General features: G+C 70.2%; 44 protein-coding genes (1 of these 44 cut by a window edge). 22 read left to right on the top strand and 22 right to left on the bottom strand.

Annotation, left to right across the window (positions count from 1 at the left end; translation table 11 throughout):
- Positions 1-1,050: 1,050 nt before the first annotated feature.
- From qcrB to ctaE, 4 genes are all read right to left on the bottom strand, one after another.
- A complete protein-coding gene (qcrB, locus tag INT49_RS08705) occupies positions 1,051-2,736 on the bottom strand; it encodes a cytochrome bc1 complex cytochrome b subunit (RefSeq protein WP_193117335.1) in 1,686 nt (561 codons plus the stop codon).
- Between the two features lie 4 nt (positions 2,737-2,740).
- Positions 2,741-3,805, bottom strand: coding sequence for a cytochrome bc1 complex Rieske iron-sulfur subunit (qcrA, locus tag INT49_RS08700; protein ID WP_193117334.1), 1,065 nt, complete (start codon positions 3,803-3,805; stop codon positions 2,741-2,743).
- 8 nt (positions 3,806-3,813) lie between these two features.
- A complete protein-coding gene (qcrC, locus tag INT49_RS08695; RefSeq protein WP_193117333.1) occupies positions 3,814-4,614 on the bottom strand; it encodes a cytochrome bc1 complex diheme cytochrome c subunit in 801 nt (266 codons plus the stop codon).
- Positions 4,615-4,705: 91 nt separating this feature from the next.
- Positions 4,706-5,437 (bottom strand): aa3-type cytochrome oxidase subunit III, encoded by a 732-nt coding sequence (gene ctaE, locus INT49_RS08690; protein WP_193117332.1) that lies wholly within the window; start codon positions 5,435-5,437, stop codon positions 4,706-4,708.
- Positions 5,438-5,672: 235 nt separating this feature from the next.
- Here ctaE and trpD point away from each other — a divergent pair, with 235 nt between their 5' ends.
- Complete coding sequence (trpD, locus tag INT49_RS08685) at positions 5,673-6,755, top strand: anthranilate phosphoribosyltransferase (protein WP_193117331.1); 1,083 nt, start codon at positions 5,673-5,675, stop codon at positions 6,753-6,755.
- A gap of 87 nt (positions 6,756-6,842) precedes the next feature.
- Here the strand turns inward: trpD and INT49_RS08680 are convergent, their stop codons facing one another.
- The 3 genes from INT49_RS08680 to INT49_RS08670 form a co-directional block, all read right to left on the bottom strand.
- On the bottom strand, positions 6,843-7,124 hold the full coding sequence (locus INT49_RS08680; RefSeq protein WP_193117330.1) for an Lrp/AsnC family transcriptional regulator: 282 nt from the start codon (positions 7,122-7,124) through the stop codon (positions 6,843-6,845).
- Positions 7,125-7,174: 50 nt separating this feature from the next.
- On the bottom strand, positions 7,175-8,836 hold the full coding sequence (locus tag INT49_RS08675; RefSeq protein WP_193117329.1) for a DEDD exonuclease domain-containing protein: 1,662 nt from the start codon (positions 8,834-8,836) through the stop codon (positions 7,175-7,177).
- Positions 8,837-8,992: 156 nt separating this feature from the next.
- Positions 8,993-10,801: an AMP-dependent synthetase/ligase gene (locus tag INT49_RS08670; RefSeq protein ID WP_193117328.1), complete on the bottom strand. Its 1,809-nt coding sequence runs from the start codon at positions 10,799-10,801 to the stop codon at positions 8,993-8,995.
- 170 nt (positions 10,802-10,971) lie between these two features.
- On the opposite strand from INT49_RS08670, the gene INT49_RS08665 reads away from it, so the two are divergent.
- Positions 10,972-11,907: an ROK family glucokinase gene (locus tag INT49_RS08665; protein WP_193117327.1), complete on the top strand. Its 936-nt coding sequence runs from the start codon at positions 10,972-10,974 to the stop codon at positions 11,905-11,907.
- Positions 11,908-11,968: 61 nt separating this feature from the next.
- Here INT49_RS08665 and INT49_RS08660 read toward each other — a convergent pair whose 3' ends face one another.
- Positions 11,969-12,568: a hypothetical protein gene (locus INT49_RS08660; RefSeq protein WP_193117326.1), complete on the bottom strand. Its 600-nt coding sequence runs from the start codon at positions 12,566-12,568 to the stop codon at positions 11,969-11,971.
- The gene (locus INT49_RS08655) at positions 12,565-13,341 is read right to left on the bottom strand and encodes an alpha/beta hydrolase (protein WP_193117325.1); all 777 of its coding nucleotides are present in this window, start codon (positions 13,339-13,341) and stop codon (positions 12,565-12,567) included. Before INT49_RS08655 ends, INT49_RS08660 begins: the two co-directional genes overlap by 4 nt.
- A gap of 97 nt (positions 13,342-13,438) precedes the next feature.
- On the opposite strand from INT49_RS08655, the gene INT49_RS08650 reads away from it, so the two are divergent.
- Positions 13,439-14,173 (top strand): lysophospholipid acyltransferase family protein, encoded by a 735-nt coding sequence (locus tag INT49_RS08650; RefSeq protein WP_193117324.1) that lies wholly within the window; start codon positions 13,439-13,441, stop codon positions 14,171-14,173.
- Positions 14,174-14,351: 178 nt separating this feature from the next.
- The gene (locus INT49_RS08645) at positions 14,352-15,746 is read left to right on the top strand and encodes a class II 3-deoxy-7-phosphoheptulonate synthase (RefSeq protein ID WP_193117323.1); all 1,395 of its coding nucleotides are present in this window, start codon (positions 14,352-14,354) and stop codon (positions 15,744-15,746) included.
- Positions 15,747-16,089: 343 nt separating this feature from the next.
- On the opposite strand, the gene INT49_RS08640 is transcribed toward INT49_RS08645, so the two are convergent.
- Positions 16,090-18,267, bottom strand: a complete 2,178-nt coding sequence (locus tag INT49_RS08640) for a Stk1 family PASTA domain-containing Ser/Thr kinase (RefSeq protein WP_193117322.1) — start codon at positions 18,265-18,267, stop codon at positions 16,090-16,092.
- A 147-nt stretch (positions 18,268-18,414) separates the two neighbouring features.
- On the opposite strand from INT49_RS08640, the gene INT49_RS08635 reads away from it, so the two are divergent.
- Entirely contained in the window at positions 18,415-18,768 is a 354-nt protein-coding gene (locus tag INT49_RS08635; protein ID WP_319021559.1) for an Rv2175c family DNA-binding protein, read from the top strand.
- Between the two features lie 26 nt (positions 18,769-18,794).
- On the opposite strand, the gene INT49_RS08630 is transcribed toward INT49_RS08635, so the two are convergent.
- Positions 18,795-19,928, bottom strand: a complete 1,134-nt coding sequence (locus INT49_RS08630) for a polyprenyl synthetase family protein (protein ID WP_193117320.1) — start codon at positions 19,926-19,928, stop codon at positions 18,795-18,797.
- A gap of 151 nt (positions 19,929-20,079) precedes the next feature.
- Here INT49_RS08630 and INT49_RS08625 point away from each other — a divergent pair, with 151 nt between their 5' ends.
- The 4 genes from INT49_RS08625 (at position 20,080) to INT49_RS08610 (ending at position 24,678) form a co-directional block, all read left to right on the top strand.
- On the top strand, positions 20,080-21,240 hold the full coding sequence (locus INT49_RS08625) for a hypothetical protein (protein ID WP_193117319.1): 1,161 nt from the start codon (positions 20,080-20,082) through the stop codon (positions 21,238-21,240).
- Positions 21,241-21,293: 53 nt separating this feature from the next.
- Entirely contained in the window at positions 21,294-22,532 is a 1,239-nt protein-coding gene (gene metX / locus INT49_RS08620; RefSeq protein WP_193117318.1) for a homoserine O-acetyltransferase MetX, read from the top strand.
- 88 nt (positions 22,533-22,620) lie between these two features.
- Complete coding sequence (locus INT49_RS08615) at positions 22,621-23,046, top strand: universal stress protein (RefSeq protein WP_193117317.1); 426 nt, start codon at positions 22,621-22,623, stop codon at positions 23,044-23,046.
- 216 nt (positions 23,047-23,262) lie between these two features.
- The gene (locus tag INT49_RS08610) at positions 23,263-24,678 is read left to right on the top strand and encodes an RNA polymerase sigma factor (protein ID WP_193117316.1); all 1,416 of its coding nucleotides are present in this window, start codon (positions 23,263-23,265) and stop codon (positions 24,676-24,678) included.
- Between the two features lie 242 nt (positions 24,679-24,920).
- Here the strand turns inward: INT49_RS08610 and INT49_RS08605 are convergent, their stop codons facing one another.
- Positions 24,921-25,139 carry a DUF7455 domain-containing protein gene (locus INT49_RS08605; protein ID WP_193117315.1) on the bottom strand — a complete coding sequence of 73 codons (219 nt, stop codon included), beginning with the start codon at positions 25,137-25,139 and terminating at the stop codon, positions 24,921-24,923.
- A 129-nt stretch (positions 25,140-25,268) separates the two neighbouring features.
- On the opposite strand from INT49_RS08605, the gene INT49_RS08600 reads away from it, so the two are divergent.
- Together INT49_RS08600 and hisF are read left to right on the top strand one after the other, a co-directional pair.
- Positions 25,269-27,386 carry a DNA gyrase/topoisomerase IV subunit B gene (locus INT49_RS08600; RefSeq protein WP_193117314.1) on the top strand — a complete coding sequence of 706 codons (2,118 nt, stop codon included), beginning with the start codon at positions 25,269-25,271 and terminating at the stop codon, positions 27,384-27,386.
- A complete protein-coding gene (gene hisF, locus INT49_RS08595) occupies positions 27,383-28,168 on the top strand; it encodes an imidazole glycerol phosphate synthase subunit HisF (RefSeq protein WP_193117313.1) in 786 nt (261 codons plus the stop codon). The genes INT49_RS08600 and hisF overlap by 4 nt, the downstream gene beginning before the upstream one ends.
- A 124-nt stretch (positions 28,169-28,292) precedes the next feature.
- On the opposite strand, the gene INT49_RS08590 is transcribed toward hisF, so the two are convergent.
- The 4 genes from INT49_RS08590 to INT49_RS08575 all read right to left on the bottom strand — a co-directional run bounded on the left by INT49_RS08590 (position 28,293) and on the right by INT49_RS08575 (position 32,841).
- On the bottom strand, positions 28,293-28,586 hold the full coding sequence (locus INT49_RS08590) for a hypothetical protein (protein ID WP_193117312.1): 294 nt from the start codon (positions 28,584-28,586) through the stop codon (positions 28,293-28,295).
- Between the two features lie 561 nt (positions 28,587-29,147).
- A complete protein-coding gene (locus INT49_RS08585; RefSeq protein ID WP_226849972.1) occupies positions 29,148-30,017 on the bottom strand; it encodes a D-hexose-6-phosphate mutarotase in 870 nt (289 codons plus the stop codon).
- Positions 30,018-30,061: 44 nt separating this feature from the next.
- Positions 30,062-30,361: a hypothetical protein gene (locus tag INT49_RS08580; RefSeq protein ID WP_193117310.1), complete on the bottom strand. Its 300-nt coding sequence runs from the start codon at positions 30,359-30,361 to the stop codon at positions 30,062-30,064.
- Between the two features lie 23 nt (positions 30,362-30,384).
- The gene (locus INT49_RS08575) at positions 30,385-32,841 is read right to left on the bottom strand and encodes a DNA gyrase/topoisomerase IV subunit A (protein ID WP_193117309.1); all 2,457 of its coding nucleotides are present in this window, start codon (positions 32,839-32,841) and stop codon (positions 30,385-30,387) included.
- A gap of 102 nt (positions 32,842-32,943) precedes the next feature.
- Here INT49_RS08575 and INT49_RS08570 point away from each other — a divergent pair, with 102 nt between their 5' ends.
- From INT49_RS08570 to INT49_RS08560, 3 genes are read left to right on the top strand one after another with little or no spacing between them, the layout of a single operon-like run.
- The gene (locus tag INT49_RS08570; RefSeq protein ID WP_193117308.1) at positions 32,944-35,673 is read left to right on the top strand and encodes a GNAT family N-acetyltransferase; all 2,730 of its coding nucleotides are present in this window, start codon (positions 32,944-32,946) and stop codon (positions 35,671-35,673) included.
- Positions 35,674-35,699: 26 nt separating this feature from the next.
- Positions 35,700-36,275 (top strand): DUF5998 family protein, encoded by a 576-nt coding sequence (locus INT49_RS08565; protein ID WP_193117307.1) that lies wholly within the window; start codon positions 35,700-35,702, stop codon positions 36,273-36,275.
- Between the two features lie 10 nt (positions 36,276-36,285).
- Positions 36,286-37,467, top strand: coding sequence for an alkaline phosphatase family protein (locus tag INT49_RS08560; protein ID WP_193117306.1), 1,182 nt, complete (start codon positions 36,286-36,288; stop codon positions 37,465-37,467).
- Positions 37,468-37,539: 72 nt separating this feature from the next.
- Here the strand turns inward: INT49_RS08560 and sepH are convergent, their stop codons facing one another.
- Positions 37,540-38,994 (bottom strand): septation protein SepH, encoded by a 1,455-nt coding sequence (gene sepH, locus INT49_RS08555; protein WP_193117305.1) that lies wholly within the window; start codon positions 38,992-38,994, stop codon positions 37,540-37,542.
- Between the two features lie 295 nt (positions 38,995-39,289).
- Here sepH and INT49_RS08550 point away from each other — a divergent pair, with 295 nt between their 5' ends.
- Positions 39,290-39,592 (top strand): DUF4193 domain-containing protein, encoded by a 303-nt coding sequence (locus INT49_RS08550; RefSeq protein ID WP_193117304.1) that lies wholly within the window; start codon positions 39,290-39,292, stop codon positions 39,590-39,592.
- Between the two features lie 124 nt (positions 39,593-39,716).
- On the opposite strand, the gene INT49_RS08545 is transcribed toward INT49_RS08550, so the two are convergent.
- On the bottom strand, positions 39,717-40,244 hold the full coding sequence (locus tag INT49_RS08545) for a DUF3093 domain-containing protein (protein ID WP_193117303.1): 528 nt from the start codon (positions 40,242-40,244) through the stop codon (positions 39,717-39,719).
- Between the two features lie 60 nt (positions 40,245-40,304).
- Here INT49_RS08545 and dut point away from each other — a divergent pair, with 60 nt between their 5' ends.
- The 7 genes from dut to INT49_RS08510 all read left to right on the top strand — a co-directional run bounded on the left by dut (position 40,305) and on the right by INT49_RS08510 (position 51,018).
- Complete coding sequence (dut, locus tag INT49_RS08540) at positions 40,305-40,838, top strand: dUTP diphosphatase (protein WP_193117302.1); 534 nt, start codon at positions 40,305-40,307, stop codon at positions 40,836-40,838.
- A 3-nt stretch (positions 40,839-40,841) separates the two neighbouring features.
- Entirely contained in the window at positions 40,842-41,783 is a 942-nt protein-coding gene (locus INT49_RS08535; protein ID WP_226849971.1) for a DUF3710 domain-containing protein, read from the top strand.
- On the top strand, positions 41,780-42,535 hold the full coding sequence (locus INT49_RS08530; RefSeq protein ID WP_193117301.1) for a DUF3159 domain-containing protein: 756 nt from the start codon (positions 41,780-41,782) through the stop codon (positions 42,533-42,535). Before INT49_RS08535 ends, INT49_RS08530 begins: the two co-directional genes overlap by 4 nt.
- A 162-nt stretch (positions 42,536-42,697) precedes the next feature.
- Positions 42,698-44,014 carry a class I SAM-dependent RNA methyltransferase gene (locus INT49_RS08525; RefSeq protein WP_193117300.1) on the top strand — a complete coding sequence of 439 codons (1,317 nt, stop codon included), beginning with the start codon at positions 42,698-42,700 and terminating at the stop codon, positions 44,012-44,014.
- A 225-nt stretch (positions 44,015-44,239) separates the two neighbouring features.
- Positions 44,240-47,032, top strand: a complete 2,793-nt coding sequence (acnA, locus tag INT49_RS08520) for an aconitate hydratase AcnA (protein ID WP_193117299.1) — start codon at positions 44,240-44,242, stop codon at positions 47,030-47,032.
- Positions 47,033-47,256: 224 nt separating this feature from the next.
- Positions 47,257-48,870: an outer membrane protein assembly factor BamB family protein gene (locus tag INT49_RS08515; RefSeq protein WP_193117298.1), complete on the top strand. Its 1,614-nt coding sequence runs from the start codon at positions 47,257-47,259 to the stop codon at positions 48,868-48,870.
- 258 nt (positions 48,871-49,128) lie between these two features.
- Positions 49,129-51,018 (top strand): 1-deoxy-D-xylulose-5-phosphate synthase, encoded by a 1,890-nt coding sequence (locus INT49_RS08510; RefSeq protein WP_319021558.1) that lies wholly within the window; start codon positions 49,129-49,131, stop codon positions 51,016-51,018.
- Positions 51,019-51,022: 4 nt separating this feature from the next.
- On the opposite strand, the gene map is transcribed toward INT49_RS08510, so the two are convergent.
- The 4 genes from map to INT49_RS08490 form a co-directional block, all read right to left on the bottom strand.
- Positions 51,023-51,844, bottom strand: coding sequence for a type I methionyl aminopeptidase (gene map, locus INT49_RS08505; RefSeq protein ID WP_193117297.1), 822 nt, complete (start codon positions 51,842-51,844; stop codon positions 51,023-51,025).
- Positions 51,841-52,920, bottom strand: a complete 1,080-nt coding sequence (locus INT49_RS08500) for a COX15/CtaA family protein (protein WP_193117296.1) — start codon at positions 52,918-52,920, stop codon at positions 51,841-51,843. Before INT49_RS08500 ends, map begins: the two co-directional genes overlap by 4 nt.
- A 145-nt stretch (positions 52,921-53,065) precedes the next feature.
- On the bottom strand, positions 53,066-53,911 hold the full coding sequence (locus tag INT49_RS08495) for an ABC transporter permease (RefSeq protein WP_193117295.1): 846 nt from the start codon (positions 53,909-53,911) through the stop codon (positions 53,066-53,068).
- Positions 53,908-54,828 carry the 3' portion of an ABC transporter ATP-binding protein gene (locus INT49_RS08490; RefSeq protein WP_193117294.1) on the bottom strand. 51 nt of this gene lie beyond the right edge of the window, so 921 of the gene's 972 nt are visible here — the last part of the coding sequence; its start codon lies off the right edge, out of view; the stop codon is at positions 53,908-53,910. Before INT49_RS08490 ends, INT49_RS08495 begins: the two co-directional genes overlap by 4 nt.

Raw genomic sequence — 54,828 nt, 5'->3', positions numbered from 1 at the left:
CGCGAACAGGGAGATCAAACGTCCGCCCACAGGGAGATCCCGATGTCCCTTGACACCGAGCTTCCGCGGATCCGTGGTCGTGCCGACTGGAGTGAGCGTGGCGAGAGGTGTGATGGTGCTCGGGTGCTCGGGTGCTCGGGTGCTCGGGTGCTCGTATGCTCGCGCGCTTGGTGTGATTGGGCGCTGGAATCTGTTGGGCGGCTCAACCGGTGTGGTTGGGCTCTTCCGGGGCGTGACGCCACGGGGGAGGCAGGGTGCTCAGCCCACTCGAGGCGAGATCGGCATCCCGGACCGAGGGTGGATCGGGCGCTCGTGTCCCCATGCAGAGGTTCAACCACCGTGACATAGCCAAAAAGGCGTGAAGGGAGAAACAAGCGCAACAGTATGTTGTCTCTGATCGGCTGGCTTCTCCGGTCGGCACGGAGCTGCGACGCACCGAAGTGATGGCTGGGGCGTGCACGCTCACTTCCCTGACGTATGCAGCGGATGGCCTACGCGACGGTGCTAGCGTGACCGAGTACATGGAGACCGGTGAAGCTGATTGCTCCATCCCGCAGCATCAGCAAGGTGTAGGAGGCACAGGCGATGATCATCGATGACGTGAATCCGGCAGCACGCGCGGAACGTCAGCTCTCAGCTGTCTACGCGCAGGACGGTGGCATCGAGGCGGCTGTCGACTGGGCTCGGCGCACGCTCGAGGCTGACCGTCGGGATCCGGCGAAGCGACCGCTGCAATCCGCCCGGGTCCTTCGTCGCGCTGACCGCAGGCTGAGCATGGTCTCCGTACGGTACCTGGTGAACGCGGTCTCCGGCCGGCCCGACCAGGGTCGTGGTCGCCGCCCAAGGAATCCTCTTCTGCGGTGAGAGGAGCTCCCACGCGATGATTCTCCCGCACAGAGTTCTGACCTCGCCGTGACGGAGAGCAGAAGGGGATCTGCGGGGCTGAAAAGAACTGAGCCTCAACAGAACCGAGCCTGAACAGAACGATGGGCCCTGGGAATCGCTTCCCAGGGCCCATCGTCGAGGTGCTCGCGTCAGCGAGGCAGAGGATCAACCGGCGTGGTGCGCCGTCTCTGCCGGGGTGCGGTAGTCGCCACCGGTTGCGGAGTCGATCTCGTGCTTCTCATGGGCGTAGTGCTCGAAGGCTTCGCGCAGCTCTGCCGGCGAGACCGGCTCGATGCGGTCCTTGAAGAAGAAGCTGGTGGCCTTCGCACGCAGCGACGAGACGCCCTTCCCGGCCTGCAGCGGACGGTAGTCGTCGTGCTGGACGAGAACCCACCGATCGAACTCGTCGAGCGGCTCATGGATCTCGAGCATCTTGCCGCTCTCCGTCCGGACCACTCGGGAGGTCTCCGAGCCATGGAGAGCCTTCTGGCGCGCCTGACGCTGGAGCGAGAGGCAGATCCGCTTCGTAATGAAGAAGACCAGCACGGGCACCACGAAGATCCCGATGCGGAACGCCCATGTCAGGTCGTTGATCGATAGATGCAGCCCGATGGCGATGATGTCGTTCGTCGCGGCCAGGGCGAGGATCAGATAGACGCTGATCCAGGACACGCCGAGGCCCGTTCGGACCGGGGCGTTGTACGGCAGATCCAGGAGGTGGTGCTCGCGGTCATCGCCGGTCACCCAGGACTCGATGAACGGGTAGAGCGCCAGGGAGCCCAGCAGAGCGCCATAGATGCCCATCGGGATGAGCATGTTCAGCGAGATCACGTACCCGAAGATCGTGAACTCCCACCCCGGGATGAGGCGCAGCCCGCCGTCGGTCCAGAGCATGTACCAGTCAGGCTGCGAACCCGCGGAGACGGGGGAGGGGTCGTAGGGGCCGTAGACCCAGACCCCGTTGATCGCGGTGGTCGCGGAGATCAGGGTGATGACGCCGAAGACCAGGAAGAAGAATCCGCCGGCCTTGGCGGCGTACACCGGGAACACCGGGAAGCCGACCACGTTGCGCTCGGTGCGACCGGGGCCGGGGTACTGCGTGTGCTTGTGCAGCACGAGCAGCACCAGGTGGATCGCGATGAGCCCGAGGATCATGGCGGGCACCAGCAGGATGTGGACCGTGAACAGGCGCGGGATGATGTCCGTGCCGGGGAACTCGCCACCGAACAGGAGCATCGACAGGTAGGTGCCGATGATCGGAATCGACTTCATCAGGCCGTCGATCACGCGCAGCCCGTTGCCGGAGAGCACGTCATCGGGGAGGGAGTAGCCGGAGAAGCCGGCGACCATGCCCAGGACCATCAGGGTGAAGCCGACGATCCAGTTGAGCTCGCGGGGCTTGCGGAACGCACCGGTGAAGAACACTCGGAACATGTGCACGAAGATCGCGACCATGAACACGAGGGCGGACCAGTGGTGCATCTGGCGGAAGAGCAGGCCTCCCTTGACCTCGAAGGAGATCTGGAGCGTCGACTCGAAGGCACGGGAGACGTGCTCGCCCTGCAGCGGGACGTACGGACCGTTGTAGACGACCTCCTCCATGGAGGGGTCGAAGAACATCGTCAGGAAGGTTCCCGAGATCAGCAGGATGACGAAGCTGTACAGCGCCACCTCACCGAACATGAACGACCAGTGGTCGGGGAAGATCTTGCGAGCGATGAACTTGACGAAGCCGCCGCCGGAGAGGCGCTGGTCCAGCCAGTCGCCGCCTACTGCGCCGAGCTTGTAGACGCGGGAGCTGCTCGCGTCGTCGGAAGTCTGCTTCCGGGTATCGGGAGTCGTGGTCGTCACGGGATCACTTGTCCTTGTGGGTGTCCCAGAAGCTGGGACCGATCGGTTCGGGGAAGTCACCGGTGGCCACCAGGTAGCCCTCGTCATCGACCTCGATCGGGAGCTGGGGGAGCGGCCGGTGCGCCGGGCCGAAGATCACCTTGGCACCATCGGTGACGTCGAAGGTGGACTGGTGGCACGGGCACAGCATGTGGTGCGTCTGCTGTTCGTAGAGAGCCACCGGGCACCCGACGTGCGTGCAGATCTTGGAGAACGCGAGGATGCCGTCGACACCGTTCGCCATGCTCTCGGGGTTCTTGCTCAGCTTCGGATCGATGCGCACGATCACCGTGGCGGCCTTGGCGCGCTCCTCGAGGAAGTGCGGGGTCTCCTCCGTCAGGCCCTCGGGCATGACGTGGAAGATCGAGTTCATGGCGACGTCGGACAGCTTGATGGGGGTGCCGTCGTGATCGCGGGCGAGACGCTGACCGGGATTGTGGCCCCAGAAGGTGTGGTGGAGCTTGTTGCCCGGCAGCGGGCCGAGCGTCGACAGCGGTGCGAGCACGGCGATCGGCAGCGCGGCGAAGGCGGCGACCATGGCCGTGACGATCACGGGACGGCGCGCGATGCCGGATTCCTCCAGGCCGTCGGTGATGATCCCGACCGCGATCTCCCGCGTCTCGTCGGAGCTGCGGATGTCGTGGCGCTCCTCGACCATCTCCTCATCGGGCATGAGCGTCTTGGCCCAGTGGACCGCCGCCGCACCGATGAAGAAGACCGCGATCGCGAGCCCGAGGCCCGTGACGAGGTTGGACCACCACAGGGCGCTGGGCGAGCCTTCCTCGGCGAAGATGTTCGTGCCTGTCGGCGTGACCAGGAAGTAGGCGACGATGAAGATCGCCGTTCCGATCACGGACAGCAGGAACATGGCGGCGACGAGTCGCTCCGCTCGCTTCTCCGCAGCCTTGGAGACATCAGCCTGGCGGTGGACGTGCGGGGGGAGCCCCGGGTTCGGGAAGCCTCCGCCCTCCTTGGGAGCGATCGCGCTGACCCCGCGTGCAGGGGTCGTGCCGTCGAGATTGGTGTTCATGCTCGCATTCACTTGGCTTTCGCCCCCAGCCACACGGCGCAGCCGAGGAGGAGGGACAGGATGATCGTCCAGGCATACAGACCCTCGGTCACCGGACCGACCGAGCCCAGGGAGATGCCGCCGGGGGAGCCGTTCTCCTCCAGGGCGTCGAGGTAGGTGATGACATCACGCTTGTCCTCGGGGGACAGGTTGTTCTCGTTGAAGACCGGCATGTTCTGCGGGCCGGTATCCATGGCCTCGTAGACGTGCTTGGGATCGACCCCGATGACGGGCGGTGCGAACTTGCCGCGGGTCAGGGCGCCGCCGGCGCCGGCCGCGTTGTGGCACATGGCGCAGTTGATGCGGAAGATCTCGCCGCCCTTGGTGGCGTCGCCCTTGGAGGTATCGAGGTACTCCTCATCGGGGACGGCGGGGCCGGGGCCGAGGGAGGCCACGTAGGCCGCGAGCTGACGGGTCTGCTCGTCGTTCATCTGCGGCGGCTTGCGCCATGCCTGTGCGCCGGAGTTCTCCATCGGCATACGGCCGGTGCCGACCTGGAAGTCGACCGCGGCTGCGCCCACACCGATCAGCGAGGGGCCGAGTGCGGAGCCGTCGGCGTCCTGCAGACCCTCGGCGTTGCGGCCGTGGCAGGTGGCGCAGTTGGCGAGGAACAGTGCCTCGCCGGCGTCGACGTCGTCCTGCGTGTAGGACTCAGCCTGGGCCGTCTGCGGCTGGAATGCGACGTACAGCCCACCGGTCGCCACCAGGGCGAGCAGGAGAATCACGAGTAGCGCCATCGGGTGATGACGACGTGCGGCGAGTGCCTTCACGGTTCGGACCTCGATTCGTGGAGGGGGCGAGCGGGGGAGAGAGGGGGGCTGGTGATCGCACCAGGCGGGGGAGCCTGTGCGGGCGCGGCGATCAGAAGATGCTCCAGTTGAAGTCCACCGGGATGAAGTGCCCGGAGTTGAAGGCCGTCGACAGCGGATCGAGCATGTAGACGATGAAGAACAGCACGATCCACACGATGTCGACGAAGTGCCAGTAGTACGAGATGCAGATCGCCGAGACCTGCTCGTGCTGCGTGAACTCGTCCGCCACGAAGGAGCGCATGAGGACCATGAGGAAGGCGATGAGGCCGCCGACGACGTGGATGCCGTGGAAGCCGGTGGCGAGGAAGAAGATCGAGCCGAACGGTGAGGACGAGAGCGTGACGCCGTTGTGGACCAGCTCGGTGTACTCGTAGGCCTGCCCGGAGACGAACACGGCGCCCATGAGGAAGGTGAGCGTGTACCACTCGATCATTCCCCAGCCGGCGATGTTGAAGATCGAGCCGGTGCGGCGCTTGCGCGGAGCGAAGGGCTTGCCACCGGGGAACTGGCCCTCGGCGAGGAAGACACCGATCTGGCACGTCACGGAGCTCAGCACGAGGATCGCCGTGTTCGCCAGCGCGAAGCCGTGGGCGAAGTGCCCTTCGCCCACGAAGAAGGTGTCCGGCGCCATGGAACGGAGTGTGAAGAACATGGCGAACAGACCGCCGAAGAACATCAGCTCGCTCGAGAGCCAGACGATCGTGCCGATCTGCGTCGGGTTGGGTCGGCCGACCGCTGGAACAGCGGCGGCGGAGCGCTCAGGCAGGGTCGCAGTAGTCACGTCACCATTATGTCGTGTCGTCAGGTTCGGTGTGCCGGTTCACGACGCCCGGGCACACCGCAGGGCTCAGCCCCGGGAGGACCAGGCCAGCATATCCCTCCTGACGCCGTGTCACGAACCGGGACACGCTTCCGATCGCCGCAGGTGACCGCGACCTACGGGGCCTGTGATGCATCTGTGATCCGATCCGTGACCGGAACGACGTCCAGCGCCTGCGAGGTGAGACCATCGGTGCATGAGCGAGAACACTCCGACCTGGTCCACGATCACGTCGCGCCTCGTGCGCGGGCTGGAGCTCGAGACGTCCGAGGCCTCGTGGGCCATGGACGAGGTCATGTCGGGCAACGCGACCGCGGTGCAGCTCGCCGGGTTCCTGGTCTCGCTGCAGTCCAAGGGCGTCAGCAGTGCGGAGCTCGCCGCTCTGGCCGATTCGATGGTCTCCCATGCGCGTCCGGTGAACGCTCCCCAGGAGTCCATCGACATCGTCGGCACAGGCGGGGACCTGGCGCAGACGGTCAACATCTCCACGATGGCCTCGATGGTCATCGCCTCGACCGGACGCACGGTGGTCAAGCACGGCAACAGGGCCTCGAGCTCGAAGTCGGGCAGCGCGGATGTGCTCGAAGCCCTCGGGGTGCGTCTCGACCTGCCGGTGCCGGTGGTCGAGGAGCTGGTCGGGAAGATCGGGATGACCTTCCTCTTCGCGCAGGTGTTCCATCCCTCGATGCGTTTCGCGGCCGAGGCGCGACGGGGGCTGGGCATCCCGACCGTGATGAACATCCTGGGACCGATCACGAATCCGGCGCAGCCGCGCGCGAGCGCTGTCGGTGTCGCCGACGAGTCCATCGCCCCCACGGTCGCCGGCGTCTTCGCCTCGCGGGGCACGAGCGCGCTGGTGTTCCGGGGTCAGGACGGCCTCGACGAGCTGACGGTGACCGCACCGTCGGACGTCTGGGAGGTGCGCGGAGGTGAGGTGCGCCGCCATCTGCTGGATCCGCAGGCGCTGCTCGGCATCGAGAGGTCGGCGCACGACGCTCTGCGGGGAGGGACAGTCGAGGAGAACGCCCAGGTCGTACGGGATCTCTTCGCCGGAGTCGTCGACGGACGCATGGGCCCGATCCGGGATGCCGTGCTCCTGAACGCCGCGGCCGGGGTGACAGCTTTCGACGGAATCGGTCAGAGCGCGGAGGATGGCTTCGAGGAGAGGTTCGTCGCCGCGTTCGCCCAGGCGCGCGAGGCGCTCGACTCCGGACGGCCGGCAGAGCTGATCCGGCGCTGGGCCGCAGCCTCGCAGGAGGCCTTCGGCGCGGAGGCCTGAGTCCGTCCTGACGTCACCAGGTGCTCCCCGGCGCCGATGAGGGTGGCCGGCATCGGTGCGGTGGCCGGCGCCCGTGTGCGTGCTTGCTCAGCCGTCGATGCCCAGGTCGAAGGCGGCATCGAGATCCTGCTTGGAATAGGTCTTGAACGCGATGTTCGTCGTGGTGTTCACCACGCCCTGGACCTTGCTCAGCTGATCGGCGATGACGCCGGCGAGGTCCTCATGGGCACGCACGCGGACCACGGCGATGAGGTCGACGTCGCCGGTGACGGAGTAGACGTGCTCGACACCATCGAGGTCGACGATCGACGCGGCGACCTCCGGGATGCGGGCGGACTCCACGACGATCGAGACGAGGGCAGTGATCATGAGTTCTCCTTGGACGGGGCGCTGACCGCGCCGGGACGTGTGCACCGAGCCTATGCCCCGGGGACGGTCGCGGTCCGGGAGAAGCGCTCCGCGAGATGCTGGGCGTCGAAGCGGGCCCGGGCGGGCTGGTGCCACTCGCCGTCGACCAGGACGGTGCGGACGCCGTCGCCCTCGAGCCAGGTGAGCAGGATCTCGGCCTCCTGGTGGTAGCCCTGGCACATCGGGGTCGCGAGCTCCGCCTCGCCGAGGCCCGTCGCCGCGAGGGATCGTGCCACTGCGACGGGGTCCGCGTGGGTGCTCACGAGCGCAGTTCCGGAGAAGCGTCCGTGACGCACGGCCAGCAGCTCCCATCCCCGCCCGCCCACCACGGGATCCGCACTGGGACGGGCGGCGACCAGCAGGGGCACACGACCGATCGCGCGCAGCCGGGCCGCGCGCTTCCCGGCCGCCAGGAAGGTCAGAGCGAGCTGGCGCACCTTCTCCGCCTCCTCGTAGCGGCCGCCCTCGACATGACCGCGCATGCGCCCGGCGACGTGGTCGAGCACCTCGCGGGGGTCCGTGAGCATCGCCGCTCGGATCCTGTCGTGGTGCCCGGCGTCCTGCGGCGGGTCACGTCGTGACCCGAGCTCGAACGACGAACCGCGGCCCAGCACGGCATCGGTGAGCAGCCCGCGCAGCGGTTCCACATCGTGCCGGGAGGACAGCGGCCCGATCTGGGCGGATCCGTCGGCCTCCGATCGGGCGAGGCGCGCTGCGCGCAGCCCCTCGGTGCCGCTCCCCAGCCGGAGCCAGTGCGCCTTCTCCGGATTCAGACCGTGGCGGTTGGACGGCGGCTTCCGGGCACCGATGATCCGCAGCTCGCGGACTGCCGCCTCGGTCGCCGTGGTGCACTCGATGACTCGGATCGACTCCGCCCTCGGAAGCATGTCCAGGACCTTCCGCCGCGTCTCCGCAGCGGTGAAATAGGTGCGCACCCGGGAACGGAGGTTGCGGGACGTCCCCACGTAGAGCACGCCGCCCTGGGCATCGAGGAACTCGTACACCCCCGGCACCGACGGGACGGCATCGGCGAGGTGCTTCTTGCGCAGCTGGACCGGGGTCGCGCGGCGATGGGCGGAGGTGAGGTCCTCGAGGGTCGAGGCACCGCGGGATCCCAGACGCTCGATGATGGCGTGGAGCACATCGACGGTCGCTCTGGCGTCCGAGAGCGCCCGGTGGTCCGGGGTGATGCTCGCCCCGACATGCGCCGCCAGCGTCGAGAGCTTGTGATCGCGCACCTCGTCGCGCCGGAAGACGGTCCTGGCGAGCTCGAGGGTGTCGAGCACCGCGGGCTTGGCCCACGCGATGTCGCAGCGTGCCGCCTGCGCAGAGAGGAAGGAGATGTCGAAGCGTGCGTTGTGGGCGACCAACGCTGCGTCGCCCACGAAGTCCAGGAACATCGGGAGCACGACCTCGATGGTCGGGGCACCGGAGACCGAGGCGTCCGTGATCCCGGTGAGCGAGGCGATGTAGGCGGGGATCGGTCGCTGTGGATCCACGAAGGTGCGGAACTCGCCGACCACCTCGCCTCCGCGCACCTTGACGGCGCCTATCTCGGTGATCGCATCGGAGGAGGGATCGGTGCCGGTGGTCTCGAGGTCGACGACGACCAGCAGGGCGTCCATGAGCGGGGTACCGAGGTCGTCGAAGCTGAGCTGGCGGCGGACGGACATGCCCGCAGACTACGACGAGGCCCCGACGATCGGGATCCCTGTGCGGCGTGCGCACGCTCTCCGGCCATCGGGGCCGCGTGTCGGGGCCGCGCTCCAGCTCCCGGGTCGACGCTCTCCCCGGGGAGAGCGGAGACCCGGTGCTGCTCGGCTGAACGGTCAGCCGGCCGGCTTGGACTGCGAGTAGATCTTCTCGATGACCTGCGCCATGTCCTTGACGACGACGTTGCGCTTGAGCTTCAGGGAGGGGGTGAGATACCCGTTCTCCTCCGTGAAGTCCGTGTCGATGACCTCGAAGGAGCGGATCGACTCGGCGCGGGAGACGGTCTGGTTGGCCTTGTCGACGATCGTCTGCAGCTCGGCGCGGACCGTCGCGTCCTCGGCGGCCTCGGCGATCGTCATCTCCGGCAGGGAGTTGTTTGTCAGCCAGGTGGGCAGCATCTCGGCGTCGAGGGTGAGGATCGCGGCGACGAACGGCTTCTGGTCGCCGATGACCACGCACTGGCTGACCAGCGGGTGCGAGCGCAGCTGATCCTCGAGCTGGGCGGGGGAGATGTTCTTCCCGCCCGCGGTGACGATGACCTCCTTCAGGCGGCCGGTGATCGTCAGGTCGCCGATCTCGTCGAGGGTGCCCAGATCGCCGGTGCGGAACCACCCGTCCTGCAGCGCGTCCTCCGTGGCCTCGGGGTTGTTGTGATAGCCGGCGAAGACCATCACGCCCTTGACCAGGATCTCGCCCGTCTCGTCGATCGCGACCGTGGAGCCCGGCAGCGGGGGACCGACGGTGCCCGGCGTGACCGCCCAGGGCACGTTCACGCAGACCGGCGCCGTGGTCTCGGTGAGGCCGTAGCCCTCCAGGATCGTGACCCCGATACCGCGGAAGAAGTGCGCCAGGCGCGCTCCCAGCGGAGCGCCGCCGGAGACAGCCCACTTCACGTCACCGCCCATCGCGCCGCGCAGCGTGCCGTAGACGAGCTTGTCGAACACGGCGTGCTTGACCTTGAGCGCGATCGGCACCTTGCCAGCGGCCTGCGCCGTCGAGTACGAGATCGCGGTCTCCGCGGCGGCGGAGAAGATCTTGCCCTTGCCGCCCGCGATCGCCTTCGCCTCGGCGCCGTTGTAGACCTTCTCGAACACGCGGGGAACAGCCAGCAGGAAGGTGGGCTTGAAGGCCGCGAGATCCGGCAGCAGGTTCTTGGTGTCCGGGGTGAACGCCGTCGTCACCGGCCAGGATGCGCAGAGAACGGTGATCAGCCGGGCGAAGACATGCGCCATCGGCAGGAACATCAGCACGCGCGAGCCGGGAGGCAGCACCTGCTTGCCGAGAAGGTTGAGGGCGCTGCGCGTGGTGTCCACGAAGTTCCCGTGGGTCAGCAGGGCGCCCTTGGGCCTGCCGGTGGTCCCCGACGTGTAGATGATGGTGGCGATGTCATCGAGCCGCCGCGAGGTGCGGCGGGCCTCGAGGGCCTCGTCGCTCACCTCGGCGCCTCGAGTCTTGAGGTCCTCCATGATGCCGTCGTCGAGCACTCCGATCCGTTCGAGCGCCGGCAGCTCGCCGCGCACGGACTCGATGTCCTCCTGATGGCGGGCGGCCTCGACCAGGGCGAAGCGTGCCCCCGTGTCCGCGGCGATCCATTGGATCTGGCTCGGGGAGGAGGTCTCATAGATCGGCACGCTGACGCCGCCGCTCCACCAGATCGCCCAGTCGGCCAGGGCCCATTCATAGCGGGTGCGGGAGAGGATCGCGACCACGTCGCCGGACTCGAGGCCGATCGCGATCAGACCCTTGGCGACCTGTTTGACCTCGTCGATGAAGTCGGCGGTCGACAAGGGGAGATAGCTGCCGTCGTCCTGGGTCAGTTCGAAGATGGGGACGGAGGGGTCGTTGCGGAATCGGTCCAGGAGCAGATCCGTCGTGTTCTCGTCGGGCCGGCTCTCGTGCTGCGGGGCAGAGGTGAACTGCTTCATCGAATCTCCTTCGATCCGGACACAGGCTGACTCCGGCATGCCGGACGCCTGGGCGGAAGCGCTGGTGGGGTCGGTCCGATCCTACGGCAGAGCGACCTACGATAGGACACGACAAGCTGGGCACCGGGGAATCCGGACGACGCGATCAGCAGTGATCGGGAAGGAGCGACATGCTCTCCATCGGAGTAGACATCGGGGGCACCAAGATCGCGGCGGGCGTGGTCGACGAGGACGGTGGGATCATCGCCGCGACGACGCGCAGCACCCCGGCCACGGATGCCGAGCTGATCGAGGCCGGAGTGGCCGACGCCGTGGCGGAGCTGCGCGCGGAGCATGAGGTCGTCGGGGTGGGCGTCGGCGCGGCGGGCTTCGTCAGCGCTGACCGTCGTACGGTCCGGTTCGCAGCGAACCTCGCGTGGCGCCAGCGCCCCCTGGCCGACGAGCTCGAACGACTGACCGGGCTCCCCGTGGTGGTCGAGAACGACGCGAACGCGGCCGGGTGGGCCGAGTACCGCTTCGGGGCCGCGACCGAGGCCAAGCACATGCTGATGGTCACCCTCGGCACCGGCCTGGGCGGCGCGATCGTCCTGGACGGGCAGCTGATCCGCGGTGGCGACGGGTTCGCCGGAGAGGTCGCGCATATGACTGCGGTCCCGGACGGCCAGTGGTGCGGATGCGGTCGCAAGGGCTGCCTCGAGCAGTACACCTCAGGGACCGCGCTGGTGCGCACCGCCAAGCGCCGAGCGGCGGCGGGGGACCCCGCGATGGGGCCTCTCGTGCAGGCTGCCGGCGGTGCGAAGAAGGAGATCGACGGACCGTTGATCACGCGGGTCGCGCACCAGGGGGACCCCGGCGCGCAGGAGCTGATCGCCGAGCTCGGCACGTGGCTCGGGCTCGGCATGGCATCGATCTCCTCGCTGCTGGACCCCGAGGTGATCGTGGTCGGCGGCGGTGTCGCAGCGGCAGGGGAGATGCTGCTGGCACCGGCGAGGGAGGCGTATGCCGCCAACCTGACGGCGCGCACCCATCGCACGCTGGCTCCCTTCGTCCTGGCGAGCATGGGGAATCGGGCCGGCATCGTCGGTGCGGCGGACCTCGCGCGCTGACGGCGCGCGAGAGCGGAGCTGCACCCCTGAGCGGTCCACCTGAGCTGCTCCCGCAGCGCTGCTAGACCTCGGCGCCGTCGTCGTCCCCGCTGTGGCTCCGCGGGACTCGCAGCAGCAGCGAGATGACGCCTCCCAAGGCGGCCAGCCCACCCAGCCAGCCCAGGATGCCGGGCAGCGCCGGGGTCATGGGGACGATGACCAGCAGCAGGAAGCCGCCGACGAGGGCCGTCCAGGACCACAGCGTCGCGGAGGACGGCTGCGGGAAGTCGGGGTCCGGGGGCTCGAAGTCCCCGTAGATGACGTCGTCGTCCAGCTCGCGAGGGCGCGGCGCGTCGCGCGGACCGGAACCCGGGCCGGGCGCGCCGGCCGCGGGATGCGCGGCGCGGGCGCGAGCCCGAGACTCGGCGCTCGGCGGCTCCGGTGGGGAATCGGCGCTGTAGGACCACAGGGCGTCATCGGCGGCGTCATCCGTGCTGTCATCGGCGGCGTCGTCCCCGGTGGGGCCCGGAGTCATGCCGCTGCGAGGGCTGTCCGGCGTGCGCGCCGCCGGCTCGTGCGGAGCCTCCCCAGGACGCAGCACCATGCCCTCGCCCTCGAGCATGCGGGCGAACTCGGCGTCGACGTCCCGCGGGTCGTGGGCGCTGCTCCGCTCCGGGCTCATCGCGCTTCTCCTGTTCGGCGGGGGACATGCTGCTCGAGGAACCGCGCGGAGGCCTCGAAGAGGCGCTGAGCATCGTGATCCAGGGGAGCGAGGTGATAGCTGCGGGGGAGCGCGAGCCGTTCGACGCTGCCGCTCACCCCCGCCGCGACGAGATCGCTGTCCGACGGAGGAACCGTGTGGTCGCGGCTCGAGGTGGCCAGCAGCAGCGGGGCCGTGACGTCGCTCAGATTCCTGCGGGTGCTGCGGAACAGCCGGTGCAGCTGGGCGACGGCGCGCAGAGGGGTCCGGTCGTAGGCCTCCTCGGTGACCCCGTCCAGGGCGACATCGGAACCGATGCCCGCCACCGTGGGCAGCACGGGCGCCAGCAGCCCGGCGACTCCGGCCACGGGAGTCAGGGTGAGGCCAGGGTTGACGGCGACCAGCGCGGCGAGGCGGCCTCGAAGCTCGGGATCCTCGCCGAGCGCGAGGGTGAGGGCACCGCCCATCGAGAGACCGCCCACGGCGATCGGTCCGAAGGCGTCGGAGAGCTCGATCGCGGCGGCACGCACCTGCTCGTACCAGTCCTGCCAGCGGTAGGTCGTGAGGTCCTGCCAGGTGGTCGCATGCCCCGGGAGCAGCGGAAGCTCCACCGCCCATCCACGGTCCGCATGGTCCTCGGCCCACGGGCGCAGGGACTGCGGCGACCCGGTGAAGCCATGGCACAGGAGCAATCCGCCGCGCGGGTTAGAGTGACCCCGCGCGCTCCAGGGGCGGGACAGTTCGCTGAACGCCATGGGTACATCGTCGCACCCGTGCGCGCATGCTTCATCCCCGTTCACCCCTGCCGCCCGACCCGACGTCGCTCTCCCACGCATCCTCGAGGAGTCCGCTGTGCTGTACGAGCTCGCCAAACCCGTGGTGATGGCGATCTCGCGCGTGCTGTGGAACCCCACGATCCGTGGCGCGGAGAACGTCCCCGAGAGCGGGCCGGTCATCCTCGCCTCGAACCACCTGGCGTACTGCGACACCGTGTTCCTGCCCGGGCAGATCCGCCGCACCGTCCACTTCCTCGGAAAATCGGACATCTTCTCGGGCCGTTCGCTGCCACAGCGGATCGGTGCCCGCATCATGCGAGGTCTCCACGTGATGCCCGTGGACCGCAACGGCGGCAGCGCCGCACGATCGGCGCTCGATGCCGGAACGGCTGTGCTCGAGACCGGCGGGGTGCTCGGGATCTACCCCGAGGGAACCCGGAGCCCCGACGGCCGGCTCTATCGCGGCAAGACGGGCGTTGCCCGCATCGCCCTCGCGACCGGTGCGCCGATCGTCCCGGTGGCGATGGTCGGCACCTACGAGGCCCAGCAGGGTCGGACGTTCTTCCCGCGTCGCCGTCCGCAGATCACGGCGGTGCTCGGCGAGCCCCTGCTCGCTCGCGACATCGCGAGCGCCTGGGAGGACGCCGACGAGTCCTCCCTTCTGCGCGGCGTCACGGAAGCGGTCATGGAACGCATCCAGGAACTGTCCGGGCAGGAGCGCAGCGAGGAGTACTCGGCCGACGTCAAGCGGCGGTTGCGGGCCGCCGCCGGAGGAGGCCGCACACCCGCGCGGTGCGACGTCTCCCGGTGACCGTCTCCCGGTGACTGTCTCCTGGTTTCCGGTTCGAGGCAGGCCCGCACCACGACGGACCGGCGATCGGAGGTTGCCGATCATGGCGGGATTCCGTCGTGCGACAGGGCGCACGGACTGTGGTCCTGCCCACTGGAACGTGTCCGCTTCGCGTCCGCGCACTGCGTACCCTGAGGGAGTGACCCAGTTCAGCTCCGATGCCCCCGCCCGCGCCCACGCTTTCACCCTGTCCTCGGCCGATGACGGCCTGGCGGCACTCGGTGCCTGGCGAGATTATCCGCGGGTCCAGCAGCCGGTATGGCCCGATGAGGAAGAGCGTGCACAGGTCTTCGAGGATCTGCGCTCGGCTCCGCCGCTGGTGTTCGCCGGCGAGGTCGACGTTCTCCGTGACCGGGTCGCGGCCGCGGCCCGCGGGGAGGCCTTCCTGCTCGCCGGCGGCGACTGCGCGGAGACCTTCGCCGACTCCACCGCGGATCGCATCCGCAACAAGATCCGTACGATCCTCCAGATGTCGGCGGTCCTGACCTACGGCGCCTCGGTGCCGGTGGTGAAGATGGGCCGCATGGCCGGCCAGTTCGCCAAGCCGCGCTCCTCGGACGAGGAGACCCGCGACGGTCAGACCCTCCCGACCTACCGCGGTGACGCCGTGAACGCCCATGCCTTCACCCCGGAATCCCGGATCCCCGATCCGAAGCGGCTGTGGAAGACGTACACCACGAGCTCGGCCACCCTGAACCTGCTGCGCGCCTTCACCGGCGGCGGCTTCGCGGACCTGCGCGAGGTGCACTCCTGGAACCGTGGCTTCACGTCGGGCGCCGGCTACGACCGGTATGAGGAGCTCGCCGGTCAGGTCGACAAGGCCATCCGCTTCATGGATGCGATCGGTGCGGACTTCGACGCCCTCAAGGTCGTCGAGTTCTACGCCTCGCACGAAGCACTGCTGCTGGACTACGAAGAGGCGCTGTCCCGGATCGATTCCCGCACCGGGGAGATCTACGGCTGCTCCGGCCACTTCCTGTGGGTCGGGGAGCGGACCCGTCAGCTCGAAGGCGCCCACGTGGACTTCATGGCACGCCTGCGCAACCCGATCGGCGTCAAGCTCGGCCCGGATGCCTCGGTGGATGACGCGCTGCGCCTGATCGACAAGCTCGACCCGGAGCGCGAGCCCGGCCGGCTGACGTTCATCACCCGTATGGGAGCGGGGAAGATCCGTGAGCGGCTCCCCGCCCTCGTGGAGGGCGTGCGTGATTCCGGGGCGCAGGTCGCCTGGGTCACCGATCCGATGCACGGCAACACGATCACCTCGTCGAACGGGTACAAGACCCGTCGGTTCGAGGACATCCTCGACGAGGTCGTCGGCTTCTTCGAGGTGCATCAGGCCCTGGGCACGATCCCGGCCGGACTGCACATGGAGCTCACCGGCGATGACGTCACCGAGGTCCTCGGCGGTGCCGGAGAGATCGACGAGGAGGGGCTGACCCGCCGGTACGAGACGCTGGTGGATCCACGGCTGAACCACCAGCAGTCCCTCGAGCTCGCCTTCCTCGTCGCGGAGATGCTCTCCCGCCGCTGAGCGGTCGGCCGCCCCGCACAGGGCCGCCCCGCACAGAACCGACCCGCACAGGGCCGACCCGCACAGGACCGACCCGCACAGTGCCGACCCCATCGGCGCACAGGGCTGGAACTCGAGGTCGCGGGGTCGGCTGGTCTGTCGAGCATGCGTGGCGTGTCGGTGAGGCGCCGCTCAACGACACGTGCTGCTGGATACCTCCGGGTAACCATTCGCCGGATGCTTCCGGCACGAGGCGAGCCGTCTCTGCAGGTCGTGGGCGCCACGCCACGGACGCCGAGGCGGATCATCCGCCGGTCAGCGGACGCCTGGTCTCATCCTGCACGCCGGACAGAAGGCCTATCTATCAGAACACCGTGATGGTGATCGCAGAGCCCTTCTCGGCCTCAGACCCAGCGGCCGCGGACTGCTCGTAGACGAGGCCGAACACCGGCGTGCCGCGGTCGTGCTCGACCGTGACGGCGAACCCTGCGGCCTCGAGTGTGGCCTTCGCCTCGGCCTCGGGCTTCTGGAACACGTCGGGGACCTTCACCATCTCGGGCCCGAGGGAGGTCACGACGTTGACGGTGTCGCCGCGGTAGGCGGTGCCGGACGCCGGGGACTGGGAGATCACTGACCCGGCGGGAACGCTGCTGGAGTGAGCCGATGAGCTCGTCACCGTGAATCCGGCGGCCTCCAGCGCGCTGCGGGCGCTCTGGCCGGTCCTGCCCGTCTGATCGGGGACCGTGATCGGCTGCCGCCCCTGGGAGACGACGACGTGGACCTCCCCGCCGGCGGGGAGCGCGTCCTCCTCCTGGGACTGGGAGATGACCTCGCCCTTCGCGATCTCCTCCGAGTACGTCGGGTCGTCCTCGACCAGCTCGAGACCGGCGTCCTCCACCTCGCTGCGAGCGGCCTCGAGGTCCATGCCCTCGACATCGGGGACAGGGAAGGTCTGTACGCCCTTGGAGACCACGAGCTCGACGCCGGATCCCTTCTTGACCGTGGTCCCGGTCGAGGGGCTGGAGGAGATCACGTGGCCGGCAGGAACGGTCTCGTCGAACCGCTCCTCGGTGCGCACGGCGAGATCGGCGGAGTCGAGCACGGCTTCGGCATCGGTCAGCTGCGTGCCCGTGAGGATGGGGACGGTGCGATCGGCGCCGGGACCGGTGTTGAGGTACCAGTCGCCGCCGGTCCACGCCCCGAGCGCCAGAGCGGCCACGAGGCTCAGCGCCGCCATCAGGGCGAGCGGGCGCGAACGGTGTCGCGTTCCGAGGGGGAGGTGGCGGCCACGGCGTCCCTTCGGGGCGCGCAGCACGACGGTGCGCGCGCTGGCGTCCTCGTCGTCCGCGCGCTCGGAGCTCTCTGCGGTGCCTGACGCGTCCCGGCTGTCGGAGTCGTCCGGGCCGTCTGGGCTGCCGGGGCTGTTCGGGCTGCCGGGGCTGGCCGAGTGTTCGAGATCGAGCGCGAGCTCCGAGCTCTCCGCGACGTCCGGCTCCTGGTCGACGAGCTCCGCGGGCAACGGGGAGCTGTCGGCGCCGATGTCGCTCCGGTCGCCTTCGAGGAGTCCGGCGGGGAACGCCCGCGGGCCGCGACGCAGCTCGGAGACGACGTCATCGAGATGGGAGGTCGGCAGCTTCACGTCGGAGGTGTCGTCGAGCTCGCGGGCGGCAGGACGGGTGTCCTGGACCGCGGCGGGGAAGGTCTCCATGAGCTCTCGCACCGCGCGCAGGAGATCGGCGGCGGTGGCGGGGCGCTGCTCGACGGTGCGGGCAGCGGCCCAGGTCACCAGGGAGTCGAGTTCACGGGGGATGCCGGAGGCGACCGTGGACGGTGCAGGAATGTCCTCGTGCACGTGCTGAAAGGCGATGTGGACGGGCTGCTCGCCCCGGAACGGCTGGACCCCGGTGAGCATCTCGTACAGGACGATCCCCAAGGAGTACAGATCGCTGCGCTCGTCGCTGTGCCCTCGGGTGACCACCTCGGGGCTGATGTAGGCGACCGTTCCCAGCAGCGTCGCGCTGGCCGAGGAGTTGCTCGATCCGATGGCGCGGGCCAGACCGAAGTCCGCGACCTTCACGAGCCCGTCCTGAGCCAGGAGGATGTTCTCGGGCTTGATGTCCCGGTGCACGATCCCGGCGGCATGCGCGGCCACCAGGGCCTCGAGCACCTGCGCCGTGACATCGAGGGTCTCGCCGATGGTGAGACGACCTCGGTCGACGATACGTGCGCGGAGGGTGTCACCCTCGACGAGCTCCATGGCGAGGTAGATGCGGTCCTCGTCGGCCCCCTGGTCGAAGACCCCGACCACGTTGCGGTGCGCGAGCCTCGCGGCGGCCCGGGCCTCGCGGCCGAAGCGGCGCCGGAAGTCCTCGTCCATCGCCAGATGGGGATGCATGATCTTGAGGGCGACGACGCGGTCGAGCCGCTCGTCGTGGCCGCGGTGCACCGTCGCCATTCCGCCGCGCGCGATCGGCTCCTCGACCCGATAACGGTCGTCGAGGAGCAGGCTGATGCCGGGGGAAGTCGACGTCGCCGCGCTCACAGGGCCAATCTAGGGTGCGGAGCCGCGAGGAGTTCGCACCGACACACGCCGAGAGCGCTCAGGAGTGTGACGTCGGACGGCGTGATGTCCGCAGCCGATGGGTCCGTCGGGGTGCGCGCCGGTCCTCGGGCGTGGCACCCTGGTCCCGTGAATGCCCTCGATGAACTCATCCCTGACTGGCTCGCCCTCCCCGATGTGGCCCTGCACCTGGACGTGGAGGTCTCCCGCGTGCGTCGACTCGTCGACGAGGGGGAGCTCATCGCCGTGCGCCGCGGCGACCCCGTCGTCCGGATGATCCCGGCGGCGCTGCTCACCGAGGACGGCATCGCCCCGCACCTGCGCGGCACGATCACGATCCTGCGCGACGGCGGCTTCGACGACGTGGAGCTGCTGACGTGGCTGTTCACCGAGGACGACTCGCTGCCCGGTCGTCCGATCGATCAGCTGCGCATCGGCCAGCGCGGCGAAGTGCGACGCCGGGCCCAGGCACTCGCCTTCTGACGGGTCGCCGAGACCCTCTGGGCCGGTCAGCGAGGCAGCGACTCGACATCGGTCGCCTGCGCGGCGAGAGCGGCGAGTCCGGCGCGGCCCGGCTCTCCGATGCCCGTGGCACCGTCCAGGATCTCGCGGGCGCTCGTCGCGCGAGCTCGAACCTCCTCGGCGACCGAGCGGACCGCACCGGAGGAGACCATGAGCTGGTGCGCCTGCTGGATCTGCGCCGGTGTCGCGTCGGAGCGACCGATCACGCTCTCCAGCAGTGCGCGCCCGGCACCGTCGGTCGCGGACTCGGTGCGTGCCAGCAGCACGGTGCGCTTGCCCTCGACGATGTCGCCCCCGATCGGCTTGCCGGTGTCGTCCTGGTCGCCGATCACGCTGAGCAGGTCGTCACGCAGCTGGAACGCCGTGCCGACCTCGATCGCCCAGGCGGACAGCTGGTCCAGGACGGTGTCGTCCGCGCCCATCAGCGCCGCGCCGATCCGGACCGGCCGCAGCACCGTGTACGGGACGGTCTTCCAGCGGATCACGGACAGCGCCGCGCTCTCCGCATCGCGAGCCGAGGAGAAGCCTCCTGCTTGGTGGAGGATGTCCAGGAACTGACCGGACATGACCTCGGTGCGCAGATCATCGAACTCCCGGCGGGCCCGTGCCGTCCTCGACGGCTCGACCTCGACACCGGCGGCGAGCTGCTCGGCCCAGCTGAGCGCGAGATCACCGAGCACGATCGCGAGCGCGACCCCGTAGTCCGCGGAGGAGCCGACGAGGCTCGCGAGCTCGTGACTCGTGGCGGCATCGACATGGAGAGCGGGTCGTCCGCGGCGCACGGGGGAGTGGTCGATGACGTCGTCGTGCATGAGGGCGGCCGCCTGGACCAGCTCGATCGCCGCGCCGTAGCGCGCCAGCGCCTCCAGCTCGTCCTCCGTGGGCTCCCGCTGCAGAGCCGCGGCCCCTCCCCAGAAGCAGAAGCGCGGGCGCAGCAGCTTCCCTCCGTCGAGATACCGAGCGAGGGTGTCCACCAGCGCTGCGGTCTCCGGGGAGATCTCGGCGAGATGGTCGCGCCGCAGCGCGAGCTCGTCGGCGGTGATCGACTCGACCCGTTCGACCAGACGTCGATCGAGTTCACGGAGGTCGGCGCCGGTCAGCGGCGCTCCAGCAGGGGACATCGGTACTCCTTCTCGACGGACACGAAGATCTTCGCATGACGTCCTGACCGTGGACCGCATAGGGGTCGGCACCTTCCCTCCACACAGGGTCTCTGTCCCCAACGCGGGCTCGAGGACTGCGCGGACGACGGCGGTGCACGAGGGTCGATCCATGACGACCAACACCCCACCGGCCGGTTCCGACCGGCGTGTCCTGCACCCCTACGACCCCTCGGAGTTCCTCGCCGAGACCAGGATCTGTCTGCGTCAGATCCCGACCGACTGCCTGATCGTGATGGGCTGCGGGAAGAGCGGGCAGACACCCGTGGTGACCACCTCCGACCTGTCCGATCTGCTCGCCCCGGCCTGGGCGGACCGGCTCGAGCAGCATCTGGAGCTCCTGCTGAGCCGAGGTTGCTGTCGGGCCTCGGCCATGGTGGTCGTCGGTGACGGCCACGGAGCGCTCCCGGAGCCTGCCCTGGAGGAGCTCACGGTGCGATTGGCGGCGAGGATCCTCGCGACGGCCGCGCATCTGCTTCCGGACCCCTTCCCGTTGGAATCCCTCTGGATGGTCGGCAACTCTCAGTGCCGACAGGTGCTCCGAGGCGAGCCCGACGTCGACGAGGAACGGCTCCTGGTCTCCCCGCCCCAGCCGCTGCGTCCCTTCCAGGAGACCCGCGCCGCGGCGGATGAGGTGCTCGTCGGACGGTCCGTCCCGCAGCCGCCTCGAGAGGAGCCGCGCCTCGATCTGGTAGGTCGCCAGCTGCACCTCACTCGGACCGCGCTCGACGCCGCCGTCGATCCGGGAGAGCTCTTCGCCAGGGCGCGGGGAGCGCTGCGCAGGCTGCGTGCCTCCGACGGCGGGCCCGCGGATCCGGCCTTCGTGACGGACTGTGAACTGGTCTCCGACCTCGTCTCCGCCGTCGCGGTCGAACGGCTGCACTGGGAGCTGCTCGCCCGCTGTGTGGATCGCGGGCACGCCTCGCCCATCGATCGGGAGCAGCTGCTCCAGGTCCTCGTCCGTGACGGATCGTGGTGCCCGGATAGCGACGTCTGTGCAGGTGGCGACTGGTATGAGGCGATCGCGCAGCTGCGTCACGTCGCGGCTGCGGCCTGTGCTGATCCCGAACTCCCGGGCCATGCGATCGCGAGGGAGGCGTGGCGGGGGCTGACGGCGATGCTCACTCTGCTCGCGTGGTGGAATCACCGGTTCGCCACGGCGGGCAGTCTCGTGGATGAGCTGTGGGACCGGGAACCGGCGTCGACTCTGGCACCCTTGTTGGCACGTATGACCGACACGCCGATCTTTCCGGCCTGGTGGCCCAGCCCCTGACCACAGGGTGGCTGGTGCGAGCGGGGCCGGAGCGCAAGGAGGAGGGGCCGCCGATGACCGCACTCGGAGCTCTGAACCGGACGACGGCGACCAGCACGTCGGCCCCGAGCCAGCAGGCAGAGACGTCGATCCCGGCCCGGCAGTTGACCGGAGCGAACGCCCCGGATCTCCCGCAGGCCGCATCGACGGGCGCCTGGACCCCCGAGCAGGGGGTGGGGGAGCGGCGGTTCGCCTCGATCGGCTCGCTCGAGCTCGAGAGCGGCACGGTCCTCGAGGACGTCACCATGGCCTACGAGACCTGGGGCACGCTCGATGCGGACGGCGGCAACGCGATCCTCGTGCTGCATGCGCTCACCGGGGACTCGCATGTGCGCGGAGGCGTGAGCGACGCGCACCCCAGCCCCGGATGGTGGGAGGACGTGGTCGGCCCCGGTCTCCCGATCGACACCGAGCGCTGGTTCGTGATCGCGCCGAACATCCTGGGTGGCTGTCAGGGGAGCACCGGGCCCAGCTCTCCGGCACCGGATGGCCGGGCCTGGGGTTCCCGGTTCCCGGTGCTGACCGTGCGGGACCAGGTCGCCGCAGAACGACGACTGCGCGACCAGCTCGGGATCGAGCGGTGGGGACTGGTCATCGGCGGGTCGATGGGCGGTATGCGCGCGGTCGAATGGGCGGTGAGCCATCCCGAGGAGGTGGAGCGGCTCGCCGTCATCGCCAGCTCGGCGCGGGCGACCGCCGATCAGATCGCCTGGAACAGCGCCCAGAGCGCCGCGATCCGGGTCGATCCCGAGTTCCGCGGCGGCGACTACTACGACGTCGTCGGCGGCCAGGGCCCGCAGCTGGGGCTCGGCATCGCGCGGCGCATCGCCCACACCACGTATCGCACCGCGACCGAGCTCGAGGCCCGGTTCGGGAATCGCCCCCAGGAGGGCGAGGACCCCTTCGACGGGGTCGGACGGCACCAGATCACCAGCTATCTGGACCACCATGCCGGCAAGCTCTCGCGCCGTTTCGACGCGAACTCCTATCTCGTGCTCGCCCACTCGATGAGCACCCATGACGTCGGCCGGGACCGCGGCGGGGTCCCTGCGGCCCTGTCCCGGGTCAGTGCTCGGACGTTGGTGGTGGCGATCGACTCCGACCGCCTGTTCCCGCCGGCGCTGGTGGCGGAGATGGCTGAGCACATCCCGCGCTCCACCTGGCAGGTGGCGCAGTCGGAGATCGGGCACGATGCGTTCCTGCTCGCCCATCCCGATCTCGACGGGTGGATCGCGGACCTGCTCGATGGCTAAGCTCCTGCTCGATGGCTAAGCTGGGGAGATCAGTCGACGGCCCTCGAGCGAGGCGTCTCGAGAACCGTCCCGAGTTGGGAGCTGGCGAATGACCGTTGTCGTGGGCTACACACCATCGAGCCAGGGCATGGCCGCCCTGCGCTCCGCAGTCCGGAGCGCCAAGCGTGACAAGACGGACCTGGTCGTCGCCTATTACGAGTTCTGCGAGGCCCCGGACGGGCTCGCGGCACCGTCCGAGGAGGACGTGCAGACGGCCCTTGCGGAGGCCGATGCAGAGGGGGTCGACGTCGTGCTGCGTCGTCGATCGCTGCCGGACATCGGCGAGTTCCTGCTGACCGTCGTCGAGGATGTCTCGGCGACGCTGCTGGTGATCGGGCTGCGACGCAAGTCGCCCATCGGGAAGCTCAATCTCGGCGCCGCCGCACGGCGCGTCGTGCTCGGAGCGCCGTGCCCCGTGCTCGCCGTGAAGGACGATGACCGGGCTGCGGGCGCCGGCAGGCACGCTGTCGCCTGAGCATCGACATGGGTTCTCGGCGGGTGCTGCCGACGCAGCGCCGAGCACTGCTGGAGCACTCCGGGTGCACTCCCGGTGCGGCCTCCGGGCGAGGCCGGGAATAAGTGCTCCCGCAGGACGTTATACTTGTGAGGCTTGACGGCACCGTGCCTTCGTGCGCCGTGAACCCGGTGGATACCGGGTCGACGGTTGCCCCAGGACCCGAGCCGCGCCGAGATGACTGATCGCCCGAGTGTGGCGGTGAACCCCAGGGACACCGCCGGAAGAAGGAACTCTGTGACCTCCTCCAAGACCGCTGAGACCGCCACCGAGCCGACCGCTGAGGCGGCCGGCCCCGAGGCGGACGCGACCTCGAAGCGTTCCGCGTCGACCGCGAAGAGCACGACCGCGAAGACCGCCGGAACTCCGAGCAAGCGCACGTCCAGTACCAAGACCGCCGCGGAGCCGGCGGACGATGCCGAGGCTGCCGCCGCCACGAAGCCGGAGGCCAAGAAGCCTGCCGCACGGAAGACTGCTGCGAAGAAGAAGCCCGCCGCCACGAAGGCGTCCAAGGCCGCTGCCGCGGCGAAGGGCGCGGAGGAAGAGGTCGAGGAGGAGGTCGAGGAGTCGGAGCCCAAGAAGGAGGCGTCGGCTGCCGACGCCAAGGTCGAGGCCTCCGGCGGATTCATCTTCAACGCCTCTGAGGATGACGCCCCTGCCCAGCAGGTCGTCACCGCCGGCGCGACCGCCGATCCGGTCAAGGACTACCTCAAGCAGATCGGCAAGGTCGCACTGCTGAACGCCGCGCAGGAGGTCGAGCTCGCCGAGCGCATCGAGGCCGGTCTCTTCGCGGAGCAGAAGCTCAAGCGCGAGGAGTCGATCGCCAAGACGAAGGCCGGCCGTGAGCTCGGGATGATCGCCGAGGACGGGCGGGCCGCCAAGGACCACCTGCTCGAGGCGAACCTCCGCCTGGTGGTCTCCCTCGCCAAGCGCTACACCGGCCGCGGCATGCTCTTCCTGGACCTGATCCAGGAGGGCAACCTCGGACTGATCCGCGCCGTGGAGAAGTTCGACTACTCCAAGGGCTACAAGTTCTCGACCTACGCGACCTGGTGGATCCGTCAGGCCATCACCCGCGCCATGGCGGACCAGGCCCGCACCATCCGCATCCCCGTGCACATGGTCGAGGTCATCAACAAGCTCGCCCGCGTCCAGCGGCAGATGCTGCAGGATCTGGGCCGGGAGCCCACCCCCGAGGAGCTCGCCAAGGAGCTCGACATGACCCCGGAGAAGGTCGTCGAGGTCCAGAAGTACGGCCGCGAGCCGATCTCCCTGCACACACCCCTGGGCGAGGACGGCGACAGCGAGTTCGGTGACCTCATCGAGGATTCCGAGGCCGTGGTCCCGGCGGACGCCGTGAGCTTCACCCTGCTCCAGGAGCAGCTGCACTCGGTGCTGGACACCCTGTCCGAGCGCGAGGCCGGCGTGGTCTCCATGCGCTTCGGCCTCGAGGACGGCCAGCCCAAGACCCTCGACGAGATCGGCAAGGTCTACGGGGTCACGCGTGAGCGGATCCGGCAGATCGAGTCCAAGACGATGTCGAAGCTGCGTCACCCCTCGCGCTCGCAGGTGCTGCGCGACTACCTCGACTGAGAAGAACCCCGCATGACCTCGACGGCGGCGCCGGCGACCCGAGCACGGGTCCCGGCGCCGTCGGCGTCCGGGGCCAGATCCTGAGGAGGCCGAGAACGAGGAAGAGGTCGAGGCCTGGTTCTCCGTCAGGGTGAGGCCGAGGTCGCCGTCAGGGACCGGGACGACGAGAGGGCACCCACCGGCGGTGGGTGCCCTCTCGTCATGTCATGGGTGCGAGGTCGCGTCACCCGGACCGTGGATCATCAGTCCTCGACGGGTTCAGGCTTGGCGTGCAGCCTCTCCGTCTCGTCGATGAACTCGGAGGCGACGTCCTTGAGGGCGTCCTGGTGGGCGCGGGCGTGATGTGCACAGAACATCAGCTCGCCGCCAGCCTCCAGGAGCACCTTGACGTACGCCTGGGCGCCGCAGCGGTCGCAGCGGTCGTGTGCGGTCAGCCGGGGGGCTTCAAGAGTCAGGTTCATGGTCCTTTTCTAGCATCGGACGCGCGCTGAGGGGAGTACTTGGGGCTGTGGTTCGCTCGGGGCGCAACGAACCTGTGAGCGGTGCCGCAATGCGCGGTTCCGGGGCGCCGGACACGTAGGATCCGAGGCGTGGCCACCTCCAGCAGCTCGAAGAAGTCCGCATACGACGCACGCAACCTCCAGGTCCTCGAAGGCCTGGAGGCGGTCCGCAAGCGTCCCGGCATGTACATCGGATCGACGGATTCCCGCGGGCTCATGCACTGCCTGTGGGAGATCCTCGACAACTCGGTCGACGAGGCCCTGGGCGGTCACGGCGAGTCCATCTCGGTGATCCTGCACCCCGACGCCTCCGTCGAGGTCCGGGACACCGGCCGTGGCGTCCCGGTCGATGTCGAGCCACGCACCGGGCTGACCGGCGTCGAGGTCGTCTACACCAAGCTCCATGCCGGCGGGAAGTTCGGCGGCGGCTCCTATGCGGCCTCCGGCGGCCTGCACGGAGTCGGCGCGAGCGTCGTCAACGCCCTCTCCGGCCGCCTCGATGTCGAGGTGGACCGTGCGGGGAAGACCTATGCGATGAGCTTCCAGCGCGGTCAGCCGGGGAAGTTCGAAGACGGCGACCAGCCCGCCGCCGAGGCACCCTTCACCCCGGCCCAGGGTCCGGGGGAGCTGCGCGTGATCGGCAAGGCGAAGCGCGGTGTCAGCGGCACCCGGGTGCGGTACTGGGCGGATCCGCAGATCTTCATCAAGGGCTCCCACTTCGCGCTCGACGAGCTGCACCGACGTGCCCGGCAGACGGCGTTCCTCGTACCCGGCCTGCAGATCTCCGTCACGGATCAGCGTCCCGAGGCCTCCCCGGATCAGCCGGCCACCCGCAGCTACAAGTACGACGGCGGGATCAGCGAATTCGTCGAGTACCTGGCGCAGGACGAGAAGATCACCGATGTGATCCGTCTGCAGGGCTCGGGCGACTACACCGAGACCGTGCCCGTGCTCGACAAGAACGGACACATGGTCTCCACCGACGTGGAGCGTTCCTGCGAGGTCGATATCGCGCTGCGCTGGGGTGCCGACTACGACTCCACGCTGCGCTCCTTCGTGAACATCGTCGCCACGCCCAAGGGCGGCACTCATATGGCCGGCTTCGAGCAGGCGCTGGTCAAGACCATGCGCAAGCAGGTCGAGAACCAGGCCCGACGGGTGAAGTTCAATACCAAGAACGAGAAGATCGAGAAAGACGACGCCCTGGCCGGCCTGACCGCCGTGGTGAGCGTGCGCATCGACGAACCGCAGTTCGAGGGCCAGACCAAGGAGATCCTCGGGACCCCGGCGATCCGGGCGATCGTGGGGAAGGTCGTCGAGCAGCAGCTGACCACCTTCCTCACCTCGACCACGAAGGGTGAGAAGGAGCAGGGCGCTCTGGTCGTCGACAAGGTCGTCTCCGAGATGCGGGCGCGCATCGCAGCGCGGATGCATAAGGAGGTCTCACGGCGGAAGAACGCCCTGGAGTCGTCCACGATGCCGACCAAGCTGGCCGACTGCCGCACCCATGACGTCGAGCGCTCCGAGCTGTTCATCGTCGAGGGCGACAGCGCCCTGGGCACCGCCAAGAACGCACGCTCCTCCGAGCACCAGGCGCTGCTGCCCATCCGCGGCAAGATCCTCAACGTGCAGAAGGCGTCCATCACGGACATGCTCAAGAACACCGAGTGCGCGGCGATCATCCAGGTCATCGGCGCCGGCTCCGGGCGCACCTTCGACCTCGAGGCCGCACGCTACGGCAAGATCATCATGATGACGGATGCCGACGTCGACGGTGCCCACATCCGCACGCTGCTGCTGACCCTGTTCCACCGGTACATGCGGCCGCTGGTCGAGGCCGGGCGGGTCTATGCCGCGGTCCCGCCGCTGCATCGGGTGGAGATCGTCCACGGCGGCAAGAAGAAGAACGAGCTGGTCTACACCTATTCCGAGGCGGAGCTGAACAAGCTCCTGAAGAATCTCGATCGGCGGGGCAAGCGGTACAAGGAACCGATCCAGCGGTACAAGGGACTGGGGGAGATGGACGCCGATCAGCTGGCGGACACCACCATGGATCCCGGCCATCGCACCCTGCGTCGCGTGCGCATCGAGGATGCGGAGGCCGCCAGCGCGGTCTTCGAGCTCCTGATGGGTTCCGAGGTCGCTCCCCGCAAGCAGTTCATCATCGAAGGAGCCGAAGAGCTCGACCTGGAGAGGATCGACGCATGAGTGTCGCCGTCCGTGTGATCCCCTGCCTGGATGTCGATGCCGGCCGGGTCGTCAAGGGTGTCAACTTCCAGGGCATGCGCGATGCCGGGGACCCGGTCGAGCTCGCCGCCCGGTACGGGGCGGAGGGGGCCGATGAGCTCACGTTCCTCGACGTGACCGCGTCCTCCGGCGGCCGGGCCACCATGATCGATGTGGTGCGCGCCGCCGCGGAGCAGATCTTCATCCCGTTGACCGTCGGCGGCGGGGTGCGCTCGGTGGACGACGTGGACCAGCTCCTGCGGGCAGGCGCCGACAAGTGCGGCGTCAACACCGCCGCCATCGGCCGTCCCGAGCTGATCAGCGAGATCTCCCACCGTTTCGGCAATCAGGTGCTGGTGCTCTCGATCGACGCCCGGCGCGTCACCGAGGACACCCCGGAGGGCACGGCCCGCAGCGGGTCCGGCTTCGAGGTCACGACGCACGGAGGCCGCCGCGGCACCGGCATCGATGCGATCGCGTGGATCCGCGAGGTGACGCAGCGTGGCGCCGGAGAGATCCTGCTGAACTCCATGGATGCCGATGGCACCGAGAAGGGCTTCGACCTCGAGCTGATCCGGCTCGCGCGGGAGGCCACCACTCTCCCGCTGATCGCCTCGGGCGGTGCGGGAACGCCGGCAGACTTCGCGCCGGCCGTGCACGCCGGCGCCGACGCCGTGCTCGCGGCGAGCGTGTTCCACTTCCAGAAGATGACGATCGCCGAGGTCAAGCAGGAGATGGCGGCCGACGGCATCACCGTGCGCTGACCGCCAGACCGTCCGACGCCGGGTCGCGGCTCGGTGACGGATGCGCGCAGGACAGGGCCCCGTCCGGGAACGGACGGGGCCCTGTCTCATCAATCCCACGGTGGTCGTGAGCCGGAGCGCGGCGTCACCGCCGGGGCATGGCGCTGACGGCCAGCGCGCTCAGGAACAGCCGATCCCGTTCCTGGAGCGCCTGCTCGGCAGCATCACGGCGGCGCGCGCGCTCGATCGCGCGGCGGCGGGCACGTGTCGGTGCCTCGGCGCGTTCCTCGGCGATCGGAACGGCGCTCGTATCGGGCGGGAGGCGATCCGAATCGGCCCTCTGAGCACGGCGGGGCTCAGGGAGCGGATCCCGCAGCGTCGGCAGCGGCGTGATGACGGTGGTGGTGGGTGGACGGTCGAGGGGAGTCTGGACAGACATGGCGGCCTCCTGGCCGGTGGGGTGGGTTCGAGTCTTCTCGGCACCGCGGACAGGACGTGTCCGCAGGGCGAAGAGGGCGTCAAGAACCGCTCGACAAGGGTCGAGGGAGTGTCATGACGGGGCGGCAGGGGACCGACATGCTGCGACGTCGGCAGGGAGCCGACATGCTGCGACGCGGAGCGGTCTCCGGCCTCGGCGAGGCTTATGCGGCGCGGCCGGTGGTGCTGTGTGCCCCACCGTGCGCTGTCGCGGGCACAGTCGATCCGTGCTGCCCGACGGAGGGCGCGCCACAGCCGAGCGGCACCGCGGTTCTGCGGTCCGGGAACGGGGTGGTGTGCATCTCCATGGGGACAGTCGACCATCCCGGTCCCTGGACGGCAAGCGAATAAATCCTGCTCACAGCGGGACGGACTGCACGAAGGACAGCAGGACGGACAGCAGAGGACCCGGCCACGCCCAGGGCAGGGAGGGACCGGGTCCTCGGAGCAGAGCGCGGGCTGGGACACGCACGCTCGGTGATCCGTGCTGAGAACTCAGAACTCAGAGCGCAGTTGTCAGATCTCAGTGCTCGATGCGGTAGGTGACGCCCAGGGTGTGCGAGGCACCGGGCTCGAGGGCCACGAAGGCACCCTTCGCCACGGCGGGCTCGATGCAGACGAACTCGGGCCAGGCCGAGTCCGGGAGGTCGGCCATGCCGGTGACGAGCTCGTCCCAGGGGTTCCACACGATCGTCTTCGCCGTGCCGCGGGGCGTGGAGACGAGGCGACGTGAGGCGAGCTCGTCGGTGATCGTGACCTCGCCGTGCGCGTCGACGATCCGGTCCGTGGAACCGGTCAGGCGCAGCGCTTCGCCCCCGAGCACGTCCGCAGCCAGGCCGCGGGTGTTGTCGAGGTACTCCGCGTTCTCCAGCCCCTGGATCGCGATCCGGCGCACGTCGTCGACGGCGAGATAGGTGTGCAGGGCGGCTTCGATCTCGAGCGACCTCGCCCCGGCGGTGAGCGTGAGATCCACGGAGAGCTCAGCCCCGATGCGGAACACGACGGTCCCCGAGAGCTCCGCGGCATCCTGCGGGGTCGCGAGCTCCAGGACGGCGTCGTCACCGTCGAGAGCCGCGGAGACGAGCTCCCAGCGGACGTTGCGCAGCCAGCCGTGCTTGACGGTCATGGACCCGTCGCGTCCCGGCCCGAACCAGGGGCCGACCAGCGGAATGCCGCCGCGGATGGCTTCTCCGAGGCCGAAGGCGGAATCCGGGCTGAGCCACAGCAGATCGGATTCCCCGGCCGGCGCCCAGCTGGTCAGATGCGCGCCGTCGAGGTGGACCACGGCGCGAGCGGACGGCACGTCGACGACGATCGCGTCGGTGCCATGGACCTGCTCGAGGAGGACCCCGTCGGGCAAGGAGAGGGAAGCGGCGGTGCTCGAAGTGTTCATAGCACTCATCGTCGCACGGGGGAGAGGCTCCCGACCGGCAGGTGTCAGGGAGTTGCCGTCGGACCGGGTCCCCGAACGCGGTCGGCATCCGGTGCCTCGTGGGGTGCTGGCGCCGCGACCAGACCGGGGGCGGAGGGCGCGCACACGGCGGCGAGCTGCCTGATGGATCCCGGACCGGACGGGGGAGCCGTGCCGCGCAGGACGAGGAGTCCGACCACCAGGCCCGCGACCGCCCCGGCGATGCCGAGCGTGAGGCTGATGCCCTCTGTCGGGATCGGCTCCGTCGACAGCAGCCGCGCACGGGTGCGTGCCATCACGGAGGCGAGGTCCTCGGAACGCGTCATCGGGCCAGCTCGCCGCGCGCGGTTCAGCCGACCGCGGCGATCGGCACGGCGACCGGCGTGCCGGAGCCGTCGCGTCGGCCCGTGGGCTCAGGCAGATCGATCGGCTGGCCGGCCTCCGAGCAGGCCCGGGCGGGGTGAGGCACCACCCAGGCGCCGATGAGCGTGTCCTCGCCCCGGAGGAAGCGGTGGCAGCGCATCCCGGCCGTGGCGCGGCCCTTGGCCGGGAACTCCGTGAGGGCCGAGACCTTGAGCGAGCCGGTCTGCAGCAGGGGCAGGGTGCCGGAGCTGCCGGACACCGTCACGACGTCCGCCGCACCGGTGACGTCGACCGTCCCGAAGGCGACGACGTGGGCGTCGGCGGAGAGCTTGATCCCGGCGACACCGCCGGCGCCACGGCCCTGGGGCCGGACCCCGGAGGCGGGGAAGTGCAGCAGCTGCGCGTCGGAGCTGATGAACACCAGGTCCAGGTCGCTGTCCTCCTCCATATCCACCACGCCCACCACGGTGTCACCGTCCTTGAGCGCGATGATCTCGAAGCCGTCGGAGCGGGGGAAGTCGAGCTGGACCCTCTTCACGACGCCCTGGCGGGTGCCGAGCGCGATCGCGCCGCCGCGGGCCAGATCCGCTTCGGCGAGCCGGATCAGACCCATCGGGCGCTCGTCGCGCTCGAGGTCCAGGAGATCGGCCAGTCGGGTGCCTCCCGCCAGGGACGGCGCCCCGGCGGTGGGGGCGAGCGAGGGCAGCTCCACGACCGACAGGTGCAGCACACGACCCCGATCGGTGACGACGCCGATGGTGGATCGGGTCGAGGTGAGCACGTCGGAGACGATGACGTCATGGGAGGCGCGCTGGCCCTCCCGCAGCACCACGTCCTCGCCGGCGATGCGCGCCACCAGGGACGTGCCGGTCAGCAGCACCCGGCAGGGCTCGTCGGCGACCTCGAGGGACCCGGAGGCGGTCACGGCGGGCTGGTCGGCGGCCTCCAGCAGGACGGTGCGCCGGGAGTCCCCGTGCTCGGCGGCGACCGCGGCGAGCTCCGTCGAGACCAGCTCGCGCAGCACCGCGTCCGAGCCGAGGATCTCCTCGAGCGCCTCGATCTCCCGACGGAGGTCGTCGCGCTCGGCCTCGAGGTCGATCTGCGAGAACTTCGTCAGCCGGCGCAGGCGCAGCTCGAGGATGTACTCGGCCTGCAGCTCGGAGAGATCGAAGACCCCCATCAGACGCGTGCGCGCGGACTCCGCGTCATCGCTGCTGCGGATGATCTGGATGACCTCGTCGATGTCGACGATCGCCAGCAGCATGCCCTCGACCAGGTGCAGGCGCGCCCTGCGCTTGGCGAGCCGGTGCTCGGTGCGCCGGCGCACCACCCGCAGCCGGTGGTCGACGAAGACCTCGAGCATCTGCTTCAGGCCCAGGGTGCGCGGCTGGCCGTCGACCAGGGCCACGTTGTTGATGCCGAAGGACTCCTCCAGCGGCGTGTACCTGTACAGCTGCGAGAGCACGGCCTCGGGGTCGTAACCCGACTTCACGGTGAGCACGAGGCGCAGGCCGTGGTGGCGGTCGGTCAGGTCCTGGTAGTCGGTGATCCCCTGGACCCGCTTGGCCTGGACGGCGTCACGGAGCTTCTCCGCGACCTTCTCCGGGCCCACCTGGTAGGGCAGCTCGGTGATCACGATGCCCTTGCGGCGGGAGGTGATGTTCTCGATGCGCGTCGTGGCCCGCATCTTGAACGAGCCGCGCCCGGTGCGGTAGGCGTCGCGGATGCCGTCGAGTCCGACGATCCGGCCGCCGGTGGGCAGGTCCGGACCGGGGACGAAGCGCATGAGCGCGTCGAGATCAGCCTCGGGATGGTCGATCAGGTGACGTGCGGCGGCGATCGTCTCGATCAGGTTGTGCGGGGCCATGTTCGTGGCCATGCCGACGGCGATGCCCGAGGCCCCGTTGACGAGGAGGTTCGGGTACTGCGCCGGCAGCACATCGGGCTGGGTGAGCTGGTTGTCGTAGTTCGGGATCATGTCCGAGACGTCCTCGTCCAGCGAGTCCGTCATCAGCAGAGCAGCCTTGGCGAGGCGGGCCTCGGTGTACCGGGCGGCCGCCGGCCCGTTGTCCAGGGAGCCGAAGTTGCCGTGCCCGTCCACCAGGGGCATGCGCATGTTGAAGCTCTGGGCCATGCGCACCAGGGCGTCGTAGATCGCGGTGTCGCCGTGGGGGTGGAGCTTGCCCATCACCTCGCCGACGACGCGCTGACTCTTGACGTGCCCGCGCTCGGGCCGCAGTCCCATCTCGGCCATCATGTAGAGGATCCGGCGCTGGACGGGCTTGAGCCCGTCGCGCGCGTCCGGGAGGGCCCGGGAATAGATCACGGAGTACGCGTATTCGAGGAATGACGTCTCCATCTCACTGGTGACGTCGATGTCGACGATCGTCTCGTCGACCTCGTCATCCCCGGCGGGCGGCTGGGTGCTTCGTGATCGGGCCATGAGGGACATCATGGCGCATGACCGGCCATGATCCCGGGAACCAGGGCCCGGACGGGACGTGAATCCCGTCTATTCCACAGTCGTCGGCGATAGGATCCGAGCATGTCCGACAGTCGTGTGCCCAGGCGTGAACCCCTGCGTTCCCTGCGACGTCGCGCCGCCGACGCCCCGGCGGACCCCGCGCCGGAGTACCCGGCGCACTGGGAGGCCGACATCGCGCTGCGCGACGGGTCCGCGGCGCATCTGCGGCCGATCCGTCCCACGGACGCGGACGCCCTCCAGGACTTCCATCAGCGGCAGTCCGAGCATTCCCGCTATCTCCGCTTCTTCGCGGCGATGCCGCAGCTCTCGCCCCGCGACCTGTCCCGGTTCACGCACGTCGACCACCACGACCGGGTGGCCTTCATCGTGCTGGTGGGCGACGAGATCATCGCCGTCGCACGGTACGACCGCATCGAACCGCGAGCGGCAGAGGTCGCGTTCAACGTGTCCGACGCGCGCCAGGGGGCCGGGCTCGCCTCCGTGCTGCTCGAGCATCTGGCGGCCGCGGCCCGCGAACGGGGGATCAGCTTCTTCACCGCCGAGGTGCTCCCGCAGAACGCGAAGATGATCAACGTGTTCACCGAGGCCGGCTTCGACGTGGAGCGCACGATGGACGACGGCGTCGTGCTGGTCTCCTTCCGCATCGACCCCACGAAGCGCTCCCTCGCGGTGATGGCGGAACGCGAGCACCGCGCGGAGGCCCGGGCCATGGAGCGCCTCCTGACACCGGAGTCCGTCGTGCTGATCGGGGTGTCCTCGCGCGCCGACTCCGCCGGGGGCCGGTTCCTCACGGCGCTCGAGACCTCCGGGTACGGCGGCGCCGTCCACGTCGTCTCCCGGGAGGCGTTCGAGCTGCGCGGCCACCGCACCCGTGCTCGGGTCCAGGACATCCCGGGAACCGTCGACCTCGCGGTGATCGCCCTGCGGCCGGAAGCCTGTCTCGACGCCATCGAGCAGTGCGCGGAGATCGGGGTGCGCAGCGTCGTGATCCCCACCGAGGGGTTCACCGACAGCGAGCAGGGACGTCAGCTGCAGCGGCGGCTCGTGGCGCGCTCCCGACTCCATGGCATGCGCCTGCTGGGCCCGGGGTCGCTCGGCTTCCTCCGCACGGGCGAGGACGCGATCAGCCTCTCCCTCGCCCCGAAGATGCCGCGCCCCGGCCCCGTGGCGCTCGCCGGCCAGTCCAGCGCGCTGTCCGCGCTGCTGCTGGCGGGGACGGACACCCGCGGGATCGGCCTCCACGAGTTCGTCGGCGTCGGCAACCGGGCGGACGTCTCCCTCAACGACACCCTCCAGCACTGGGAGGACGACGAGAACGTCCGGGTGATCGCGCTCGCCCTGGAATCGATGGGCAACCCGCGCAAGTTCACCCGGCTCGCCCGGCGCCTCACCCGGAAGGTGCCGCTGATCGTGCTGCGTCCGCCGGGCGTCGACTCCACGACGCCCCCGGGTCACGACGTGCGCCGCTCGACGCTGCCGCGCCGTGCCCTGGACCAGGTGCTCGGATCCTCCGGTGTCGTGCAGGCCTCCGGGGTGGACCATCTCCTGGACATCACCGACGCCATCGGGCGCCAGGGGCTCCCGCCGGGCCAGCGCGTCGGGCTGCTCTCGAACACCGCCGCACTCGGCGCCGCCCTGCGCGGGGCGACCGACCAGGCGGGTCTCGAGGTGGTCGCCGACAATCGCAGCGTCCCGCTGTCCCCGGACCCCCGACTGATCCAGCGCGCGTTCACCTCGATGGCCGCGCTCGGAGAGGTGGACCTGGTCATCGCCGGCATCCTCGACCCGCTCAGCGGGGACGCCCTCGAGGTGATCCGGGCGATGGCGACCGTGGCCCGCCACTCCGAGGTGGTGCTGCTGGTCTGCCTGATCACCGATGCCGACCGGTACGCCCAGGTGCAGCAGTCGGTCCGTCGCGACCAGGACCTGCCGCCCGTCCATGCCACGCCCTATGGGGCGGTCCGTGCCGGGTCCGGGATGCTCGCGGCCGCTCTGCGCCCGGCGGTCGACGACGACGAACCCGCGCATCGCGAGGACGTCGACCGTGTCGTCGCCCGGGAGTTCGTGGACCGGGCCCTCGCCGCCACCGGGCCCTCGACCCGAGATCTCACCGCCGGCGAGGTGAGGGATCTGCTGTCGGCCTACGGGATCGGGGTGCTGGACTCCCATCCGGTGCTCGACGCCGACGACGCCGTGGAGAAGGCGCACGGCCTCGGCTATCCCGTCGCCCTGAAGAGCACCGACGAGGTGCTGCGCCACCGGGCGGATCTCGGGGGAGTGCGCCTGGCCATCCCCGATGAGATCCAGCTGCGCCATGCGGTCGCGGCGATGCGTCGCGACCTGTCCTTCTCCAGCGCCCCGCTCGAGGTGCAGGCGATGGCCCCACCGGGCGTCCCGATGGTGGTGCGGAGCGTCGAGGACCCGTCGCTCGGACCCGTCGTCTCCCTCTCCGTCGCCGGTGACGCCACCGACCTGCTCGACGACATCGCCTACGCCATCCCGCCGTTCAGCGAGGAGGGGGCACGCGGCCTCATCGACACCCCGGCGAGCGCGGTGAAGCTCCAGGGGGCCAAGGGGCTCCCACCTGCCGACCGTGAGGCGCTCGCCGACCTCGTGGTGCGGATCGGACTACTCGCCGAGGACCTCCCGGAGCTGGCGATGCTCGAGCTGTATCCGGTGCTGGTGGGACAGGAGGGCGTCAGCGTCGTGGGGGCCACCGTGCGGCTGAGCCCGGCTCCCAACCGGACCGACAGCTCCCGTCGAGCGCTGTCGGGACCGGCGGGCTCCTGAGCCCGAGGGCGTGGGACACTGGTCCGATGACCACAGCTCTTCCCGCTGATCTCCTCACAGAGCTCGAGACCGCCGGATACTTCCCGCAGACGGCCGCCCAGAGCCTGCAGCGTTCCCTGCACGGCGCGCGGCCCCTGGCCCACCTCGTACGGCCGGAGACCACCTTCGACGGTCCCGAAGTGCGCCGGCACCTCACGGTCCTCGTCCTGACGGCCACCCATCTGCTGGTCACGCACCTCGACGACGACCCCGCCGACGCCCTGAACCCGAGCCAGGTCGTCTCGACCACGGAGCGGGTCCGGCTGCAGCGGATCGCCTCCACCGGCCTCTCCCAGGTCTTCGACACCGACGGCCAGCAGACCCCCGGCCGCGAGGCCGAGATCACGCTCGGCATCACCTGGAGCGGCAGCCACCGCGTGGATCTCGAGCGCGCCGTCTGCGAAGACCCCAACTGCCAGGCCGACCACGGCTACACGGGCACCATGGCGCCGTCGGACCTCGCCCTGCGCGTCAGCGCCCTGGCCGATGGCGACGACGCGGTCGAGGCCGCGCTGCGCTTCCACGACGAGCTGGTCGACGCGGTCGACGCCCTGGACACCTGAGAGGACCCCCATGGCCGAGCCGGAGCACCGCGCGCCCACCGATCGGGCCGCCGCCCGATCCGTCCCTGCAGATCGCGTGGACTGGCCCGACGACTTTCTGCCCGCCCCGTTCGCCGCGGGCGCGCGACCAGCCCTCCTGGACGTCCTGGCGCCGCTGGTCTCCACCCCTGAGCCGGGCGCTGATGTGGTGGTCCTGCTCGACGGAGTGGGCTCCCGGCTGCTCTCCGCGCACCGCGCCCTCACACCGACCCTGCGGCGGCTGGACGGACAGATCTCGCGCATCCGCACGGTGTCCCCGGCGACCACCGCCACGGCGATGGTCTCGCTGCACACCGGCCTGCCCCCGCTCGTGCACGGGGTGCTGGGATATCTCACCCATGACCCGGTCTCCGGGCAGCCCCTGAACCAGATCTCCGGCGACCGATCCGTCGATCCACGCCGGTGGATGCCCGAGCCCACGCTGGTCGAGCAGGGAACTCGGCGCGCGGTCCAGGTCGCGCCGTCCAAGCATGCAGGGTCCCATCTCAGCGGCGTCGCGTACCGCGGCTGGGAGTTCCTGGGCCATGGCCGGGGCGACCGGGTCGAGGCGGTGCGCACCGCGCTCCATCGCGCCGGCCCGGACGGTCTGGTCCATCTGCACGTCGACGACGTCGATCACGCCGGGCACCACCACGGTGTGGACAGCGACCAGTGGCGCACGGCACTCGCCGAGGTCGACGCGCTCCTCGGATCGCTGCTGCGCCGGTTGCCGCGCGGGACGCGGCTCCATGTCACGGCGGATCACGGCATGGTCGACACCTCGCCGAGCACGACGGTGGATCTCGCCGACCATCCGACGCTGCAGCGACTGGCCGTGTCGGTGGCGGGGGAGTCCCGTGCGCTCGCGCTGCGGGCCGTCGACGGCGATGGTGCCGCCGAGGAGCTCGCGAGCGGGCTCCGTGATCTGCTGGGAGGGCGCGCCCTGGTCCTGGACCGGGCCCAGGTGCTCGCCTCGGGTCTGCTCGCCCCGGTGGGGACCGAGGTGTCGGCGAGGGTCGACGGGCGCCTGCCCGACGTGCTCGTGCTCGCCCGGGACCGGTGGAGCGTGGACGACTTCTCACGGCGTCCGGCGTCCGCCCGCGCGATGATCGGTGTGCACGGATCGCTCACGAAGGCCGAGAGCTTCGTCCCGCTCCTGCGCACGACGGTCTGAGAACGTCTCCGGCCGGCGCGGGCATCCGCACCGGCCGGAGATGTGATGATCAGGTCCGGTCGTGAGGCCGGATCAGTCGTGCTTCGACCCGAAGACGATCTCGTCCCAGCTGGGCATCGAGGCCCGCTTGCTCTTGGCCTTGGAGCCCTTGGCGGGCTTGGCGGGCTTGGGGTCGTCGGTCGGTTCGGCAGGATCCGCCGGTGAGGGCGCGGAGGTCGCGCTGAAGCCAGGCAGGGGCGTCAGATCCACGGTGTCCTGGAAGTGCCGCTCATCGAGGACCGTGCCGCCGGCTCCGGAGCCGATCCGCGCGTTCGAGGTGCGAGCGCCCGCCGCGTCGGCGTCGGTGCGGTCGATGTCGTCGGCGTCGTCCTGGTCCTCGAAGCCGTCTGCGTCCTCGAGGCCATCTGCTGCGGCGTCCGAGGTCCGGTCCGTGACGTCGGCGTCGGCCACGTCGGCCGAGAGGTCCGGCTCGCTCGTGGCGTGCTCCAGGAACGCATCCCGGTCGGAATCCGCGACCTCCACGAACGTCGCATCCGTGGCCCCGGCGGGCTCAGTCCGGTCAGGCTCAGGCTCGTCAGCCTCATTCCCGACGGGCTCAGTCCCGGCGAACTCCGCGGAGTCGTCCGCTGCGTCCGTCCCTCCGGTCCTGGCACTGTCGTCGGCCTCGCCGGGTGCGGCGTCGTCGGTCCGGGCACCGTCCAGGACGTCCTCATCGAGGCTGGTCCACACCGAGGTGGAGTCGTCCACGGGCTGGGGGACCGAGCGCAGGCCACGCCGAGCATTGAGCGCGTCGAGCTCGCTGTCGTCGAGGGCGGGCGGCGTGTCGTCCGTCGACGAACGCTGGGCGGCCCGAGGGGCTCGCCCACGACGGGGTCCGGAGGCCTTCTCGTCGAAGGAGCCGTCGGCCTCGAGATCGTAGACGGAGCTCTTCACGGCCTGCAGGCGGGCGCGGCCGCGCGTCGGCTCGGGCGGGGCGTCCTCGTCGCTGATCCAGCGTGCCTCGTCATCGACCGGGGCGACCGAGCGGTTGTCGAGCTCGGCGACCCAGTGCGCCTGACGGGTGCGCCCCGCGGCGGAGAAGGTCAGCTCGAGCGTCCAGGTGCCGTCGGCTCGGCGCCAGGCGTCCCAGGCGGTCTCCTCGGTCGCCTCGCGGGCGGCGAGCCGCTCGGCGACGACGTCGTCGAGGCTCGGGCCGCCGCGGCCGACGGGGAAGGTGCGGGCGCGCTGAGCGGTCCACTCCCGCTCGGCGAGCACAGGGCCCTCATAGCGGCGGACATGGTCCACCGGGATGTCGGCGGCCTCCGAGATGTCCTCGGCACTGCGTCCGGAGCGGAGCATCGTCTGGATCTCGCGAGGGCGCAGCGGTGCCGTGTCCGCGGCCTGGATCATGCCCAGGGCAGGGCGGTCGGTGCGCACCGCGGCGCGCAGCGCCTTGTCGATCCGCAGCGTGTACCGCTCGCCATCGGAGTCGACCAGGATCACATGCTCCCCATCGTCATGGATCCCGTCGAGTTCGATCTCTCGCATCGTCGTCCTCTCGGTCGCAGCCTGGTCGGTGGCGTGCAGAAGTCTAGGCAGCGACCATATCGCTTAGCAGTGCTCCCCGGCGGTGTCCGGGCCCGGAAGCGGCGCGTGTTGCCCTCCGGCCGCCCGTGGAATGTGACGTCGGTTGCCGAGCACAGACCTCTCTGCAATAATGCCGCCGCATTCAGCGTTTCGATCCGGACCGGCCCAGAGGGGGCAAGGGCGATCGCGATGCTCTGGATGACCGCATGCCTTCCCAGGTCGGACGACCACCGCGAACCACGAGAACGGACCGTAGATGGCCACAGATTACGATGCACCGCGCAAGAACGACGATGAGTCGAACGACGATTCGATCGAGGAGCTGAAAGGTCGCCGCAACGAGTCGGCGGCCCCCGCGGTCGACGAGGACGAGGCGGAGGCGGCGGACTCGTACGAGCTCCCCGGTGCCGACCTCTCCGGGGAGGAGCTCTCGGTGCGGGTCCTTCCCCGCCAGGCCGACGAGTTCACCTGCGCGAGCTGCTTCCTCGTGAAGCACCGCAGCCAGATCGACCATGTCGAGGGGACCCTCATCATCTGCAAGGAGTGCGCGGCCGCCTGAGCGACCGGAGCCTCCGTGCACGACGGCGCCGCGCCCTTGGGGTGCGGCGCCGTTCGTCATCCCGGGTGCTGTGTCCGGAGGTGTTCCGGATCACCGCGGAGCGGGGGTCAGGGCGGGGCGGGGGTCAGGCCTGCTGCTGAGCGGTGCGCAGCGCGAGGACGAGATCCTGCGGGCGCCGCGAGGAGACGACCCAGGCAGTGGTCGGGTCCTCCTCGTCGAGGACCTCGACACGGATCCCGGCATGGACCCAGCCGCGCACGCAGTGGTACGCGAGGGGCTCAAAGTCCTGACCGATCAGCAGTTTCCACTCCTCGCCCTCGAGAACGGCCGGCTCTCCGAGCTGGCCGACGTCGATCTGGGCTCTGCCCACGAAGAACGTCCCGTCACGGACCGCCACGACGGGCGAGTACTGGACGGCGAGCACGATCGCGATCGCAATGCTCACGATCGCGACGATGAGCGCGAGCGTGCTGTTCAGCGGCACGATGACCAGGCCGACGATCGAGCCGAGCGCGACCACCACGATCCAGGCGCCGGGGCTGGGCAGCAGCCTCTCGCGGTAAGACGGCGCGGTGGGGGACGCAGGGCGCGGGGACGAGGAGGCGGCGTCGTTCGCCGGCGTCCCGGGGACGGGATCGGGTGCTGCGGTCATGCTCCGATGTTCTCACGCGCGTCCTGGGAGCTCTCGGGCTGGACGGCATACCCTGTGCGCATGCCTGAAGAGTCTGACACCACGAACGCGGCCACCCGTGCCGCTGCCACCGACGCGCCACCGCTGCGGATCACGCTCGCTGCGGGGACGGCGATGCCGCGTCGAGCCCACGCCGACGATGCGGGCCTGGACCTGACCAGCGCCGTCGATCTCGAGATCCCCGCCGGGGGGCGCGCCCTCGTCGACACGGGGACGTCCGTCGCCCTGCCGGGCGGGACCGTCGGCCTCGTCTGCCCACGGTCCGGCCTGGCCGCCAAGCACGGGATCACCGTGCTGAACGGCCCCGGGGTGGTGGACGCCGGGTACCGCGGGCCGATCAAGGTCTCCCTGCACAACACCGATCCGGCGGAGAGCTTCACGCTCCGTGCCGGTGACCGGATCGCCCAGCTGGTGGTGGTCCCCGTGCTGACCCCCGTGCTGCAGCAGGTCGACGACCTCGACGCCACCGACCGGTCCACCTCGGGCTTCGGGTCCAGCGGCGGATTCGGGCAGGCACCGACAGCGACCGCCACCGATGAGAACCAGGAGGGTTGAGCCATGGGACTGTTCTCCCGCAAGAAGCGCCAGGAGGCCGCGACCGCCGACGATGTCGACACCGTTGACGGAGTTGGCACCGTTGACGGAGCTGACACTGTTGACGATGGTGACGGCCTCGAGACGAGCGCAGCAGCCGAGGGGACCGCGGCCGACGAGACCGCGGCCGCCGAGGCACCCACCGCCGAGGCACCTACCGCCGAGGACGAGGTGGAGGGCGTGAGGACCGGAGCCGGGGCCGAGACCGCGTCGGCCTCCGGCGACCAGGACGCGAGCGCGTCGGACGCCGACGCGACCGCCGACGAGAAGGCCGCCGACGAGCCCGTCGAGCGGGGCGCTCACCTCGCCGACGGCCCGTACGACGAGAGCGACGCGCCCGAGGAGGACCGCATCGATCTCGGCGGGCTCCAGGTGCCGACGATCGACGGCATGGAGCTGCGGATGGAGGTCGACCAGCGCACCAGCGCCGTCACCGGCGCGAACCTCGTGATCGGCGGCTCCTCGGTCCAGGTGCAGGCCTTCGCCGCCCCGAAGTCCCGTGGCCTGTGGGATGACGTCCGGACCTCGCTCCGGGACTCCGTCGTCAAGCAGGGCGGCACGGCCGAGACCCGTCCCGGAGCGTTCGGGACGGAGCTGATCACCCGGCTGCCGGTGAAGCGTGCCGACGGGCGCACGGGATATCGCCCCGCCCGCTTCATCGGGATCGACGGCCGTCGCTGGTTCCTCCGGGCCATCCTCACCGGCAAGGCCCTGAGCGACACGGAGCAGGCCCGTGCCATCGAGACCGTCATCTCCCGGCTGGTGGTGGTGCGCGGTGGCGAGGCGATGGCCCCGCAGGAGCTGATCCCGCTCAACCTTCCCGGTCAGCGCCCCGGTCTCAACCAGATCGGTGCCAGCCCGCTGGACCCTCTGGCCCGCGGCCCCGAGATCACCCAGATCGGATGAACGGGATCCCCGAGGGTCCCGAGAGCCCCGACGTCCCCGCGCCTGCCGGGTCCGAGCAGCCGCGCCCCGGTGCGACGGGCCGGCACAGCGTCGGCTCGGAGACGGACCCATCGGCGACTCCGCGCACGGGGCTCGGCGGGGTCCTGCAGCAGGAGGAGTTCTCCGTCGCGGGAGCGATCGGCGGACCTCGCGGCATCGCCGAGTCGGTGCTGCCCACGCTGCTCTTCATCGTCGTGTTCGTCGCGAGCCGGTCGGTGGTCGCGGCCTCCGTGACCGCCGTGGCCGTGGTCGCGGTGCTCCTGATCGTCCGCCTCGTGCAGCGTCAGAGCCCGGCGACCGTGCTCGGAGGGCTGATCGGGGTCGCCCTCGGCGCGGTGATGGCGATCCGCTCCGGCGACGGCACCGATTTCTATGCGCCCGGCATCGCGATCAACGCAGTCTCCCTGCTCGTGCTCCTCGTCTCCGTGCTGGCACGCAGGCCGCTGATCGGGCTGCTGGTCGGGGTCCTGGACCCCCGGGTCGAGGACTGGGCGAAGGATCCGGACGCCCGCCGCGTCTACACCAGGGCCACGCTGCTGTTCGCGGGGCTGTACGCGGCGAAGCTGGCCGTGCAGGTCCCGCTCCTGCTGACCGGGCACGTCGCCGCACTCGGAGTGGCGAAGCTCGCGATGGGCCTGCCGGCCTTCGCAGTGATCGCCTACCTGGTGTGGCTCATGCATCGCGCTCTGCTGGGACGTCGCGAGCAGCTCTGACCGCGCTCCGGAGCGCCGGTGTTCCCGGATCGGTCCGCCTGGTGGGACACTGGACCCGACGAGACTCCGCCCGGCACAGGTCGCGGCCGGAGAACATCACGAGACCGGGCAGCGGTGGTCCGCGAGGGCGTGACCGCCCCGTGGACGGAGAGGGAGCGGACGATGAGCATGGAGGCCGAGCCGATGTCGAGCACCCCCACTGCAGGCGGACGGCTCCTCACCCTGACCATCGGGCCACCTGCCGCGGGCGGCACCTTCGTGGCGCGTCACGAAGGTCGCGTGGTGTTCGTGCGCGGGACGGCCCCGGGGGAGACCGTCACGGCCCGCCTCCTGGACGACCCCGAGAAGCAGGCCGACGCCCGCTTCTGGCGCGCCGAGGCCATCGACGTGCTCGAGGCCGGCGTGGACCGCGTCCCGACCATCTGGGAGGAATCCTCGGTGGACGGCGTCGGCGGCGCCGAATGGGCGCACATCGCGCTGCCCGCCCAGCGTCGCATCGCCAGCGAGGTCATGCAGGAGCTGCTGCGGCGCGCCGGTGTGACCAGCTATCCGATCGAGCAGGTACAGGTCGAGCCCGCGCCCCACGACCTCGACGGCCTCGGATCACGCACGCGGGTGCGCTTCGCCGTGGACGACGAGGGCCGGGTGGGGATGCGCGGATGGCGCTCCCACGACGTCCGCGATGCCGGGGAGAACCCTCTGGCGTCCCCCGAGATCCGGGACCTGCGGCTGGGGGAGTGGACGGCCCCCGAGGGGACCGAGGCCGTCGACGCCGTCGCACCGTCCGCCGGGCCCGCCTCCGTGGTGCTGATCGGTCGTGATCTGGATCCGGCCTCCGTCGTCATCCCCGAGTCCTGGGGGGACGCGGACGTCTCCGTGCGCACCGGTCGCGGCCTGGTCCCCCTGCGCGGTGACGGCCTGGTGCACGAGCGCGTCGGCGAGCGCCTGTTCAGCGTCAGCGCCACCGGGTTCTGGCAGGGGCACCGTCGCGCCGCCGAGCTGCTCAGCGAGGTCGTCGAGCGCACGTTGAAGGCGCCGCACGGCGGCAGCGCCTGGGACCTCTACGGCGGGGTCGGCCTCTTCGCGGCCACCGCGGCCCAGCAGGTCGGGCACGAGGGCACCGTGATCACCGTCGAGGGCAACCGGCGAGCCTCGCAGCTCGCCGCCGAGAACCTCGAGGACCTGCCGCAGGTCTCCACCGCCACGGCCGACGTCGTCGACTGGGTGCGCGCCCGGCGCGGCGGCGTCGACGTCGTCGTGCTCGATCCGCCGCGCAGCGGCGCCGGCGCGGAGCTCATCGGACTGCTCGCCAAGAGCGTGCGCCAGCGCATCGTCTACGTGTCCTGCGAGCCCTCGACCCTCGCGCGCGACCTGGCCCTCGCGGAGAAGGCCGGCTGGAAGATCGTGGACCTGCGGGCCTTCGATCTGTTCCCGCATACGCACCACGTCGAGTCCGTGACGGTGCTCGAGCGCGCCTGAGGGACGACCGATCGTGGTGGGCGGGTCGTCCGGGAGAGACCTCGCGCCGTGGTAGACTTATCTTGACTTCAAGATACCTCCCGGGCGACCCCGGGAAGACGTCCCCCGGAGACCTCTGATCACCCCGCACCCCGCCCGTCCTCGCGACGGTCGCCGCGTCGGGCTGTCCGCAGCGGCGGACGAGCCTACGATGGAGGGGTCGCCCCAACCCAAGGAGTTCACCCCATGAGCACCGCCAACTCATTCTCTGCGAAGCAGGATCTCACTGTCGGTGGGACCGACTACGAGATCTTCGCGCTCGACGCCGTCGAGGGCGCCGACAAGCTTCCGTACAGCCTCAAGATCCTGCTCGAGAACCTGCTGCGCACCGAGGACGGTGCCAACATCACCGCCGACCACGTGCGGGCGCTGGCGAGCTGGGATCCTGCCGCGGATCCGTCGACCGAGATCCAGTTCACCCCGGGCCGCGTGATCATGCAGGACTTCACCGGTGTCCCCTGCGTGGTCGACCTCGCCACCATGCGCGAGGCCATGCGCGATCTGGGCGGCGACCCCGAGAAGATCAACCCCCTCGCCCCCGCCGAGATGGTCATCGATCACTCCGTCATGATCGACGTCGCCGGGCGGCTCGACGCGCTCGAGAAGAACATGGAGCTCGAGTACGAGCGCAACCGTGAGCGCTACCAGTTCCTGCGCTGGGGCCAGACCGCCTTCGACGACTTCAAGGTGGTCCCCCCGGGCACCGGCATCGTCCACCAGGTCAACATCGAGTACCTGGCGCGCACCGTCATGACCCGTGAGGTCTCCGTGAACGGTGAGGCGCCGGTCCTGCGCGCCTACCCCGACTCCTGCGTCGGCACCGACTCCCACACCACGATGGTCAACGGCCTGGGCGTGCTCGGCTGGGGCGTCGGCGGCATCGAGGCCGAGGCCGCGATGCTCGGACAGCCCGTCTCCATGCTCATCCCGCGCGTGGTCGGCTTCAAGCTGACCGGCGAGATCCCGCCGGCCGCGACCGCCACCGACGTGGTGCTGACGATCACCGAGATGCTCCGCGACCACGGAGTCGTCGGCAAGTTCGTCGAGTTCTACGGCGAGGGCGTCACCCAGGTCCCGCTGGCCAACCGCGCCACCATCGGCAACATGAGCCCCGAGTTCGGCTCCACCTGCGCGATCTTCCCGATCGACGACGTGACCGTCGACTACATGCGCCTGACCGGCCGCTCGGAGGAGCAGCTCGCCCTGGTCGAGGACTACGCCAAGCGCCAGGGCCTGTGGCACGACCCCTCCACGGAGGCCGTGTACTCGGAGTACCTCGAGCTGGATCTGTCCACCGTGGTGCCCTCGATCGCCGGCCCGAAGCGTCCCCAGGACCGCATCGTGCTCGCCGAGGCCAAGGAGTCCTTCCGCGAGGTCCTGCCGTCCTACGCCACCGGGCACCCGACGGTCGCGAACGGCGACGGGTCCTTCCCCGCGTCCGATCCGGCCACCCCCGACTCGGACAACGAGTCCGGAGGCAAGGCTCCGACGCACCAGCATGTCACCGGTCGGGCCTCCAACCCGGTCCAGGTCGCCGGCACGGACTACTCGATCGACCACGGCATCGTCTCGATCGCCTCGATCACGTCCTGCACCAACACCTCGAACCCGTCGGTGATGATGGCGGCCGGCCTGCTGGCCCGCAATGCCGCCGATCGTGGCCTCACCTCGAAGCCGTGGGTCAAGACCTCCATGGCACCCGGGTCCCAGGTCGTGACGAACTACTACACCAAGGCCGGCCTGTGGCCCGCCCTGGAGGAGCTCGGATTCCACCTGGTCGGCTACGGCTGCACCACCTGCATCGGCAACTCCGGTCCCCTCGACCCGGAGGTCTCCGACGCGATCGCCGAGAAGGATCTGGCCGTCACCGCGGTGCTCTCGGGCAACCGCAACTTCGAGGGCCGCATCAACCCCGACGTGAAGATGAACTACCTGGCCTCCCCGCCGCTGGTCATCGCCTACGCCCTCGCCGGCACCATGGACTTCGACTTCGAGAACGATTCCCTGGGCACCGACAAGGATGGCAACGAGGTCTACCTCCGCGACCTGTGGCCCAGCCCGACCGAGGTCGAGAAGGTCATCGCCGAGTCCATCTCCCAGGAGATGTTCACCGAGGACTACCAGGACGTCTTCACCGGTGACGAGCGCTGGAGGGGGCTCGATACCCCCGAGGGCGCCACCTTCGCCTGGGACGGCGAGTCCACCTACGTGCGCAAGCCCCCGTACTTCGAGGGCATGGGCCTGACCCCGGAGCCCGTCCAGGACGTCGAGGGCGCGCGCGTGCTGGTCAAGGTCGGCGACTCGACCACGACCGACCACATCTCGCCCGCCGGCGCGATCAAGCTGGACTCCCCGGCCGGTCGCTACCTGCAGGAGAACGGCGTGGCCCGCAAGGACTTCAACTCCTACGGTTCGCGGCGCGGCAACCACGAGATCATGATCCGTGGCACCTTCGCGAACATCCGCATCAAGAACGAGCTGCTCGACGGCGTCGAGGGCGGGTACACCAAGAACCTGCTGACCGGCGAGCAGGAGTTCATCTACGACGCGGCCCAGGCCTATGCGGCCCAGGACATCCCGCTGGTCGTCCTGGCCGGCAAGGAGTACGGCACCGGATCCTCCCGCGACTGGGCGGCCAAGGGCACCAAGCTCCTCGGCGTCCAGGTCGTCATCGCCGAGAGCTACGAGCGCATCCACCGCTCGAACCTCATCGGCATGGGCGTGCTGCCCCTGCAGTACCCGGCCGGCGAGTCCGCCGCGTCGCTCGGCCTGAACGGCACCGAGACCTTCGCCGTGACGGGCGTGACCGCCCTGAACGAGGGCACCACCCCGAAGACGGTCACGGTCGTCGCCTCGAAGGAGGACGGCACCACGGTGGAGTTCGACGCGGTCCTGCGCATCGACACCCCCGGTGAGGCGGAGTACTTCCGCAACGGCGGCATCCTGCAGTACGTGCTGCGCCAGCTCGTCAGCAAGTGAGGACGCCCCGGTAGAGACCGGCTCTGGCGCCGGCACGATCACGTGCCGTGACGTCGCAGCAGTCGAGCAGATCGCCCCACTCAGCGTTGCTGGGTGGGGCGATCTGGCGTTCACGGGGATGGCCGGCGGGCGGGCGCTGAGAGGCAGATGCAGCCGGTCGGCTGATCGGCTGATGGCAGCGAGAACCCTCGGCGACGAGCCACCGGACGCTACGATGGCGCGCGATGACAGGGAACAGCGAGAGCACGGGCACTGCTGACGAGGCACCGGGAGACTCAGCCGCACCGACCACTTCCCGGCGGCCGTGGGCGCCGTGGGCAGCCGGCGCGGCAGGTGCGCTCATGGTGGCCGGCCTGGTCCTCGGTGCCGCTCGACCGGAATGGGTCGCGAGGGCATGGGACTCCACCGGTATCGACTGCGGGCGCGGGCTGTCCCAGGGGGACGCGCAGAGCGTCGACTCTCTGAGCTCGAGCTGGGGTGAGGCCACGCACGAGCCAGACGAGGAGCTCGATCTGGACGACCATCGCGCCCACGTCGAGGAATTGGCTCGGCAGCTCGGCTACGAACCGGTGAGGGAGATCCCCGGCAGCGCACGGCTCTCCTCCGAGGAGGGCGAGAGCGTCGAGGTCGGCGCGGACGCTCAGGGCGGGCTGATCCGGATGGATGTTCGCGGGGAAGGGGGGCTGCACCGGATCGCCGCGATCGATCCCTCCACCGGAGCTCCCGCGTGGAACTGGAATCTGGACACAGGCCGAGACGCGGCGGTGTACGAGCACGGTGACCACCTGATCCTCGCCAACCGGATCGTGCGCGGCGGCTTTTTCGAGGGGGACCGGTGGACGGACCTGCTCAGTCTCGACGCGGGAACCGGTGCGAGACAGGGGTGTCAGCGGTTCGAAGGATTCCCCGGCTATGGCGCGGGCAGCACCGACGCCGGCTTGGTGGTCGGCACCGAGAGCTGGAATCCGATGGGCGACGACGAGGACCAGGAGGTCGGTGAGCGCGCCATCCAGCAGGTCACCGTTCCTGAGCTGTCCCAGGGCTTCAGCCGTTCCCTGCCGGCGCTGGACCACGAGACCGGCGACGGCCTGGACCGGTTTCGCCCCCAGCCCCTCGTGACCCTGCAGGGAGGGTTCTTCCTCACCTACACGACCTCCTTCGTCGGCGGTTCCGGCAGCGCCTTCTCCCTGGGGCAGTCGGGCACCGACTTCCCGTCCGGCCAGGTGCCGGTCGAGGCGTTCAGCATGGACACCGGCGAACCGCTGTGGTCGTACGGCGATCCCGGGGACCGGATCGCGTTCGTCTCCGGCGTGAGCGGGATGCCCGGGGACGCCTCAGGGGTGCTGGTGGCCGAGCTCGGAGAGTTCGAGCCGTCCTCGGATGATCCGGAGCACGGATCGTCCGCCGTGACCCTGAGGATGCTCGATGCTCAGGGCAAGCAGCTCTGGGAAGCCCCGGCCGCCGACACCGGAGGTGACTTCGCCGGCAGCAGCGTCGACCGATACCTGCGGGTTCTCGGTGATGTCGTTCTCGTGCACACCGCACCGCAGGTGGTCACGGCCCTCGACGCGGCCACCGGGGAGGAGCTGTGGACGATCGACGAGACAGCTGACGAGACTCAGCCGCTCTGGCTGAACTCGGCCGTCGCCGTCGACGGGAAGCTGTTCCTCCCGGGCACCGATCGGGAGTACATGGTCGATGCCCGCACCGGGGAGCGCTCCGGCGAGCTGGCTACAGCGATGGCCGACGCCCACGTCGAGGACATCAGCGCCGTCGGCGAGGACTCGCTGCTCGTGACGACGAGGGAGTACGGGTCAGTGATCCTGCAGCGGCGCTGAGAGGGCGACGACAGCCAGGGGAGGACCCGCCCAGTGGTGTGCGTCCGTCCTCTGGCGGGTGTCCGTCGGCCGACGAGTGCCACGGGAGGCCACGGAATGCACGATTGCGCGAGGTCTGTGCACCGTGATGCACACCGTCGACCCGGCCCGTGAATCCCCGGTGAAGATGTGCACAGATGTGACCATGCCTCCCGTCTGTACAGGTCAGGACGACGTACGCTGGTCGAGTCCCGTCCCCAGGCCGATGGAGGATCGCCCGTGTCGACGACCCGAGAGCATCCCGTGCAGGAAGCCGTTGCCCTCCCCTCCGCACTCCCTTCCGCGGAGACGGCCGGCCCTCGCGCCGTGGAGATCCCGGCGAGCCCCGCGGACCTGCGCGCCCTGCCGGCCACGGCCCTTCCGGGCCTCGCCCGCACCCTGCGGCGACGGCTGGTGGAGATCACCTCGCACAGCGGGGGTCATCTGGGACCGAACCTCGGCGTCGTCGAACTGACCATCGCCCTGCACCGCGAGATCCATTCTCCGCACGAGGCCATCGTCTTCGACACCGGCCACCAGGCCTACGTCCACAAGATGCTCACCGGGCGCGCCGAACTCCCCGGGCTCCGCACCGCCGGGGGAGTGTCCGGCTATCCAGACCGCGGGGAATCTGCGCACGACGTGGTCGAGAACTCCCATGCCTCGGGCTCCATCGCCTGGGCCCACGGCATCGACCGGGCGCACCGCCTCGCCGGCGAGGAGGGCGTCTCCGTCGCCGTGATCGGTGACGGCGCCCTGACCGGCGGCGTCGGTCTCGAAGCGCTCAACGTGCTCGCCTCCGACACCGGTTCCCGCACCATCGTGGTGCTCAACGACAACACCCGCTCTTATGCCCCGACCGTCGGCGGCCTCGCCCACCATCTGGAGGCGCTGCGCGAGGGCGTCGTCACCGCGGGCGCCGATGTGTTCACCTCTCTCGGCCTGACCTACCTCGGCCCGGTCGACGGCCATGACCACGTGGCCCTGGCGCAGGCCCTCGAGCTCGCCCGCGAGGCCGCTGAGGACCCCTCCCTGGCCGGAGTCGTGCTGCACGTGGTGACGCGCAAGGGAGCGGGCTTCGCCCGCGCCGAGGACGATGCGACCGACCATTGGCACGCGACCGGTCCGTTCGAGCTGGAACCGGCCCGTGAGCCGGATGTCGTGCTGCCCGGTGATGCTCCCGTGCGCGCGGAGACTGCGGAGACGTGGACCGCCCGCGTCGGCGCTGCGATCCTCGACGCGGCTCGCGCCGATGACCGGGTGGTCGCCCTCAGCGCGGCGATGGTCGACCCGGTGGGACTGACTCCGCTGCAGCGCGAGATGCCCTCGCGCGTGATCGACGTCGGCATCGCGGAGCAGCTCGCGCTGGACACGGCCTCCGGCCTCTCCCGGGGCGGGGCGAAGCCCATCGTCGGCCTGTATGCGACCTTCCTGAACCGCGCCTTCGATCAGCTGCTGCTGGATGTCGCCCTCCATGGGGAGGACGTCACGATCACCCTGGATCGCGCTGGCGTGACCGGTGACGACGGACCCAGCCATCACGGCATCTGGGATCTCTCCGTGGCGGCGCAGATCCCTGGGCTGCAGGTGTGGGCCCCCCGCGACGCCGCCCGTCTGGATGCGGCGGTCGCCTCAGCCGTGGCCGTCGAGGGCCCCTCGCTGGTGCGCTATCCCAAGGGCGCCTGCCCGCCCGAGGTCCCGGCCCTCGTCGCCGTTCCCGCCGGGGACGTCCTCGCCGGGGACGTCGAAGCTCCGATCGACGTCCTGGTCCTCAGCATCGGTGCTCTGGCCGATCGGGCCGTGGAGGCCGCCCGCGCTGACGACGGCTCACGCAACATCGTGGTGCTGGATCCTATGCGCGCGCTGCCGATCGCGCCGCCGCTGCTGGACCTCGCCGCCCGGGCGCGGGCGGTCGTGACGCTCGAGGACGGCGTCGGGTCGCGAGGCATCGGGACGGCGATCGCCCAGGCCCTCGGGGAACGAGCCACGGTGAGCGCTCCGACGCCCCCGGTGCGGACCCTCGGCGTGGCCCAGGTGTTCATCCCGCAGGCCAAGCGCGGCGCGATCCTGGCCGATCAGGGGCTGGACGCGGCCGGGATCTCCCGGGCCATCGACGCGATCCTGCAGTAGGGCCTCAGACCTGGGAGCTCCGCGGCGAGGGATCGTCGGACCGTGCGGTGAGGATGATCGGGTCGCCGTCGGTCACCTGCAGCGTGTGCTCGGCATGCGCACCGCGCGAGCCGTCGACGGCCAGCTGCGTCCAGCCGTCGGTCTCATCCACGACCAGATCGGCGGTGGTGGGGATCAGGAAGGGCTCGACCGTGATGAGCTGACCGGCCACGAGCTCGGCGCCGCCGCCGGGGGTGCCGTGGTTCGGGACGAACGGTGCCTCGTGCATGGTCCGGCCCACGCCGTGCCCGCCGAAGCGGTCGTTGATCAGGTACCCCAGGGAATGCGCCTGGTTCATCACCGCGTGCCCGATGTCGCCCACCGTGGCCCCGGCCCGCACCTGGTCGATCCCGGCCCACATCACCTGCTCGGTGTCGCGGATCAGCTGCTGGTCCTCGGGGCGCGGCGTGCCCACGGTGATCGAGAGGCAGGAATCGGCGACCCATCCCTCGACCTCGACCGCGAAGTCGAGGGAGAGCAGGTCGCCGTCGGCGAGCACACGATCATGAGGACGGCCGTGCAGCACGCCCTCGTTGACCGAGGTGCAGATGACGTAGCCGAACGGGGAGGCCCCGAACACCGGGTGGTAGTCGATGTAGCAGCTCGTCGCCCCGGCCTCGCGGATCAGGCGATGGGCCTCGGCGTCGACCTCCAGGAGGTTCCAGCCGACGTCGACCACCTCCCGCAGGTGCGAGAGCACCGAGGCGACGAACTCGCCGGCAGGCCGGGCCTGGTCGAGAGTGGGCAGGTCGGGGTTCGCGGCGCGGCGGCGTCGTCCCAGGATCATCGTGCGCTCCTCCCGGGAGCAGTGGTCGTGTCGGATCCGACGGTGGCCTCGGCGGGCACCGATCCATGGAGGTCAGGGCTGGGGGAGTCCCAGGTGTACAGGGAGACGGCCACCCAGGCGATGCCGGCGGCGAACAGGCCGGCACCGAGCATGTGGAGGCCGACGAGCAGCTCGGGCAGGCCCGTGAAGTACTGCGTGTAGCCGATCAGGGCCTGGATCGCGGTGATGCTGACGAGCCCCCAGGCGGCCCGTCGGGCGGGGCGCTGGGCACCGATCAGGTGCAGGGCGATGAGCAGACCGACGAGGAGGCCGCCGAACAGCATCACGGCGTCGGCGTGCAGCCACGAGATCGTGCGGGGATCGAAGGGGAGCCGCTCGGGATGGACGTCGTCGCCCGAGTGCGGCCCGGTGCCGGTGACCAGGGTGCCGAGCACGAGGATCGCGAAGCCGATGACGCCCAGCGCCCAGCTCATCCAGTGCATCGCGGTCGGCACGACGGAGCGCCTGCGCGGGGCGTCGCCGTCGTACAGCCGGTACAGGAGCAGCGTGGACAGGGCCACCAGGATGGGCGAGATGAGGAAGTGCGGGCTGACGACACCCGGGTGGAGGTCCGCCTTGACGACCACCATGCCGACGATCGCCTGCAGCGCCGTACCGGCCAGCGGGGTGAGGGCGAGCCACCGCATGCCGCGACCCTTGTGCCGCAGCCACAGCAGGGCGATCAGCAGCAGCGCCGCGGCGAAGATGCCGAGCACCCCGGTGAGCGTGCGGTTGCCGAACTCGATGAAGGGATGGATCCCTGATTCCATCGTGAGCTCGGGGGTGAACTGGCCGGGCTCGCAGTTCGGCCAGGTCGAGCAGCCCAGCCCGCTGCTGGTCAGCCGCACCACGCCGCCGGAGACGATGATCCCGATCTGGCAGATGAGGTTCCCCCAGAACACGACTGCCGCGATCCGCGCGCGGGCGGTGGCTGAGAGCCCGAGGGTGCGTTCTCCGGACAGCGACATCCGCCCGACGCGCTCTATCCGGGGGGAGGGGGCCGTCTGCTCGTCGGCGACGGACGGAGAATCGTTCATGGCTCCGAGTGTAGGAACTTCGCCTGGGGTTCCGGTGATCGCGGCGATCCCTTTCACATCTGTGGGCGGAGGAACGTCCGCATGCCGGGGCGCGGAGGCGTCATCGACGGCACGCCGCGCGCTCCCCGCGGTGGTCGTGCGGCTCTCAGACCGAGGTCCAGCGGAACCATCGCGCCACCGCGAGGCTGCCCCCGGCGGCCCAGAGCACGAGCACGATGATCGATCCGCCGGTGACGTCGCCGCCGGCGAGGCAGGCTCGCAGGAGCTCGCCGAGCGCCCCGGAGGGCAGCAGATCGACCAGGCTGTGCAGCAGCCGCGGATAGCTCGAGGTGGGGAAGGCGATGCCGCCGGCGGCGACCAGGATCACGAACACGAGGTTGGAGACGGCGAGCACGGCTTCGGTGCGCAGGAGCCCGGCGACCAGCAGCCCGAGCGATCCGAAGGCGATGGTGCCCAGGAGCCACACCGGGACCACGGCGAGCAGCTCGAGGAGATTCGGTCGCCACCCCAGGATCACCCCCAGCAGACCCAGCACGAGCACCTGGACGACGTGCACCAGCAGCGTGGCGAGGATCTTGCCCGCCAGATAGCCGTCGCGCCCCAGCGGAGTGGTCGCCACCCAGCGCAGCACCCCGTTGCGACGGTCGAAGCCGGTCTGGATCGCCTGGGAGGTGAAGGACGTCGAGATCAGCGCGGTGCCCAGGGTCGCGGCGAGCGCGGTCTCGATGGGCTGTGCCCCCTCGAGGCGGCCGATCGGCAGCAGCCGCAGGCCGATCAGCACCATGGCGGGCAGCGCGATCGCCACGAGCAGCTGCTCGCCGTTGGAGAGCAGGATGCGGGCCTCGAGGACGGTGTGGGCGAGGATGCGGCGGATCCGCGGGGCGGGGGCCGGCTCCGGTCGGCGGGCGGAGGGACGGTCCGGAGCGGTGGGAGGGGCCAGGTCGGCGGGAGCGGGCGCGGTGGCTCCCTGCTCGGGCGAGGTCGTACTCATCGCAACGTTCCTTCCTGCTCGGCGGCGTCCTGGACCTGTGTGCCGGGTTCCCGGCGATGTGCGCCGGCGTCCTGGCCCTGTGCGGCGGCACGCTGCGGGGCCATGAGGTCCAGCAGCACCGCTTCGAGGTCCGCGGCACCGGCGCCGGTGATCTCGAGGCGGGCGCCGTGGCGTGCGGCCGCAGCGGCCAGGTCCGCTTCCAGGGCGGGGACGGCGGCAGGATCCACGCCGTGGGCGACCGCCCTCACGGAGACGACTCCCTCATGCTCACGATGAGCGGTGATGACGTCCTGGACCGAGCCGGAGGCGACCGTGCGGCCGCCGGCGATGACGCACACCGCATCGGCGAGGCCGACCACGTCGTCCATCATGTGCGTGGTCAGCACCACGGCGCTGCCGGTGTCCGCGAGGGAGCGGATGAGGTGGCGTACCCGCCGCCGGATGGCGGGGTCCATCCCGGCCGTCGGCTCGTCCAGGAAGATCAGCTCGGGGCGCCCCACGATGGCGAGCGCGAGCGCCAGGCGCTGACGCTGACCGCCGGAGAGGCGACGCACGAGGGTGCCGGCGAAGTCGTCGATGCCGAGGTGCTCGGCGACCTGGTCCACGTCGAGCGGGTCCGCATGCAGGCTCGCGCCGTAGCGCAGCAGCTGCATCGCCCGGGAGCCGGAGGCCAGGCCGCCGTCCTGGATCATCACGCCGACCCGCGCCCGGTGCTCGGGACCGGCGTTCCACGGGTCCCGTCCGAGCACCTCCACGGCGCCGCCGCTCGCCCGCAGCAGCCCGGTCGCGCAGGAGACGGCGGTGGTCTTGCCCGCCCCGTTGGGGCCCAGCAGCGCGGTCACCTGACCGCGGAGCGCAGTGAGCGTGAGGCCGTCGAGGGCGCGGACCGGACCGTAGGAGTGCGTGAGGTCCTCGAT

The organism is Brachybacterium tyrofermentans (genome assembly GCF_014897585.1).
Taxonomy (GTDB): Bacteria; Actinomycetota; Actinomycetes; order Actinomycetales; family Dermabacteraceae; genus Brachybacterium; species Brachybacterium tyrofermentans.
This window is presented reverse-complemented; position numbering and strand designations above follow the sequence as displayed.

Bases quoted from the DNA above. Each gene is read 5' to 3' on its own strand.
- qcrA (WP_193117334.1), bottom strand. From the start codon at position 3,805: ATGAACACCAATCTCGACGGCACGACCCCTGCACGCGGGGTCAGCGCG.
- trpD (WP_193117331.1), top strand. From the start codon at position 5,673: ATGAGCGAGAACACTCCGACCTGGTCCACGATCACGTCGCGCCTCGTG.
- INT49_RS08680 (WP_193117330.1), bottom strand. From the start codon at position 7,124: ATGATCACTGCCCTCGTCTCGATCGTCGTGGAGTCCGCCCGCATCCCG.
- INT49_RS08675 (WP_193117329.1), bottom strand. From the start codon at position 8,836: ATGTCCGTCCGCCGCCAGCTCAGCTTCGACGACCTCGGTACCCCGCTC.
- INT49_RS08670 (WP_193117328.1), bottom strand. From the start codon at position 10,801: ATGAAGCAGTTCACCTCTGCCCCGCAGCACGAGAGCCGGCCCGACGAG.
- INT49_RS08665 (WP_193117327.1), top strand. From the start codon at position 10,972: ATGCTCTCCATCGGAGTAGACATCGGGGGCACCAAGATCGCGGCGGGC.
- INT49_RS08660 (WP_193117326.1), bottom strand. From the start codon at position 12,568: ATGAGCCCGGAGCGGAGCAGCGCCCACGACCCGCGGGACGTCGACGCC.
- INT49_RS08655 (WP_193117325.1), bottom strand. From the start codon at position 13,341: ATGGCGTTCAGCGAACTGTCCCGCCCCTGGAGCGCGCGGGGTCACTCT.
- INT49_RS08630 (WP_193117320.1), bottom strand. From the start codon at position 19,928: ATGTCCCCTGCTGGAGCGCCGCTGACCGGCGCCGACCTCCGTGAACTC.
- INT49_RS08625 (WP_193117319.1), top strand. From the start codon at position 20,080: ATGACGACCAACACCCCACCGGCCGGTTCCGACCGGCGTGTCCTGCAC.
- metX (WP_193117318.1), top strand. From the start codon at position 21,294: ATGACCGCACTCGGAGCTCTGAACCGGACGACGGCGACCAGCACGTCG.
- INT49_RS08615 (WP_193117317.1), top strand. From the start codon at position 22,621: ATGACCGTTGTCGTGGGCTACACACCATCGAGCCAGGGCATGGCCGCC.
- INT49_RS08610 (WP_193117316.1), top strand. From the start codon at position 23,263: ATGACTGATCGCCCGAGTGTGGCGGTGAACCCCAGGGACACCGCCGGA.
- INT49_RS08605 (WP_193117315.1), bottom strand. From the start codon at position 25,139: ATGAACCTGACTCTTGAAGCCCCCCGGCTGACCGCACACGACCGCTGC.
- hisF (WP_193117313.1), top strand. From the start codon at position 27,383: ATGAGTGTCGCCGTCCGTGTGATCCCCTGCCTGGATGTCGATGCCGGC.
- INT49_RS08590 (WP_193117312.1), bottom strand. From the start codon at position 28,586: ATGTCTGTCCAGACTCCCCTCGACCGTCCACCCACCACCACCGTCATC.
- INT49_RS08585 (WP_226849972.1), bottom strand. From the start codon at position 30,017: ATGAACACTTCGAGCACCGCCGCTTCCCTCTCCTTGCCCGACGGGGTC.
- INT49_RS08580 (WP_193117310.1), bottom strand. From the start codon at position 30,361: ATGACGCGTTCCGAGGACCTCGCCTCCGTGATGGCACGCACCCGTGCG.
- INT49_RS08575 (WP_193117309.1), bottom strand. From the start codon at position 32,841: ATGGCCCGATCACGAAGCACCCAGCCGCCCGCCGGGGATGACGAGGTC.
- INT49_RS08570 (WP_193117308.1), top strand. From the start codon at position 32,944: ATGTCCGACAGTCGTGTGCCCAGGCGTGAACCCCTGCGTTCCCTGCGA.
- INT49_RS08565 (WP_193117307.1), top strand. From the start codon at position 35,700: ATGACCACAGCTCTTCCCGCTGATCTCCTCACAGAGCTCGAGACCGCC.
- INT49_RS08560 (WP_193117306.1), top strand. From the start codon at position 36,286: ATGGCCGAGCCGGAGCACCGCGCGCCCACCGATCGGGCCGCCGCCCGA.
- sepH (WP_193117305.1), bottom strand. From the start codon at position 38,994: ATGCGAGAGATCGAACTCGACGGGATCCATGACGATGGGGAGCATGTG.
- INT49_RS08550 (WP_193117304.1), top strand. From the start codon at position 39,290: ATGGCCACAGATTACGATGCACCGCGCAAGAACGACGATGAGTCGAAC.
- INT49_RS08545 (WP_193117303.1), bottom strand. From the start codon at position 40,244: ATGACCGCAGCACCCGATCCCGTCCCCGGGACGCCGGCGAACGACGCC.
- dut (WP_193117302.1), top strand. From the start codon at position 40,305: ATGCCTGAAGAGTCTGACACCACGAACGCGGCCACCCGTGCCGCTGCC.
- INT49_RS08535 (WP_226849971.1), top strand. From the start codon at position 40,842: ATGGGACTGTTCTCCCGCAAGAAGCGCCAGGAGGCCGCGACCGCCGAC.
- INT49_RS08530 (WP_193117301.1), top strand. From the start codon at position 41,780: ATGAACGGGATCCCCGAGGGTCCCGAGAGCCCCGACGTCCCCGCGCCT.
- INT49_RS08525 (WP_193117300.1), top strand. From the start codon at position 42,698: ATGAGCATGGAGGCCGAGCCGATGTCGAGCACCCCCACTGCAGGCGGA.
- acnA (WP_193117299.1), top strand. From the start codon at position 44,240: ATGAGCACCGCCAACTCATTCTCTGCGAAGCAGGATCTCACTGTCGGT.
- INT49_RS08515 (WP_193117298.1), top strand. From the start codon at position 47,257: ATGACAGGGAACAGCGAGAGCACGGGCACTGCTGACGAGGCACCGGGA.
- map (WP_193117297.1), bottom strand. From the start codon at position 51,844: ATGATCCTGGGACGACGCCGCCGCGCCGCGAACCCCGACCTGCCCACT.
- INT49_RS08500 (WP_193117296.1), bottom strand. From the start codon at position 52,920: ATGAACGATTCTCCGTCCGTCGCCGACGAGCAGACGGCCCCCTCCCCC.
- INT49_RS08495 (WP_193117295.1), bottom strand. From the start codon at position 53,911: ATGAGTACGACCTCGCCCGAGCAGGGAGCCACCGCGCCCGCTCCCGCC.